Genomic DNA, 57,671 nt, shown 5'->3' on the forward strand with positions numbered 1-57,671 from the left:
ATATAGATTTTTAGCAGCATGGGAAAGTTCTCTAAGAGAAAGATATTCTTCTTTAGAAAGATGTTTAAGTTGTTGTTTAACTGTAAGATACATACAAAATCACCTCCTTTTCATATACTTAATTATATCATACATTTAAGAGCAAAAAAATTTCAATTCATCTCCCACCTAAAGAGGAGGGGGTCTTCTTGAAGTTTTTAGATAAAACTTTTTTATACCTGATAAAATATGATATAATTAATTCATAAGCAAAGTACTAAGGAGGTATGTATATGTCTGTATTATTTATTAACTATCCAAAATGTTCAACTTGTATAAATGCCAGAAAATGGCTTGAAGAACACAAAATTGATTTTACAAGTAGACATATCGTTGAGGATAATCCTAAAAAAGAAGAATTGAAAAAATATGTTGCCTTAAGTGGACTTCCAGTTAAAAAATTCTTTAACACAAGTGGAGTTCTTTATAGACAGATGAATTTAAAGGAAAAACTTGCAAAAGCCTCTGAAGATGAGATGTTAGATATTCTATCTTCCAATGGTATGCTGGTAAAAAGACCTTTGGTAATTGCTGATAAAGGAGTTCTTATTGGATTTAAAAAAGATCAATGGGAAGAATTCTTTAAATAATAAGGGGGGAAGTATTTAATGAGAAACAAAAAGAAATTACAAGAAGTAGATAAAGAGGTATTTGAAGCTATTGAAAAAGAAAAAAAGAGACAAAATAACGGGATTGAGCTTATAGCGTCAGAAAACTTCGTATCAGATGCAGTATTAGAAGCTGCTGGAAGTGTTATGACAAATAAGTATGCTGAAGGATACCCAGATAAAAGATACTATGGTGGATGTGTACATGTTGACGTAGTGGAAAAATTAGCTCAGGAAAGACTAAAAAAACTATTTAACGTAAAATATGTAAATGTACAGCCACACTCAGGTTCACAAGCTAACATGGCAGTTTATAAAGCACTTTTAAATATTGGTGATACAGTACTTGGAATGAAACTTGATCATGGTGGACATCTTACTCATGGTAAAAATGTAAACTTCTCAGGAAAAGATTATAAAATATATTCATATAGTGTATCTGAAACTGATGAAAGAATCGATTATGATGCTTTAGAAAAATTAGCTCTTGAAGTTAAACCTAAAATGATAATTGCAGGAGCAAGTGCATATTCTAGAATAATTGATTTTAAAAGATTCAGAGAAATTGCAGATAAAGTTGGAGCATATCTAATGGTAGATATGGCCCATATTGCTGGACTTGTAGCTGCTGGAATTCACCCTAGCCCTATTCCTTATGCTCATGTTGTAACTAGTACAACTCATAAGACTTTAAGAGGACCTCGTGGTGGAATCATCATGACTAATGACCCAGAAATAGCTAAAAAAATCAATAAAACTATATTCCCTGGAATCCAAGGTGGACCACTTATGCATATAATAGCTGCTAAAGCTGTTGCATTTAAAGAAGCATTAGGTGACGATTTCAAAGAGTATCAACAACAGATAGTTAAAAACGCCAAAACACTTGCAGAAGAACTTGAAAAGGGTGGACTTAGAATAGTAAGTGGTGGAACTGATAACCATATGATGCTTGTTGATACTAAAAATTCTAAAGGACTTACTGGAGATGAGGTTGAAAAAGCTTTAGACAAAGCTGGAATCACTGTTAATAAAAATGGAATACCTTATGACAAAGAAAAACCTATGATTACAAGTGGAATCAGAATCGGAACTCCAGCTGTAACTACCAGAGGAATGAAAGAGCCTGAAATGAAAAAAATAGCTCACTTTATTTTAGAAGCTATTAACAATGTTAAAAATGATGAAAAATTACAGAAAATCAAAGAAGAAGTAGAAGCTTTCTGTATGAATTTTCCATTATAATAGGAGGGAAAAATGGTAGCATTTATTTTAGCTGCTATTGTATTCTATATAGTGTTTAGAATAACATTAAGCATTATAACTGGATGTCTTTCTTTTATAATAATTCTGATATTACTTTCAGTATTTATTCATTTAGTTTTTTAAAACCTTAAAAATTAAGAGCTGTAACAGATTTAACTTAGGTCTGCACAGCTCTTTTTATTATTATCTTTCTTTAATCTCTAAAAAACTTTTATTAATCACACTAACTATTACCAATGTTCCTTCTTCCACTTTTGCATAAAAAAAAGAGAACCTTATAACCTAAAGTTCTCTCAAAATCTTATAATTATCAATTAATTATAATGCTGCTTTAGCAGTTTCAGCTAATTTAGCGAATTCAGCTGCGTTGTTTAGAGCGATGTCAGCAAGTACTTTTCTGTCTAAAACGATTCCAGCTTTTCTAAGTCCGTTGATTAAAGTTGAATAAGTTAATCCATTTAATCTAGCAGCTGCGTTGATTCTGATGATCCATAATTGTCTCATTCTTCTCTTAGTTACTTTTCTATCTCTTGTAGCGTAAGCAGCAGCTCTCATTGTAGCTTGTTTAGCTTGTTTTATAACTGTACCAGATGCCCCTCTAAATCCTTTAGCGGCATTTAAAACTTTTTTATGTTTTCTTTTTCTAACTATTCCAGTTTTAACTCTCATTTATTTTCCTCCTAATTGTCACAATAATTCATTCTATGATAATTTAATTATCTTCCTTTTCCATATGGTAGTAAAGCTTGCATATGTCTTTTTAAAGTTTCAGTAACTACGAAATCTTTTCTAAGGTGATTTTTTCTCTTTCTATCTTTCTTAGTTAAAATGTGACTTTTTCCAGAGTGTTTTACAATAAATTTACCTGTCCCTGTAACTTTAATTCTTTTTCTAGCTCCTCTATGAGTCTTCATTTTTGGCATAATAATGTCCTCCTCTCAAATCTTTAAAACCGTAACTATTTACTTAACACTATTTTTTAGGTGTAAGTATAATATGCTTTTGTCTGTCGTTATATTTTTTATCAGCTTCAGCAATTTCAGCAAATCTTTCAGCAATCTCATCTAGTGTATCTACACCTAATGATTGTTGCATTCTTTCTCTACCGAAAAGAACCATTGTCACTTTAACCTTGTTTTCTTTCTTTAAAAATTTCTCTACTTGAGACATTTTTGTTTCAAGGTCGTGAGTATCTATTCTAGCTGTTACCTTAACCTCTTTTACAACTACCTGTTTCTGATTTTTCTTAGCTTCTTTAGCTTTTCTAGTTTGTTCATATCTGTATTTTCCAAAATCCATAATTTTGCATACAGGTGGTTTAGCATTTGCTGCTATTTCTACTAAATCTAGCCCCTCTTGTCTTGCTATCTCTAATGCTGCATTAGAAGTCATAACTCCTAATTGCTCTCCACTTGAGGAAATTATTCTAAATTCTTTTCCTCTAATTTTTTCGTTGATTCTAATCTTATCAGTAATAATACAACACCTCCACTGTTATACCAACCATAAAATAAAAAAACAGGACGAAACATGTCCTGTACTCATAACTTTTATCATCTATATCAATGTAATCTCTTTAAGTTCTAAAAGTTTTGACCCTATGTAAGTTCGCGACCCATAAGGTGAGAAAGGTTGTTTCTGCTTTAATCATTATTTTTTTTATCTCATACTCTAACAGTATAAGGGATTTTTATTAAAATGTCAAGTTTTTTATAACTTTTTTGACGTTTTTTTTACTTATCCGGAGATTATATTATCATATCTAATTCTTTTTTGCAATAGATATTTTTTATTTTTATAGCCTAGATTTTTTAATAATTTGTGTTATAATAAAAAATGTGATATAAGTCACATAATTTTATCATTTTAATTTAATTAGGGCTCTTATCCTTTATTATTCAGATTCTTACCCCAGTATTGTAATTGAACTATATTATGGATAAGGGCACCTGGTTAAAGTTTTTATAATTATAATTGGAGGACAACAATGAAGAAAACTTTAATGGTTGCAGCTTTATTAGTAGTTGGTACTTCTTTAGCTGCTCAAGGTAGGGAGATTTCAACTGGAAAATTAAATGAAACTCTTATCACTACTGAAAACTTTGAAACAACTGTATTAGACACTGCAAAAGATATAACAATAGTTACTCAAGAAGAGATACAAAATAAGGGAGCTAACACTGTAGCCGATGCTTTAAAAGGTGTGCCTGGATTAACTGTATCTAAAATGGATGGAGCAGATGCACAATTTGACTTAAGAGGTTTTGGTGCTACTGCTGGACAAAATACTTTAGTTCTTTTAGATGGAATTCCATTAAACTCAGTACAAGGAAATGGATATGATACTTCACAAATACCTGTAAGCATAATTGATAGAATCGAAGTTATTCCTGCTGGTGGAAATGTGATGTATGGTGATGGTGCTATAGGAGGAGTTATCAATATCATAACAAAAGCTCCTCAGAACAAAGAAAATTATGGTTCAATGGGACTTGAAGCAAGTTCATGGAGCACGTTAAATGGAAATCTTCACTATGGAACAAAAGTAACAGATAGACTTCTTATGGATGTTGCCTACAATGGATATAAAAGTAATGAATATAGAAGTAAAGAAAAACCTAATGATAACGATGACACTAAGAACTCTGTTTTTTTAAGAGGAAAATACCTTCTTGATAACGGTTCTTTAGATGTAAAATATAGACATAGTAATACAAAAGACTATTATGCTGGCTCATTAACAGAAGAACAATTCGAAGATAGTCCTAAACAAGCTGGTAGCTATGGTGGATTATCAAAAATGACTGAAGATAATTATTCAGCAAAATACGATACTAAACTTACGGACAATGTAGATTTCATGATGTATGGTGGATATGATGCAAGAGAATATGAAGGTTCAAGGAGTCATACTCGTGCTACTCAATCTTTTATAAAACCTCAAGTCAAATATACATATGCTGATAACAGCTATATTATCTTAGGAGGAGACTACAAAGATGGTAAATCAGAAGATAAGATGAACGATGTTAAGGATCAGAAAAGAAAATCTTATGCTGGCTATTTAATGAATAAAACTACTGTTGGAGATTTTCAATTTACTCAAGGATTCAGACATGAAAAAATAGATTATGACTATAATAAAAATGAATATGTAAATGTTGGGTCTGCTTGGTTACTTACAACTACTCCAGCCTCTAAAAAATTCAATGCTAACTCTTGGGAACTTGCTGCTAACTACTTATATTCAGATACAGGTAGTGTATATGTAAGCTATAACCATGGATTTAGAGCACCAACTATTCAAGATTTAAATGCATGGTATGGAGATATAAAATTACAAAAAAATGACGCTTATGAATTAGGTATCAAAGATATGTATGAAAATACCTATATATCTGCTTCTGTTTTCAGAATAGATACTGACAAAGAAATACTATATGATAAAAGATTTAATGTTCCAGGTTCTATGTGGACTGGAGCAAATAAAAACTTTAGTGATAAAGTTAAAAGAATTGGAGGACAAATTGCTCTACAACACTACTTTGATAATTTTACCTTAAGAGAGAATATTACGTATATTCAACCTAAAATAAAAGGTGGAGACTACTCTGGAAATGACTTTCCAGGAGTACCTAGATGGAATGCTAACGCAGGAGTAACATATAACTTTACAGATAAACTTCTTGGAAATTTCGATGTTTACTATGTAGGTAAAGCTTATGTAAACGATGATTTTGCAAACAAATTCGGAAAATTAAACTCTCATACTACTGCTGATATTAATGTTAAATATCAAGTAAATGATGGATTAGAAGTATATACAGGAATAAGAAATATGTTTAACAAAAAATATGCAAATGGAATATTTGGTTCAACTAATAAAAATTACTACCCAGCAGATGGAAGAAGTTACTATGCTGGATTCAGATATAACTTTTAATTACACACACATATAAACTTAAGAAACAAACTCAAAAAGAGGTGTCCCGAGCACCTCTTTTTGCTGTCTAAAAATTTTCTCCTAAAGCTTTTATTCCCAATATTATAAGAACTATTCCACCTAGATATTGAGCCTTTTTTCCTATTATCTCTTTAATCTTATAACCTATTGTTGTTCCAATAAACGATATTAAAAATGTAACTCCTCCTATTAATAAGACTCCTACATATATATTCTCCACATTTTCAAATGCAAATGAAAACCCAACAATAAGAGCATCTATACTGGTTGCTACACCTAATACCATCAGTGTCTTTGCATCACTTATTACACTGCACTCTTCATCTTCTCTTGCTTCTCTTATCATATTAAGTCCAATAAGAACAAGGATTATACATGCAATAACTCCACCATAGACAGATATCTTATCACTGAAGATATTTCCAATTCTATATCCTAACCATGGCATCACTGCCTGAAAAGCTCCAAAAGTAATACCTAACTTTATCCCAAGTTTTTCCTTATTTTCATTGGTAGCCATTCCCTGGCATACACATACAGCAAAAGCATCCATAGCCAAACTTATTCCAATAAGTAAAAAATTAATTATTTGCAATTTCATCTTCTCCTTAAATTAAAACACTTATTTTTTTCAGAAATATCTTACTATTTTATCATAAATTTCAAAAAAATAAATAGTTTTTATCATTTTTTATGTTCTATTCTCCATATAAAAAATAATATTTTGTATACTTCATTTTTTTCTTGTTTTTACTTTACTTTTTTAATACATTTTATACTAGACCAATATTGTTGCCTTATTGTGATTATAATGCTATAATATAATACCAAATTTATATTTGAAAGGGGAAATAAAATGAACGAACAAAAATTTTCAGACAAGATTCTAGCAGGTTTATCAATTGGTATAGTTGTTGCTTTGATACCTGGAGCTTTACTTGGAGAGCTTATGAAAGCTTTATCTGGACATCTTGCTATATCTGGAACTATTCTTTTAATTACTAAAATGGCTACTTCTATGTTACCTTTAGCAATTGGAGTGTGTGTTGGAATGTTATTTAAATTTACTCCAATTCAAACTACTTCAATAGCTATTGCCTGTGCAGTAGGAAGTGGAGTCATTAGAGTAAAAGACGGACTTTTAACTTTAGCAGGAACTGGTGACGTTATTAACACTGCCATAACTGCTGCAATTGCTGCTTTTATAGTTATCAAACTTGGTAACTCATTAAAAGCTTACACTATCCTATTAATTCCTTTAATTGTAATTGTAATAGCTGGTGGAATTGGTATGTTTACACTTCCATATATCAGTAAAGCAACTGGTATTCTTGGAAACATCATCAACCACATCACTACATTACAACCATACATTATGGGAATCTTAATTGCTATTATTTTTGCACTTCTTATTGTATCGCCGTTCTCAACAGTTGGAGTAGCAGTAGCTATTCAAATTGGTGGAATAGCAAGTGGTGCTGCAAACCTTGGAATAGTAGCAGCTGGTATTGGACTTGCAATATCTGGATGGAAGGTAAACTCTTTTGGTACAAGTATTGCTCACTTCCTAGGTTCTCCTAAGATGCAAATGGCAAACTTTGTTAAAAAACCTATTATGCTTTTACCTGTAATTGCAAATGCTGGAGTACTTGGACTATGTGCTGCAATATTTGATATTAAAGGAACTACTATGAGTGCTGGATTTGGATTATCTGGACTTATTGGACCTTTAAACGCTATCAATACTGGTACATCTGTTGTAGTAGCTGGACTTGTATTTATAGTATTCCCAGTTATACTTGGATTTGTATTTGATATTGTATTTAAAAAAGTAATACCTCTAGTTAAACCTGAAGATTATCAAATTACATATCAATAATATTAAAAAAGGAGTAGATGATATATGAAAGTTTTAATGTATGCAGTTAGACCTGATGAAATGGATGCTATACAAAGATATACAAAAGAATTTGGAATAGAATATGATATAGTAAAAGAAAATTTCGGTGTTGAAAATGCTCACAAAGCAAAAGGATATGATGCTATATCAATATTAGGAAACTGTCTTGCTACAAGAGAAGCTTTAAAAATAGTTGCTGACCTTGGTGTAAAGGTAGTTGCTGACAGAAGTACAGGATATGAGAAAATCGACCTTGAAGCTGCAAAAGAGTATGGACTTCAAGTAAGTAACGTTCCTGGATATTCACCAAATGCCATAAGTGAATATGCTATTACTTCAGCACTTATGCTTGCAAGAAATGTTAAAATTATGATGCAACACTCAGCTGTAAACAACTACTCATTAAAAGGACTTATCGGTTTTGAAATCAGAAAATCAGTAGTAGGAATTATTGGTACTGGACGTATTGGTAGAGAAGCTGCAAAAGGATTTAAAGGACTTGGTGCAAGAGTTATTGCTTATGATATCTACCCTTGTGAAGAAGCTAAAGAATATCTTGAATATGTATCTTTAGATGAACTGTTAAGAACAAGTGACGTTATCTCTTTACATATGCCACTATTTGATTCAAACTACCATATGATAAATGCAGAAACTCTTAAAAAGATGAAGAGAACTGCAGTTCTTGTAAATACAAGTAGAGGTGGACTTGTAGATAGTAAAGCTATGTTAGAAGCTCTTGAAAACAAACAGATTGCTGGATATGCTATGGACGTATATGAAAAAGAATTAGGAATCATGCACTGCGATAGAAGCCAATGCCATATTGAAGATGAGGTATTCAACAAACTTCATGCTTTAGATAATGTAATTGTTTCTCCTCACTATGCATTCTATACAGACGAAGCAGTAGCAAATATGGTTGAAATAGCTTTAAAGAACATTTCAGAATTTGAGAAAACTGGACATGTCTTAAATAAATTATTCTAAAGCCTTTAATTTGAGCACCCTTTCATTAGGGTGCTCTTCTCTTTTCTTGCACATTTTTCATCTTTATGTTAAAATCTCAGTATTGATTATAATCATTATAAATTTGGAGGAACTAAAATGAGAAAGATTCTTTCAATGCTGGGATGCTCTCTCACTTTTGCACTTATTTCCTGCACTGAAAATGATCAGGATTATATCAAAAGAATAAAGGCTATCAAGGCAAATAATGGAGATAGTGTAGAGAGAATTGTGGACCATCATATAATAGCAGGAGAGTTCTTAGAAGTTAATCATGAAAATGGAGTGGATCTTAAACTTCAAGCAATTGTAAGTGACATAATATTGTCAGAGCTTGAATTTGGTCATGGAGACAAAGAAGCACTTGAAAGAATGTCAGATAGACTTTTAAAAGAAGGAACCAGGTATCCTGATATAGAAAACATAAATTGGAAGGTGGCTTACAAAGGAAAGGGTGTTACAGTTATTGAGGTTACATCTGACAATGTCCGTATTAGATTTCCAATATTTGAAAAAGATGGAACTAGAACTGTAAACTTTGCTAAAATTACAGTAGCAAATAAAAAAAGAGGCATTGTTGATATTAACCAGCTTAATGCTGCACATGAGATAATACATTTTATAGGAAACGACGACCATTGGATATAGAAGCACAGTTTTTTACTGTGCTTTTTTATTTTCAGAATTCCTATATGAGTTTGTAAGGATACACCTTGTGTGTTACCATCGAAATAAAGAGAATTTCGAGGGGATTATAATGAATAAAAGAGTCTTAAGTTCCAGTTATCTGGGAGCAGAATCATTTTTAGTAGAAACAGAGATAGATATAAGTAGTGGTTTGCCAATATTTTCTATAATTGGGCTGGGAGATACTGCTATTTCAGAAAGCAAAGATAGAATAAGAACAGCTCTGAAAAATAGTGACTTCAGATTGGAACCTAAAAAAATAATAGTAAATCTATCTCCTGCAGGTGTAAAAAAAGAGGGAGCTCACTTTGATTTGCCAATAGCTATTGGTATTATGTGTGCTATGGGCTTTATAAAGGACAGATATGATGTTTTAAACAATTATCTCTTCATAGGTGAATTATCTCTCAATGGAAATATAAAATCTGTTAGAGGTGCTATTAACACTGTTATATTTGCTAAGGAAAATGGATATAAAGGAGTGGTTTTACCTCTGGAGAATTATCAGGAGGCTTCCCTTATAAAAGATATAGATATTATTCCTGTATCTACTTTAAGTGAAGCTGCCTTTTTTATTTCTAAAAATGAGATTTCAAAACCACCCTTAAAAAATATCCTCCCTGAAATAGAAAATGACCTGGATTTTTCAGATGTAAAGGGGCAGGTAATGGCTAAAAGAGGTCTTGAAATAGCTGCTGCTGGAAAACATAATATAATTTTAATAGGAAGTCCTGGCTCTGGCAAATCCATGCTTTGCAAAAGAATTCAGGGGATTATGCCCCCTATGAGTGAAAAAGAGATAATTGAAGCTACTAAAATACACAGCATTGCAGGAGAATTAAATGAAAATACACCAATAGTTAACATTCCACCCTTTAGAGCTCCACACCATACAAGCAGTCCTGTTGCTATAATTGGTGGTGGTAAAAAAATAACTCCTGGGGAAGTATCTCTGGCTTCTGGTGGAATACTGTTTTTAGATGAAATAGGAGAATTTCCAAGAAGTGTATTAGAAAGTTTAAGACAGCCTCTTGAAGATAAAAAAGTTTCTATTTCAAGAGCACTTTATAGAGCTGAATTTAAAACTGACTTTATCTTTCTTGCTGCAAGTAATCCATGTCCATGTGGATTTTATTACGAAGGAGATAAATGTATCTGTACTCAAACAGAGGTAGACAAATACATGAAGAAATTCTCTGGGCCAATAATGGATAGAATAGATATGCATATTGAAATAAGAAGACTTTCTGAACAAGAGCTTATGTCAGAAGAAAAAAGTGAGTCTTCCACTGCTATACGTAAAAGAGTAATAAAAGCCAGAAATATTCAATATAAAAGATTTGGCAGTGAACTTTGTAATGGAGAGATGACCCAAAAGGATATTAAAAAATATTGTACTCTGTCTGGAGAATTAAAAAACTATTTCAAACAGGTAATAAAGGCGATGGAAATATCTGCAAGAGGATATGATAAAATTCTTAAAATAGCAAGAACCATTGCAGACTTAGATAATTCTAAAAATATTGAAAAAGAGCATCTTATGGAAGCTGTATCCTTTAGGACCAGATAAGACCTTAATGTTATTGATTTTATTCTCTTCTTTCTATATACTTAAGATAAATAGAAAAGAGGAGGGAAATATGAATAATTTTATAGATATAATTAAAATTTTTGCCAATATAGATAATAAAACTAAAAATAAAATAGCAGCATTTTCACAAATAAAACTCTATAAAAAAGGAGAGCACCTCTTCTTAGATAGAGATAATGTAAATACTCTCTTCTTTATTGTTGATGGGATAGCTGCTCTATATAAAATAGGTCCATCTCTTGATAAAAAAGTCATTTTTATACATGGAAAAGGGGATTTTTTAAATGAGGTTATTATTCAAAAACCTGTTGCCTCATTAAATTGTGAACTATTATGTAATTCAAAAATACTTGAGATAAATGTTTCAGAATTTGAAAATCTTATGAAAGAGGATTTTACTCTATGTAAAAATACCTTAAATGGTATGGCCTACAGAATAAGAAGAATGTTTCATCAGTTAAAAAATACATCTAACTCTGTAAGACTTGATAAACAGATTGCCTCAAAACTATGGAAATTTTCAAGAGATTTTGGTAAAAATACTCCAAATGGAATAGAGATTGGATTCAAGCTATCTATATCATATCTCGCAGATATTGTTGGTTCTAAAAGAGAAACTGTATCAAGACAATTAAAAGTTCTCTCTGAAGAAAACCTTATTCTTGTAAAAAGAAATCGAATAATAGTCAAAGATAAAGATAAACTTTTAAATTATTTTAAAAAAACGTGATAAATCTTACTAAACCCATATTGCTTTTTTGCTATAATTAAAATCAGAAATTTTAAAAAGTAGCAAGGAGGACAATATGGGTTTTCAATTGAGTGAGAAAGATATCAACCTGTTTTTCAATAGTTTAAAAGATGAGTATGATATCTATGCTCCAGTGGTTTATGAAAATGGTGGAAGATTTTCTGATACTGATTGTATAAGATATGGAAAAGTTAACAAAGTGGAAGAGATTGAATTTAATAAGAAGTCTGAATTTTCCTTTAAAGAGGTTATTCTTCCAATAGTTCAAACTCTTTTTTATTTTACTGAAGATGTAGTAAAAGAAGCTGATAATAGAAAAAAAGGAGCTGTAATCTTTTTAAGAAGCTGTGATTTAAATGCAGTGAAAAGACTAGACCAAATTTACTTAGCAAATGGCAATGAAGATTTTTACTATAAGAGATTAAGAGATAGAGTCAAGTTTATACTTATTGGGTGCAAAAACTCTTTTGATAACTGCTTCTGTGTAGATATGAATACAAATAGATGTGAAAATTATTCAATGGCTATGAACTACTCAGAAGATGGTCTTTTTGTAGATATAAAAGATAAAGAGTGGGAAGAATTTTTTAAAACTCATAATACAAAGAAAATAGATGTAACTCCTGACTATGTAACAGAAAATAATATAAAAGTAAATATTCCTAAAAATTTAAGTAGTGATGTGGCAAAAAGCACTCTTTGGAACCAATATGATTCGAGATGTATTGCCTGTGGAAGATGCAATTTTGTATGCCCTACATGTACATGTTTCACAATGCAGGATATTTTCTATAGAGATAATGGACGTGTTGGAGAAAGAAAAAGAGTTTGGGCTTCATGCATGGTTGATGGATACACAGATGTAGCTGGTGGCGGTGCATATCGTAAACAGCATGGACAGCGTATGAGATTTAAAGTCCTTCACAAAGTTTTAGATTTCAAACAGCGTTTTGGATATCATATGTGTGTTGGTTGTGGAAGATGCGATGATATCTGCCCAGAATATATATCTTTTTCAAATGCAATAAATAATCTGGAAAAAGCTATGGAAGAGGTGACTGAAAAAAATGACTAATGAGTACATACCATTTCTATCTGAGATAGTAGAGGTAATAAAACATACTGATATAGAGTATACTTTTAGAATGAGATACACTAAAGATGACGTAAAGCCTGGTCAATTTTTTGAAGTCTCTATTCCTAAATATGGTGAAGCACCTATTTCAGTAAGTGGAATAGGAAAAGATACAATAGATTTTACTATTAGAAAAGTTGGAAAAGTTACTAATGAGATATTTGAAAAATATGTTGGAGAAAAATTATTCTTAAGAGGTCCATATGGAAATGGATTTGATATTGATATTTATAAAAATAAGGAACTTGTTATAGTAGCTGGTGGTACTGGAGTTTCTCCTGTAAGAGGGGTAATAGAATACTTTGCAGACCATAGAGATGAAGTTAAGGATTTAAAATTAATAACTGGATATAAAGGACCTGAATTTATTCTTTTTAAAGATGATATTCCTAAATGGAAGGAGAAAATGGAATATATTCTAACTGTTGACCAAGGTGAAGAAACTACTCAATACAAAGTAGGTCTTGTAACAGAATTTATACCAAAATTAAAATTTAAAGATATTTCTTCTGCCGTTGCAATAGTAGTAGGTCCTCCTGCAATGATGAAATTCTCATCCTTAGCTCTTCTAAAGGCAGGAATCAAGCCTGAAAACATATGGATTTCCCAAGAGAGAAAGATGTGCTGCGGAATTGGTAAATGTGGTCACTGTAAAATAGGTGATATCTATGTATGTGTAGATGGCCCTGTATTTAACTATGTTAAAGGTCGTACTTTGTTAGATTAGGAGTGAAAAAATGGATATAAACACTAAAGATATTAAGAAAAATGCTTTCAGAGTAACTAAAGTGAGAGGTTTTACTGCTTCAAGAGTTCGTGTTCCTGGTGGACATCTTGATGCAAAATTTCTTTCAATGATACAGGAGATTGCTCAAACTTATGGAAATGGACTTGTACATATTACAAGCCGTCAAGGATTTGAAATACCTGGAATACCATTTGAAAAAATCCCTGAAGTAAATGCCAAGTTACAACCTATAATAGAAGGATTAGGAATAAATCAACCTGAAAAAGGAAAAGGATATTCAGCTTCTGGTACAAGAAATATAACTGCATGTATTGGAAATAATGTATGTCCTTTCGCATGTTATGATACTTCAAGTTTTGCTAAAAGAATTGAAAAAGAAGTATTTCCACATGATTTGCATTTTAAAATAGCTCTTACAGGTTGTCCTAATGATTGTGCCAAAGTTAGAATGCATGACTTTGGAATTATGGGAATGACACTTCCTCAATTTAATCCTGATAGATGTGTAAGTTGTGGTGCATGTGTAAGAGCATGTCAAAGAAAATCAACTGGAGCTTTAACCTCTGTCAACTATAGACCTGAAAGAGACCATGAAAGATGCATAGGTTGTGGAGAATGCGTTCTTAACTGCCCTAACATGGCATGGACTAGAAGTAAAAAGAAATATTATAGACTTACTCTTCTTGGAAGAACAGGAAAGAAAAATCCAAGATTAGGAGAAGACTTCTTAAAATGGACTGATGAAGATACTATAACTAAAGTTATTTTAAATACATATGACTATGTTACAAAATATATATCAAAAGATGCTCCAGGGGGAAAGGAACATATTGGATATATCGTAGATAGAACTGGTTTTGAAGAGTTTAAAAAATGGGCTCTTAAAGATATTAACCTTTCAGAAGAAACTGAAGTATATACACCAATCTATTGGAAAGGTGTTAAGTATTAACTATAAAAGCATATAAATTTAATCCTCCCCCCTTTTTACTAGTAAACTTAGTTAAAAGGGGGATTTTCCATTAAAATAATCCCCTCTCTCTTCTAAATTTTTTTCTATTGTATTTTAAATTGCTATTTATCTTCAACTATAATTTTAAATACCATTGCTACATCTGAATCAGGACAACAGAATCTATAATCTCCATTTGAAGTAGTAGGAAGATCCCCATTGTAACGTAGAATATCTATATATGGAAATCCACTATGCAATGCCATAGGGCAAATTTTCCCTCTATCAATATCAAAATCAAATTTTTCTCCAATTTTATGACATCTATGACAATTATATTTTCCAAGTTTATCCACTATTTCTAATATTATTTTTGGCTTTCTCATGCTATGCCTCCTAAATATATTTATATATCTATTATACTATATAAAATGAAGATTTTTAATTTATCTAAATTTTTTCTAACTTTTACAATTTATGCCCACTTTCTGCACTTATCTTATCCATAAAAAGTATACTATTATTAAAAGTGTAGTGAAATTGTGATAACTATGCTATAATAATAAGGTAAAAAATCTTAATGGAGGCAATAATGAGAGAAGAAAAGTATAGTATTGAATTTTTAAACGAAGACAGAATTAACAGTATACTTAACTCTGCCAAAGAAAAATCTCAGGATAAAGAGATTGTTACCAAGATATTAGAAAAAGCTAAAGCAGCACTTGGAATCACTGCTGAAGAAGCTGCAATTCTTTTAAACATACAAGATCAAGATCTTTTAAATGAAATGTTTAAAGTTGCAAAATCAATCAAAGAAAAAATCTATGGTAAAAGAATCGTTATGTTTGCTCCTTTATATGTAAGTAACTACTGTGTAAATAACTGTAAATACTGTGGTTACCAACACTGTAATGACAAACTATCAAGAAAAAAATTAACAAGAGAACAGCTAGTTGAAGAGGTAAAAGCACTTGAAAAATTAGGACACAAAAGAATAGTATTAGAAGCTGGAGAAGACCCTATTAACTGTTCTTTAGATTACATTTTACAATGTATCAAAGATATCTATTCAATTAAATTTGAAAATGGAAATATCAGAAGAATAAATATCAATATTGCTGCAACTACTGTTGAAAACTACAGAAAATTAAAAGCAGCAGAAATAGGTACATATACTCTATTCCAGGAAACTTTCCATAAGCCAACATATGACAGTGTTCACTTAGGAGGTCCTAAAAAGGATTACTACTACCATACTACTGCTATGTTTAGAGCTAGAGAAGGGGGAATAGATGACGTTGGTATTGGAGTACTATACGGATTATATGACCCTAAATATGAAACAGTTGCTATGATTTTATATGCAAATGAACTTGAAAAAGTGACTGGAGTAGGTCCTCACACTATCTCAGTTCCTAGAATAAGACAAGCTAGTAATGTAACTTTAAAAGAGTATCCTCACCTTGTTGATGATGAACAATTTAAAAAGATAGTTGCAGTATTAAGACTTGCAGTTCCTTATACTGGTATGATTTTATCTACAAGAGAAGAAGCTGGATTTAGAGATGAAGTAATTGATCTTGGTATTTCTCAAGTAAGTACTGGATCTTGTACTGGTGTAGGTGGATATTCAGAAGAAAATAAAAATACAGCTCAATTTGAAGTAGGAGATCACCGTTCTCCTATGGAAATGCTTGAAAGCCTTATTAAAAGTGGATATATCCCTAGTTACTGTACAGCTTGCTACAGATCTGGACGTACTGGAGATAGATTTATGAAAATAGCTAAGAGTGGAAAAATAAATGTTATGTGTGAAGCAAATGCACTTATGACTCTTAAAGAGTTCCTTCTTGACTATGCTGATGACCACTTGAGAGAAGTTGGAAATGAAGCAATTCTTAAAGCATTAAGCAAAATGGGAGATGCTGAATTTAAAAAGAAAATAATGGGATATTTAAAAGATATAGAAAACGGAGCAAGAGATATTTCGGTTTAATTTTTATCCTAATAAAGAGAAAAACTGGTAGAGGCCTAAGCCAATACCAGTTTTTTAAATTTGGTTTGTATAGTTAAACTAAATTATTCGGCTTCTTCAAGTTCAACTGTTCCTTCTACACTGTTTTGTCTTTTTAACATACGGAAGAATCCAATTAAACAGATAATTGCTAGAGCAATTCCTAATATATTTCCAGTCATAAGTACGCTATTATCATCTAAAGCGTGTAATAGATTTCTAAATCCAATTGGAGATATTACTATAAATGAAGTACATACTACAGTCATAAATACTGCTGGCACTAAAGCTATCCAATAGAATTTTTTATTCTTAGCTAAATATGTTGCTGCTGCCCATAATGCAATTGCTGCAAGAGTTTGGTTTGACCAGCTAAAGTATCTCCAAAGAATGTTAAAGTTAACATTACATAGAACGATACCTATTGCAAATAGAGGAATAGCAATTATAAATCTATTCATTATAGGTCCTTGTTTATAATTAAGAGCATCTGCAATTGTAAGTCTGGCACTTCTAAATGCTGTATCTCCAGAAGTTATCGGACAAGCAACAACACCAAGTATTGCTAGAGCTCCTCCAACTTTTCCTAAAACAGTGTTAGAAATTGTATTAACAACTACTGCTGGGTTACTTCCTTGAGTTGCTAATCCTTCTACTCCACCAAAGAATGACATTGCTGCAGCTGCCCATACTAGTGCAACTACACCTTCAGTAATCATAGCACCGTAGAAAACTTTTCTACCTTGTGATTCTGATGTTAGACATCTTGCCATCATTGGAGATTGTGTAGCATGGAATCCACTTATTGCTCCACAAGCTATTGTGATACACAATGTTGGGAATATAGGTGTTCCTTTAGGGTTAAAGTTACGGAATGCAAATTCAGGTAATTGGTATCCTTGAACAACTATTCCAACTCCAATTCCAACTGCCATTATTAATAAACAAACACCAAATATTGGATAAATTTTTCCTATTAATTTATCAATTGGTAAAACTGTAGCAATTATATAATAAACAATGATTATACATACAAATACAAGAGTTGATACTTGTGGCATCAATTTATTTAAAAGACCAGCAGGTGATGTTACGAAAACAACTCCAACTAATACCAGAAGTACTACTGAGAATATTCTCATAAGTTGTTTTGCTCCATTTCCTAAGTTGTGTCCTACAAGTTCTGCAACAGAGTCTCCATCTTTTCTCAATGACATCATTCCTATTAGATAGTCATGAACTGCTCCTGCAAAAATACAACCAAACACAATCCAAATAAATGCCATAGGTCCCCACATTGCACCTAGTATAGCTCCAAATATTGGTCCTGTTCCTGCTATATTCAAGAACTGAATCAAGAAAGTCTTTTTCAGGCTCATTGGAACATAGTCAACACCATCAGCTAATCTCTCTGCTGGAGTTGGATTTGCATCATTAGGTCCAAATACTTTTTCTACAAATTTTCCATATACAAGATAACCAACTATAAGTGCAATAACTGATAAAATAAACGCAAACATAATGAATCCTCCCTTTTACTTTTTTTATATAAATAACAAACATTTTTCCTTATTATAAATGATACCTTTTTTTAAAAAAATATGGCGTTTTTAGACCTAAAAGGTTGTTTTCAGGTATTAAAATGCAAAAACAACACTCTCAAAAGCAGTGACAAAATAATATTTTTGCATTTACCTATGAATAAGTGATAGAATGTAAGTAATAGAATAAAAGCTTCAAAAATTGATAAAAGGGGTGATCTTTTGAATAAAAAAAGAGGTATGGTACATATCTATACTGGAAACGGGAAAGGAAAAACTACTGCAAGTCTTGGACTTACTGTAAGAGCACTGGGACATGATTTTAAAGTCTATATTGGACAATTTATGAAAGGGCAAAGATATGGTGAGCTTAAAACACTAGAAAAACTTGGTGTCACTGTAGAAAGATTTGGAACAAAGAGTTGTATTTTTTCTCCAGAACATGTTAAAGATATAGATAGACAAATGGCAAAAGAAGGATATGAAAAGGTTAAGAAAATAATTGAAAGTGGAGAATATGATCTTGTGATCTTAGACGAAATCTGTATCTGTCCATTCTTTACACTTATAACTGAAGAACAGATAAGAGACCTTATTAAAGCTAAACCAGAAGAAACAGAACTGGTTCTTACAGGAAGATATGCACCAAAAGGACTTTATGCTGATGCAGATCTAATTACTGAAATGAGAGAAATCAAACACTATTACAGTACTGATGGTGTCCTTGCCAGACCTGGAATTGAAAGATAGAGGGAAAATCCTCTATCTTTTTTCAAACTTAAATCCAATTTTTTGGATTTTTTCAACCTCTTCTCCATTTAAAATCTCAATTACACTTTTTGAAGCAAGTTCTCCAGTATGCTCATTTTCAAATCTAATAGTTGATATAGGTGGAGTCACCAGTCCTGATACCTTATAACCTCCATAACTAAATATAGAAACTTTATCTAAAATCTCACTATGAAACTCTTTAAGTCCTTTTATAACACCAAAGGCTATAGTATCTGTTGCACACACTATACAATTTGGAACATCTTTATTTTTATAGACTTTCTTAAAATTTTTATAACTATTATCATAAGAAAAATCTGTCTCAAGATAATCAACTTCAATGCCTTTTTCAATTATTGGATTAATAAGGGACTCTTTTCTTATCTTTCCAACCATTATATCCTCTTCATTTACTCCAATATATAATACCTTTTCAAACTTTTCACCAATTATATAGCTACTTAAAATCTCTCCAGCCTTCTCTTCGTCATTTACAATAGAGTATCCATTTGGAAGAATCTGCCCTATAAAAAGGACTGGAACAGGAGATTTTTTTATCAACTTTACATGATTATCAGTAACAGAAGTTGCAATAACTATTATAGCTTCAACTTTTAGCCTGGCAAGATTTTCAATATTTGAAAGCTCAAGTTCTTTATCATGGCTTGTATTTACAATTACAGGAGTATATCCACTTTTTCTAAGAGAGCTGTCTAAAGACATAAGTATGGTAGAACTTATAACTGAATCAAGACATGGAACAACTATTCCAATGAGCTTTGAACTTTTAGCTTTTATTCCCCTTGCAAAAACGTTGGGAACATAATTGTATTTATTAATTACCTTTTCTATTTTCTCCTTAGATTCCTGGCTTACATATCCACTATTGAAGTATCTTGATACTGTACTCTTTCCAACTCCTGAATATTCAGCTATCTCTTTTATAGTCAACTTCTTCATCTTTATCTCCTTCTACAAATATATATTTTTATATTAGCATAGAAATTTTTTTAATTCAATTATATTACCACTTTATGGATTTATGAGTATTATAAAAGAACAAATACATTTTTTACTGTAAAAAATGATGGAATTATTATTGACTTTTTGAAAAAAGATGTTATACTGAAAATATATGGGACCGTTCCCATAAAAAGAAAAATAAAAGTTAAAAACGTAAAATATAAAAGGAGGGCATTATGGATTATAACTATATTGCAAAGGAAATTCTTGTAAATATTGGCGGAAAAGAAAATGTTAACGTATTGGAGCATTGTGCTACTAGAATAAGAATAGTTGCTAAGGACAATGATAAGGTAAATAAAGCTGGACTAAAAGCTATCAAAGGTATTGGTGGATATTTCTATCAATCTGGACAACATCAGATTATTCTTGGTACAGGTCATGTTAATAAGGTATTTGATATTTTAAACACTGATGGTATCAAAACTGAGGGTGCTAAAAAAGAGGCTTATGCAAATCTTAACATATTCCAAAAGACAATACGTTCTTTAGCAGATGTATTTATTCCTCTTATTCCAGTTCTTGTTGCTACTGGACTTTTCATGGGAATTAGAGGTTTTCTTGCTCAAGTAGGAGTAACATTTTCTCCAGAATTTACAACATTATCTCAAGTTGTAACTGATACTGTATTTATATTCCTACCTGCACTAGTTGTATGGTCTACATTTAAAAGATTTGGTGGTACTCCAGTAATTGGAATGGTACTTGGTCTTATGCTTGTTGCTCCAATGCTTCCAAATGCATGGGCTGTTGCAAGTGGAAATGCCTCTCCAATTGTTATTGGAATCTTCAAAATTCAAGGTTTCCAAGGAACTATAATTCCATCTTTAATAGTTGGTATATTTGGAGCACATGTTGAAAAATGGATTAAAAAATGGATGCCAAATGTAGTTGATTTGATATTCACTCCTTTCTTAACAATTATAATCGGTATGATTGCTGCGTTTATGGTAATTGGACCCGTATTTACAATGATTGAGCACGCTGTTATGTCTTCAATAGAATTTATAATTGACCTTCCATTTGGATTAGGTGGAGCTATAGTTGGAGGAGTACAACAGGTTCTTACTATAACAGGGCTACATCACTCACTTATGATAGTTGAAACAAGTTACCTATCATCACTTGGAATCAACCCATTAAATGCTTTAATCACAGCATCTATGGCTGGACAGGCTGGAGCTGCAATAGCTTATACAATGACAATTAAGAATAAAGAGGAAAGAGCTCTTAAATTCTCATCTATCATTCCATGTTTCTTTGGAATAACTGAACCACTACTATTTGGAGTTACTTTAACTAATACAAGAGTATTCACAGCTGGAATAATTGGTGGAGCTATAGCTGGTGCTTTTGCTGCTATATTCCATATTGCCCCATCTGTAATGGGAGTTACATTTATTCCTGCAATACCAGCATACCTTGGAAATAATCTTATGATGTATCTTGCAATGATAATTGTAGGAATTTTAGCTGGTATGATAATGACTAAAATTTTAATGAAGAAAGAGGCTTAATATGTGGAAACCAAAATATCATATTTCTCCTGAATATGGTCTTTTAAATGATCCCAATGGACTTATATACTTCAAAGGTTATTACCATGTTTTTTATCAATGGAATCCCAATGAGTGTGCTCATGGTCCTAAATCATGGGCTCACATGAGAAGCAGAGATATGATAAAATGGGAAACTCTCCCTGTTGCCTTGACACCTGATAAGGATTATGATAAAAACGGCTGTTATTCAGGAAGTGCAATAGTAAAAGATGATACACTTTATCTTTTCTACACAGGAAATGTAAAAAATAATGGAGTTCGTGCGAGTTATCAGTGCCTTGCTACATCTCAAGATGGGATAAATTTTGAAAAAAAAGGACCTGTTATAGATGATATAGATATTCCCAAAGGGTATACGAGACACTTTCGTGATCCAAAAGTATTCAAATCTAAAGATAGATTCTTAATGATAATAGGAGCACAAAGAGAGGATCTCAGTGGTACAATAGTTGTATTTTCTTCAACTGACCTTTTAAATTGGAAATTTGAAGAGGAAATAATAGAGGGAGATTTCGGATTTATGTGTGAATGTCCTGACTATATTGAAGAAGATGAAAAACATGCAGTTATCTTTTCTCCACAAGGTCTTAAGCCAAATGGATATTTATACAATAACAGATATCAATCTGGGTATATAGTAAGAGAGCTATTTGAAAAAGAAAAGAATGATTTTACTGAACTTGATAGAGGATTTGAATTCTATGCTCCTCAGACATTTAAAGATGAAAATGGAGTGACTACTCTTATTGGATGGATGGGCATGCCAGAAGAGTTGGAGCATCCTTCTGTTAAAGATGAAAACTGGGTACATATGCTCATTCTTCCAAGAGAACTTGAAATAAAAAATGGAAAAATCTATCAGCATCCTCATAGAAATCTTAAAAAACTGAGAAAAAATGAGATGAAAGTAAATAATATCACAGTGGATAATAGTATAAATCTTAAAGATTTCTCTATAAAAGGTCATACATATGAACTTGAGATTGAATTTGGAAAACTAAAAAATGATATAGAGATAAAATTCTGTAAATCAGATAATGACGAAACAGTAATAAGCTATAGCTGTGAGAAAGGAGTTATCTCTCTTAATAGAGAAAGAAGTGGCAAAGGATATAAGGGTATTAGAAAATGTAAAATAGAGACTCTTTCAAATATAAGATTATTTGTAGATAACTCATCTTTTGAACTCTTTATCAACAATGGTGAAGAAGTATTTACAGGCAATATTTATCCTCAGCTTCAAAGTGATGAGATAGAGATCTTATCTTCTGAAAAAATCATAATTCCAAAAATAAGTTTTTACAATATTTAATTTAAACTGTTCCGGGACAAAAAATCCTGGAACAGTTTTTTATTTTCATTTTTTATCCTTCGTTTACATTGAATTGTAAATGTGGTATCATTAAAAATAAATTGTTAATTATTAAAATATGATAGGGGAAGAGGAATATGTTTGATTTAACTGGAAAGATTCTAAACAGTCTTGGATACATAATAGCTATCGCTTTTTTCTTTACCAAGTTTAAACAGGCTAAAAATGTATTTACAAGAAAACAATACACAAAACAGGACATTATTATTCTCTCTATATTTTTCTCATTTCTTTCAATTATTGGTACATATACTGGGATAAACTATAGAGGTGCCATAGTTAACACAAGAAATATCGGTGTTGCTGTAGCTGGAATAATAGGGGGACCATATATTGGAACCTTTACTGGATTAATTGCTGGATTTCACAGATTATTTGTAGAACCTGGAAGTCCTACTACACTGGCTTGTAGTATTGCAACTATGAGTGGGGGACTTATAACTTCTAGATTTTATAAGAAGTGTAATGAAAAAAACTCCTATATCTACGGTTTTATCAGTGGCTTTTTAATTGAAAATATAAGTATGGTACTTATTCTTATTACTGGATACTATCTCTATGATTTTGCTGTGGCAATTGATATTGTAAAAATCATATATTTTCCAATGATTTTAGCCAATGCAGTTGGAGTTTCCATAGTGATATTGATTATACGTGACATTATCTCTGAACAGGAAATACGAGCTGGAAAACAGGCTAAACTTGCTCTTGAAATAGCAAATCAGTCCCTTCCATATTTCAGACATGGTCACTCTTTAAATGAAGTATGTAAAATAATTTTGGAAGCTTTAGAAGCTCAGGTAGTAGTGATTACAAATGATAAATATATAATTGCAAGTCATCTCTCATCTGAAAAATACTCTCTTAATCACAGAGAGATAAAAAGTGCTGCTACAAAAGAGGTATTAAAAACTGGAAAGATAATGGTATTAGGTAAGGAAGATAGCGATATTATAGATTTCAGATGTATAGATGGGGATATTAAATCATGTATTATTCTTCCACTTTTTCAGGAAGAGAAAAAAATCTCTGGAACATTAAAGCTTTACTTTGATACCTCTAAAGTAATAACTGCTAAGAAAAAATATCTGGCTGAAGGACTTTCTCTTCTTATTTCTACAAATATGGAGATAAGCAAAGTAGAAAACTTTAAAACAATGGCAAAAGAAGCTGAACTTAAAGCATTGCAGACTCAGATAAATCCACATTTTCTATTTAATGCACTGCATACTATCTCTTCCTTTGTAAGAATAGATCCAGATAGAGCCAGAGATATGATTATAAATCTTTCTAACTACATGAGATACAGTCTTGAGAACTCTTCTAATTTAGTTCCTTTATACAAGGAATTAAGCCAGGTCAGTGCGTATATTAATATTGAAAAGGCCAGATTTGGGGATAAAATACATGTAGAATGCAATATTCCAAATGAATTTATGGATATAAAAGTACCTATGCTTATTATCCAACCTCTTGTTGAAAATAGTATTAAGCACGGAATTTTAAAACAGAGAGATGGTGGAGTCATAAAAATATCTGCAGAAAAATATGAAAAAGGCTGTATGATTACAATTAAAGACAATGGAGTTGGAATTGATCCTAAGATTGTAGAAGATATTGATAATAAGATAGATAAAAATATAGGACTTAAAAATGTTCACAACCGTCTTAAACTTCTATATGGTAAAGGACTTACAATAAAAAGACTTGAACATGGAACTAAGATATCATTTTATGTTGAATAGAAAGGAGAAAAAATGTTTAAATGTGTAATAGTAGAAGATGAATTTCCAGCAAGAGAAGAACTTAAATATTTTTTATCAAAACACAAAGATATACACCTTGAAAAAGAATTTGAAAGTCCTATTGATGCCTTAAAATATCTTCAGGATACTAAGGTAGATGGAATATTTTTAGATATAAATATGCCTGAACTTGATGGAATGAGCTTAGGGAAAATTCTTACAAAGCTTAATCCTCAAATGAAAATTGTATTTATAACTGCTTATAGAGATTTTGCAGCTGACGCTTTTGAAATACATGCTTTTGATTATCTTTTAAAGCCTTATTCAGAAGAGAGAATAAATGAAGTGCTATCATCTCTTGTATCCTTTTCTGAAAATGAAGAGGAACCAGCAAAAGAGATAGGAAAAGTTAATAAAGTCACTGTTTTTTCTGGAGAAAAGATGGTGGTTATATCTTTAGATGAGATTTACTATATAGAGGTAATTGATAAAGAGAGTAAGATATACACCAAAGACAGTGTCTATACCTCTAAATTTAAAATATCAAAATGGGAAGAGATGCTTCCAAAACCTAAATTTTACAGAACTCATCGTTCATACATTGTAAATCTGGATATAGTAAAAGAAGTGGAACCATGGTTTAATGGAACATACATTTTAAAGATAAAAGATCTTTCATTTAAGGTTCCTGTAAGTAGAAATAATGTAAAAGAATTTAAAGAATTACTCACTATAAAATAAAGGCATCTGGATAATCCAGATGCCTTTATTTTTTTATTATCTCATAATTTTAATAAGCTCTTTCAGATATCTAGAGAAATCTCCTCTATCTTAGCTATCTAAGATTTCAGGTGCAGTACAAAATTCCAAATTCTCTCTCTTTTCATCTCTATTTTTTATATTTAAGAAGCATATCTTTATCCTCTTTAGTTACTCTTAATGACTCTCTTATCTTCTGAATTCCCTTATTTTGAACCCACCTATCAAGAGAATTATTCTTAATAAAATCCAATGTCTTCTCTCTATATTTTACAAAGGCTATTGAAATAAGCCATGCCTGAGCCATCTTTACATAGTAGCTCTCATCTTTTATACCTTCAATAAGAGTAAAAATCTCATCCAGATATTCTTCCTCTATATAGTAATCAAGTAAAATAACAAGTCCAACTCTGATTTTCCAAGGATTGGTATCCTTTACACATGATTTTACAAATGGATAAAAATATTCAAGCTCTTTTTTTATAAATTTAAAATTTGCAACACAACCGTCGCATACAGCCCAGTTATCCACATCTTTTATAAATTTTTCAATATAAGGAATTCTCTCATTAAGAGGTATTTTTGCATATCCTATTACAAATCCCTTAATAACACTCTCTTCATAATAACAGTTTCCTGCAAGTTCTACAAAGGCTTTCCAATCACCTTTTGAAATCTCCTTAGCAATACTCTTAAGCCTTGGTGCTCTTATTCCTATGAGGGTTTTGTCAGCTCCTAAGATTCCCAAATGAAATTTTCTGTATTTTTCATCCTGCTCTTCTATAAGTTCTTTGATAAAAATAGAGTAGTTTTCCTTTGTCCAATTTATATCTTTTAAATTTTCAATTACTCTTTTCATTATACTATCTTTTTCCCATGAAATTCAGTAGATGGTATTTTTGTTGATACTTCTTTTAAGTTCTCTTTTGTAACCTTTCCTGCTACTACTATTTTTATCTTTCCATTAGCTTTTTCAAGCATTTTATTTAAAATTTCAGCTCCTTCAAGAGCAGTAGGTTTAGTACCAGAGCTTAAAATTCTATCAACTCCAATGCTGGCTAATTTTTCTACCTCTTCTTCAGGATTTCTTAACTCATCTATAGCCTTATGAAAAGTTACTTCCATAGGTTTTGCAAGGGTAACAAGCTCTTTTGTTACCTCATAATTTATAGTGTTATCTCTATTTAAGACACCTAATACTACTCCATTTACTCCAAGAGATTTACATATTTTAATATCCTCTTTCATTATCTCAATCTCTTCAGGTGAATAGTAAAAATCTCCACCTCTAGGTCTGATTATTACAAAAGCTGGAATATCAAGTTTTTCAACAGTCATTTTAATTGTTCCATATGAAGGTGTTGTTCCTCCCTCTTCCAAGTTATCACAAAGTTCCACTCTATCTGCTCCAAGTTTTTGAGCTTCAATGGCTTCTTTAAAACTTCCTATGCATTTTTCCTTTAGCACTCTTTATTTCCCCCTTTTTAAATATACTTTCCTAATTCAAGTATCGCTTTTCCATAGATTTCCATACCTGTTTTAAGCATATTTATATCCATACACTCATCTGGACTGTGAGCATTTCCCTTAAACTCTCTGAAATTTGGTCCAAAAGCTACTGTATTAGGCATAAGTTTTGCATATGTTCCACCACCTAATGCTGCTGGTTCTTCATCTCTTCCTGTAACCTCTTTATATACCTTTTGCAAACTGCTTACAAGTACGCTGTCTTTAGGAAAATAAAGAGGCGGATTATGATTTTCCTGTACAAAGATTATCCCATTATCCCTTGCCACTTTATCAAGTATTTCATCTAAAATCTGCTTACAAGTTGAAATTGGATATCTGACATTAAATTTTACATATATATCCCTATCTACTATTTTAGTTATTCCTGCACTTATAGTAAGATTTCCAGTTTCTTTATTTTCACTCTCTATTTCAAGAAGTTTACCATCTGTAGTCTCTCCTACATACTGGCTCACAAAATGAACAAAGTTTTTCATAGAATCATTTTCATCTATTATTCTATCTAAAAGTAAATACATACCTAATATAGCATTTATTCCTTTTTCTGGAGAACTTGCATGACCTGCACGACCATTTGCAACTATTTCTACCTTGTCTCCAGTGTTTACACATTTAAATCTACATCTGCTTATTCCTTCAAGCTCTTTTATCTTATTTTCAATTTCAGCAACACTTCTATTTTTTAAAACAGCTACAGCTTTTTCAGGTATCACATTTGAACGTGCCCCAGCTTCAATATTAATAATATCACTTTTATCCCACTCTATTTTTTCCCTAAAAGAAAAAGTATATATCCCTTTTTCAGAAAAAATTACAGGAAATCTTCCATCAGGTGTAAAAGCATATTTAGGTGCTTTTTCTTTCATCAGGTAGTGTTTTATATCTTCATCTCCACTCTCTTCATTAGTCCCAAATATAACTCTCACTCTCTTATTAAAAGATGGATTTGTTTCAACTACTGCCTTTACTGCATAAAGTGCTGAAATAATAGGCCCTTTATTATCAATAGCTCCTCTTGAAATCATAAGATTATCTTTTATTGTAGCACTGTATGGATCCACACTCCACTTTGAAATATCCCCTTCAGGAACTACATCTATATGTCCTAAAATTCCAATATATTCATCTCCACTACCAATCTCTGCATATCCAACATAGTTATCCAGATTCTTAGTTCTAAATCCAAGAGATTTTGCTATTTCAAGAACTTCATTTAATGCATTTTTTAGATTTTCTCCAAAAGGTGCATCTCCTGATTTTTCTTCTTTTACAGTTTTCATCTTTATTATTCTGGAAATTCCATCTAAAGTCTCATTAAAATGCTTATCTATATACTCTTTTAATTCCATCTCATCCTCTTTCTGCAAAAAAAGAGGGGCAAAACAATAAGTTCATACCCCTCCTTTCACTATAATTATTTAATTAGGCTAAGTGCAAAATCAAGCACTTTGTCCCCTCTCATCATTCCATAATCAACAGTGTTTATAACATCCAATTTTTTACCAACTGCTTCAGCTTTTTTAGCAAGGTCATCTTTTTTATACTTTACTTGTGGTCCAAGTAAGAATACATCATATTTATCAAGATTATCTTCAAAATTATCCAGTCCAACAGCTTTTATTTCAGCTTCAATTCCCTTTTTCTCCGCTGCTTCAATCATCTTTTTCACTAAAAGACTTGTAGACATTCCATTTTGACAAAGTAATAATATTTTTTTCATTTTATCACTCCTTTACTTCTTCCTGTTTCTCATTTTCTTCTTCTATTTTAGCAGCTTTATCTATAATTCTCAAGAATGGAAGATAAATTAAGGCTCCTATTATCAGGTTAACTATCTGCATAATTGATCCTGATATATTTCCAACTGTTAAAAATCCACTTATTATTGCTGGTGTTGGCCAAGGGAATGCAACTCCCATAGGTCTAGATACAAGTCCTATTGTCATAGCTACATATTGAGTAGTTACAAATACAAGAGGAATAATATTAAATGGAATAAGCATAATAGGGTTTAATATTATAGGGATACCAAATAGTACTGGCTCATTTATATTAAATATTCCTGGTGCAGCACCTATTTTTGCAACTGCTCTTATCTGTTTACTTCTTGCAAATAAAAGTATTGCAATTAATAATGAAAGTGTTGCTCCTGCTCCTCCCATCCATATCATATCAAAGAATTGTTCTGTTACAACATGTGGTAACGGTTGTCCAGCTTGCATAGCTGCAATGTTGTCAACCTGGTTTTCAAGCCAGAAAGGTCTTACAATTCCATTTACCATAGAACCACTGTTGATTCCTACTGACCATAGTATTGAAATTGCAAATACTGTTAAAAGTGAACCTATATATGAAGTTCCTAATGCTTTTAAAGGTACTGCAAGTACTGTATATATAAAGTCATGAATTGTTCCATAAGAAGTATGTGCCATTCCTATTCTTAAAAGAAGAGCAAGTGATAAGATTACTGCTCCTGGAATCAATGCTTCAAATGATCTTATTACTTCAGGTGGTACACCTTCTGGCATCTTTACTACTATACTTTTATTGATAAAAAATCTAAATATAATAACTGTAACGATACCGATAATCATGGCAATAAACATTCCTTTACTTCCAAGCCATTGGAAAGTAATTACATCTCCATAATCTGTAGTTTTAGCAAGTGGAGTAAGTATCATAAATGATGCAAATGATAAAAGTCCAACTGCTATACTGTCAAGTTCAAACTGTTTTGCAAGCTGTTGTGCTACTAAGAATGAAACATAGACAGCTATCATTGAGAATGTTGCAGTAATAGGAATATCAAAGATATCTTTCCAATTTTCACCTAATAAATTTGCCATACCTCTTTGGTAAGCAGGTAATGGAAATGCCTCAATCATTAAGAAAATAGATCCTATCATAAGTAACGGCATCAACATAATAAACGCTCTTCTGATACCATTGATGTATCTGTTTTTTTCAATCCACACAGCAACTGGTACCAGTTTTTCTTCAAGAAAACTAATAATTTTACTCATTTTTTCCTCCCTGATTATTTCTATATATTAGTATATTTTGTATATTAATCTAAAGGTTTTTGAATACTTCTTTTATACTCTGCCATATATTCATCAGAAGCTTCCTGTATATCTACCTTTTCATTTGCTTCATCAGGTATTGCTATATATACTTGAGCTTTATGATCGGGAGTCACTGCAGCAAATGTAAATTCAACATTTGTCCCTATTCCCCAGTCTCCCTCATTATTTAAGGCTATTATTGAAATGGCTCCAGCTTTTCCTCTAGCTTTTTTTAGCTTTTCACTAAATTCTCTTACAGCATTTTGAGCTGCATCCATAGGTTTCTCACCATTTTTCATTCTCTGTACTACTTCATAAGAAAGGCATCCTTTCATTATATCTTCTCCAAGTCCTGTAGCTGCTGCTCCTCCAATTTCATTATCTACATAGAAACCAGAACCTGATACAGGTGAATCCCCTACTCTACCTTTCTTTTTCATAAATAGTCCGCTAGTTGAAGTTGCTACTGCCATGTCTCTATCTTTATCAAGAGCAATCATACACACAGTGTCATGTCCATCATAAGGTGATAGATGTTTTTCATATATCTCCTCTTTTCTCTTCTCCCATGTTTTTTTAGCTCTTTCAGTAAGCATATTTTTTCTTTCAAATCCATTTTTATGAGCATATGCTTCTGCCCCTTCACCAACTAAAAATATATTAAATCTGTCATGGCTCAATTTTCTTGCTATAGATACTGGATTTTTAAAATCTCTTATTCCAGCTACAGCTCCAATTGAAAGAGTCTTTCCATCCATAAACGCTGCATCTAATTCAACCTGACACTCCTCATTAGGAAGTCCTCCATATCCAACTGACTTATAAAATGGATAGTCTTCTACCTGCATTATCGCTTTTTCAACTGCATCCTGACATTTTCCATTTTCAGCTAAAATTTCTCCACCAAGCTTAATTGCATCTCCAGCCATTCTCCAAGTGGCGATCATACTCCACTCTCTCTTCATCTCAACCTCCCAGCCTATTTTTCAAGTTTTTTGTATAGTTCGATAATTTCAGTAATAAGCTCTCTTGCTAAAATTGAGGTCATTAGGTGATCCTGAGCATGTACCATTAAAAGATTCATCTCAATCCCTTTTCCATCTGCTTCATTACAAATAAGTTCTGTTTGCATCTCATGTGCAGCAAGACCTCTCTCTTTAGATTGTGCTAAATATTCCTGTGCCTTTTCATAGTTTCCCTCTTTTGCTTCTCTTAAAGCTTCAAAAGCTAAACTTCTTGCTTCTCCAGCATTTCCTACGATTGTCATTGCTACTTCTTCAATTGACATATCCATAATTATCACCTCACATACTTTGTTAAGTCTATATTAGCTTATAGATTTTTTTTAGTCAAATCTCACTTTTTTTGCTGTTTTTTCGTGTTCAACATCTATGTTTGCCTATTTAATCTTGCTTTTTTCCCCATATGATGATACACTTCTATATTATAACGAAAATATAATTTCATTTTTTCGTTTTATTTTCCATTAAAAAATATTAAAAAAATAAAAAATTTTGCAAGGTGGTTAATATGTTAGATGTAAAAGAGAAATATTCCATGCTGGATTTTAAAATGATTGGCAAGAACATCAGAATAGATTTTTCCAAACACCTTACGAAAAAAGAAAAAAAGCTTTTTCGTTATCTAAAAGTTCAGAAATACAACCATATTTCTATGGAAAAAATCTTTGAAATCTGTGGTTTTAGCAATGTTGAAGAGGTTATCCGATTTTTAAATAATCTGAAAGGAAAATCCATTGTCCTTTCGTCAGTAGAAAGACACTATTATATCTATCTAAGTATCATTCAATCTTTCTACATTAACAATAACATTATCTATATTGTTTTTTCTGATGAAATTTCAAGTGCCTTTAAGAAGGGTTCTTTTTTTGAAAACCTTGGACTTGATAATATTCTATTTTTAGAGGAAAAGTTTTCCTATAGGATCTATCATTATATTTGTAATATTGCTGATAAAGAGATATATCTCAGTATTGATGAGTTACGTGAGATTCTTGAAATTGGGGATAGCTATAAAAGATTTTATGATTTGGAGAAAAACTTTTTAATCCCAATATTTGAAGATATAAGAAAGAACACTTCAAGAAATTTTTCCTATGAAAAGGAAAAAAATGGAGATTATAAAGGAGCCAAAATCCTCGGGATAACAATTCACAATGATGATATTGCACAGGATATTGTAAATAATAATCCATATCTTCCAATTGATAGATGCATGGATAGAATTAAAAAACATATTAAAAATTTTTCAGATATCTATTCACTTCTTACACTGAACCTTGCAAATTATGGAGAGGATTATGTAAATAAAAAAATTGATTTTGTTCTTGATAATTTCAGTTCAAATATTGAAGATCATATTAAAACTGTATTTGAAGATAAAAAGCTGGATGCTCCATATTTTGTAATCAATAAAAAATTTAAGAATCTTTTTGATCTTCATTCTGAAATTTTAGCATTTATACATAAACATAATCTTACAAAGATATCTACATATATGTTCCCTGTAAAACTATATTCATTAAAGGATAAGGAATCTCTTCTCCTTGAGGATAAAAATTTTGCAGTAAAAATTACATATAATAAAAATGCCATGTCAAAAGTGGAATTTTTTATAAATAATAAATAACTGATAATAGTATACGGAGGTTTTATGCAACAAAATTCAAAAAGCAGCTTTATAGGACTTGTTCCTCTGTTGGTTTTTATCACTTTTTATCTTGGAACAGGAATCTATCTTCAACTTAGAAATGTTCCTATGGCTTTCTATCAACTTCCATCACCAGTTGCAGTTATACTTGGTATTATTGCAGCTTTTGTCCTTTTTAAGGGAAGTGTTAATGAAAAATGCCAGACTTTTTTAAAAGGATGTGGACATCAGGATATCACCACTATGTGTGTTATCTATCTTTTAGCTGGTGCTTTTACCAGTACAGCAAAGGCCATGGGGGGAGTTGATTTAACTGTAAATCTGGCTCTTAACTATATTCCAGTGGAACTTTTAGCACCTGGAATCTTTATTGTAGCAGCTTTTATCTCTACAGCAACTGGTACATCTGTAGGAGCTATTGTCTCTATTGCACCTATTGCAGTGGAACTTGCTCAAAAGAGTGGGGTTTCTCTTCCACTTATTCTAGCAGCAGTTATGGGTGGAAGTATGTTTGGAGACAATCTTTCAATTATCTCAGATACCACTATTGCAGCTACAAGAACTCAAGGTGTAGAGATGAGGGATAAATTTAAAGTAAATCTATATATTGCTCTTCCAGCAGCAGTACTTACTATTTTTATACTTCTTATTACAGGAGCACCTGATACAATTTCTGAAGTTGGAACTCTTCACTTCAACATTATAAAGGTAATCCCTTATATAGCTGTACTTGTTATGGCTCTAAGTGGAATAAATGTTTTTACAGTGCTTACCTTAGGTATTCTTATTGCTGGAGGAATTGGGATTTTCTATGGAAGTTTCACTGTACTTTCTTTTGCAAATGAGATATATAAAGGGTTCACAAATATGCAGGAGATATTTTTTCTATCACTTTTATCTGGTGGCCTTGGTGCTATGACTGCAAAGGCTGGAGGGATACAATGGATAATTGATAAAATTCAAACATTTATCATTGGAAAAAAAAGTGCAAAACTTGGTATTGGATTACTTGTTTCATTAACAGATATTGCTGTTGCTAATAACACTGTTGCAATAATTATCAATGGTGATATTGCTAAAAATATCTCTAAGAAATATGATGTTGATCCTAGAGAAACAGCAGCTCTTTTAGATATATTTTCCTGTGTATTTCAGGGAATGATTCCATATGGAGCTCAGATGCTTATACTTCTTAACTTTGCAGGAGATAGGGTATCACCACTCACTTTGATATCACTTCTTTGGTATCAGATGCTTCTTCTTGCATTTACACTTATATTTATAAGATATGATTTTAGTAAAAAACTGAAAAACATATAAAATAAATTAAAGAGGATGTTGCAGATTTGTAAATGCAACATCCTCTTTATCTTAAGATATATCAACACAAAATTTTTCTTTAATTAAATTTTCTATAAAATGATCAACTTCCTCTTCTTTTTTCTCTTCTTCGTGGTCTTCCAGTAATTTCTCTGTTTTATTTTCTTTTTCATAACGACTTTTTATCTCTAAGAATCCTGATTTCCACCTGGTTTCAAGCTCCTTTTCATCATCTCTTAAAACATATCCTAAAGCTACTCCATCATTTCTAAAGATAACTTTTACATAGAAAGTCTCTCCAACTTTATCATAAATTCTTCCTGCACTTTTCGTTCCTCGTAAAACTGTAAAAGTATTATTTGCAATATAGCCAACTTTTCCAACTACAGGAAGATTAACAGATATAGCCTCTTGATCCTTTTCGTTGTCAGGCTCTTTTTTGCATAAAAGAATACTGCCTTTCTCTACCATCCCACCACCAAAATAGTGTTTAAACCCTACAATTGTAACACACTCATCAAGTGCTGTATCTAAAGTATTTTTTCCAGTTTCCTCTTCTTCCATATCAATCATCTCCCCATGACAACTTATATAGTTATATTTTATCACTTTTATTTTCCCAAAGCAATAAATTGTGAGCTGAATGGAAAAGACTATAATGACTATTTCTAAAGACCTACTTTTCAAATATATTTATAAAATATTTTTTAGCATCTTCCAAATCTTTTTCATCAGGATGTGATTTGGCATCCTCTATTCTTTTCAATCTTTCTGGATTCAATGGATGAATAAGATTTAGAGGAAATTTTCCCATCTTTTCAACAAGTTTTGGGTCCACTTTTCCCTGGCATAAAAATCCTCCTATAAACCTGTTATTTTCTGATAGAAGTTTCTCTGCTCTTTCTCTTACTTTATCTGCATGCTCTGAATCTGGGTATGCTCCTAAAGTACAAATATATGCAACCTCTTTTCCTGATATACTCTTTATGAATTTTTTGGCTCTTGCATCTGCACTTCCTTTATCTACCCAAAATCCAACAATTATTCTGTCAAAATCATTTATATCAGCAGTTATCTCCTTATTTAAAGAGATTATCTCCTTTTCTCCTTCAATTACTTCATAAACACTTTCTGCTACTTTTTTAGTATTCCCTGTAAGTGATGAATAAGCTACTAAAGTTTTCATTATCTTGCCCCTCCATTTTTTTCAATCTCTATCATTTTTGATACAACCTCTGCATCTATGCTATTTCCCCAGAAAATACCAGAAATAGTATATTTAAAGATATCATTATCAAATTTTAAAAGACCATCTTTCTCATATCCTTTTAAAAGTTTAACAATTTCATTATATGCATTTTCACTTGTAAGTCTCTTTATATCTTCTAACTTTACCTCAGGATATTGAAGTATTCCTGATATTTTCTTAGCTCTCAACTTAAGATCACTATCTTTAGAGTAGAAAGTTATAAATTTGTTAAGATTGTAATATTCTACATCTTTGATTCTTCCTCCAGCTCCTACACCAATAGCAAAGAGATCTGAAAAAGAATTAATATTTCTAATGTATCTGTATTTATCTCTTCCATTGGATATTTTGGTATGCTCAAGGAGTTTATATCCATTATTCAAAGTTATATCTAAAAATTTGTCATGGAGCTCCTTATCCTTTTTTATCTGATAATCAAATTTTGCTTTATTCTCAGCTAAATCCTTAGAAATCTTAGAGCCTTCATGTATCATAAGTGAATAAAAACTTATACTGTCAACTCCAAGTTCAACAGCCAGTTTTCCATCATTTTCAACCTCTTCTAATGTTTCATCCAGATAGTTATAAATAATATCAATACAGATAAGTCCATGAAATTCCTCTCTGATTTTCTTTAATCTTTTTACTATCTCCTCTTTTTTATAAGTTCTATTCAGTACTTCTCTTCCTCTATCAGAGAAAGTTTGAATACCAACACTTATCCTATTTACACCATACTTTTCCATAATAGCAAGTTTTTCACTTGTAAGGTTATGAAGAGTTGTTTCAAATGTAAATTCACAATCTTCTGAAAGTATAAAGTTTTCTCTTAAGGTAGAAAGTATTTTTTCCAATTGAGGTGCTCTGTATATAGTAGGAGTACCACCACCAAAGAATATTGAAGTAATAGTTTTTCCCTTAACATACTTCCTGCTTCCATATTTTTCAAACTCTCTACAAAGGTAATCAACATAGCTACTTAGATCACTATCTACCTGTTTTCTATTCATATTGCAAAAAGCACAGATTTTATCACAATATGGAGTATGAACATATATCCCAGCCTCTTTAGTATCAGGCTGTTTATTCATCATCTTGTTAAATGTAAATGGTGTTACTATATTTTTCTTTATCAAATTCTCTATCACATCTTTTACATCGTGATGAGACTTATATCTTTTATCAAACATTTTTTTATATGACTAGGTCATATCCTCCTTACTTTATTGTCTTAAGTTTTAAGATATGCCATGTTACTCCAATAAACACTACTGCTAAAAATACCTGCATATGTGTATTTGTAACTTTTGACATTGAATATCCAATTCCCAATGTAAGTATAATCAGGACAATTATTTTATTTCCCACTGTTATACCTTTTTTCTCTCGGTAGTCCTGGATATATTTTCCAAAAACTCTGTTATTTATAATATAGTTATAAAATCTATCTGATGACTTGCTAAATGAATATGTTGCCAAAAGTAAAAATGGTGTAGTGGGGAGAAGGGGGAGGAAAATCCCCACTGTTCCCAATATTAATGACACTATTCCTATCATAAAAAGCAACTTCTTTTTCATTTTATTCTCTCCAATTCATCTCATATTAAAATCTGTATCCTGCTTTAACTCCAATACTTATATCATCCTTTTCACTATTTGTTATATAAGTTCCTTCTAATCCATAACTCAATCCATTATGAACATTTACGTTATAATCTAAAAATACCTTAACAGCATCCTTTTTATAACTCATACCTTTAACTTTAAAATCTGAACTGCTATTTTTAAATCTTCCATTAAGATCCTTATTATCATATCCTGCAAATCCATGAACCAGATAAACTCCTCCAGAAATACTGCTATCTAAAGTCTCTCCAGGAACAGTTTTTACTAAGTTTAATCCTAACTGTCCATCTAAATAGTTGTAATTTTTAGAATCTATCTCTATAGCTAAAGGTTTATCATTTTCTTTTGATTTTCCCTGATTTACCATAGTGTATGAAAGCAGTCCCTGAGTTTCAAGATCCAATCCATCCATAATTTTATACTTATATACAGCTCCAGTGTATCCATTCAATGAAAGAGTCTTTACCTTTCCTTTAAACATATCTCTTTGATAATTATTTCTCATATCACGGTCCACTTTATAGTCTCCATACTGTCCTCCAATTCCACCTAATAGGCTGATATTTGGAGTTAAGGAATATCTTGTATAACCTGATAGATATCCAGAATATCCCTTAATTTTAGAAGTTGTCGTTACAGTTTTTAACGTATCATCTTGGATTTCATTATGAGAAGTTGAAGCTCCTCCTACTACCATACCAATATTTACTTTTTCTGTAACAGGTACCTCATATATTCCATAACCTGTATATACATTTCCCTTAAAATCTTTCATAGTGTTACGATTAGTTATAGCTCCACCACCTGCATAGCTACCTTTTCCAAAATCATGTCGGATATTAAATGGAATATTTGTATATGTATCCATCTCATTTTTACTTATCTTATTTACTCTTGAATAGATATTTTTATTCTGAATCTGATTTATTAGAGTTTTAAATTCAGAAAGAGATTCCTCTTCACGTTGTGTATAAAGTAAGTCTCCTAAAAGTTTTGTATACATCTTTCCAGTATTTGAACCATATCCACCATCTAGTTGTTTTGTAAGACGGTTATCCAATTCATCCTCATCTATTTTTGAAAGCTCCTTAAGCTTTTTACTAGCATCATTTAGATATACTATAAGCTCATCTTTTAGATACTCTGATTTTGTCTGCCAATATGAAGTTCCATAATTTTTAAGTCCATCTTTTACAAGCCCAAGTTTTTGAGCAAGTTCTTTCGCTTCCTGTACTTTTAATCCATCGAAAAATTCATTTCCACCATTTGCAGCATTTATAGCTACCAATTTATCATAGAGAGGTTTGAATTTTTCATCAAAGTTTTTTTCAAGTTGAGCTTTAATCTTATCTGCCTGTGCATCTCCATCTGCAAAGCTTTTTAGAGTTTCAAAATCCACCTTATTAAAATCATCAACATAGTTAAAAATACCATCTTTTTTATATCTATCCATCTCTTTATGTTGCACTTTGCTTTCTATCAATTCTGGACTATTTTGAATAGCTGTAATATCCTTTTTAAGTGCCTCTCTTCTCTTTCCAACATATCCAAACTGATCTAACTCATTCAAAATTTTTTCAGGAGTTCCCTCTCTTAAATCCTTTGCAAGAGTATGCATTTTTCTATTAAATGCTTCATCCTCTTTAGCACTAAATATTGTACGTTTATTTGTATTAGATAGAGTAGGCCCCATATACGATAACTGCTTTGAATTTTTTAAACTTCTATAGACCTCATTTTCAGCAGATGAAAGTTCTTTAATACTGTCTTTTACCTTAACTACCAGAAGATCTCCTTTTCCAGGTGCAGTTTCTTCTATCTCCAATTGGTTAGCTATAGAGTCTGGTACAAACTTTAGATGATACTCTACCATCTCTCCTGGAGTGTATCTGTTAAATGATGGTCCCATATAGGTTGCCTTTCTTCCAAGATCTATCTTACTATCTTCATTTAGTCTACTTGTCATAACCTCAATAGAGTAGTTATCTCTGTTCATCTCTTTTCTAAGTTTCTCCTCAGGTGTTTCGTCTCCCCAAGAATAACTCATACGGTCTAAAATTGAGTCTGCACTTACTATGACCATATCCTTATCTGAATCCTTTAAGAAATGTTGATAGTAGTTTCCATTTGCATCCTTTTTATCCGGATCTATATCCATGGTTACAGAGGTTCTTCCTGAAAGAGAGGCGTCCTGAAGACTACCAATCATTCCACCAATTAGAAGTGACCCTACATTTTTTAGTTTTGCATATGGACCAAAAGTAATATTTGTTCCATATTTTCCTGTAAACTGCTCAGTGACCGTGATTTCAGAATTTTCTCCAAAATCTACAGTTCCATTTACTTGCCCTTTTCCTCTAAGTTCCACATGCTTATTTTTTATAACTGCATCTTTTTTATTTTCTATATATATATCACCTTTATTTGAATAAAGTTCTCTTGCAAAATCCTTGTCATCATATACATAGAAATTTCCAAACACTGCATCTTTATACCCTTCTGGCCAATAACTTACGACACTTACAGGTTCCAGGTTCCAAAGAATCTTCCATTTTTCTCCTTTACTGTCTACAGAGTACAACTCTCCATTTTCAATAATTGCATTTACATGATTTTCTACAAGTTTTCCTTTCAGATACTCTAAAACTTCTGATTTTTCATGTCCTACAATTTTTGTATTGTAGTCATCTATTGTTATTCCAAGCTCTGTTTGATCCTTCCAACCTATCCATGGAGCCTTATTTTTATACACTCCATTTATAAGATAGTGGATATTTTTTCCTTCACTTGCTACCTTCCCATCAAAATCTCTTTTATTTACGATTCCAATATTGTTAGCTATATTTCCATTTCCCATAAAGAAACGGTAATAATTTCCAGCCTCTTCATCCTCTCCAGTTTGTGCTACTGGAATGATATTTATTTTGTCCTCATCCTTTTTATCTACTTTATAGGCCTTTTTTAAGTATCCACTTGGAGTACCCTTTTTTCTATTTATCTCATCTACAACTCTCAAAAGATTGTCATAAGATCCTCTTTCTATAGGTTCTAAAGTCTCATCACTTGAAAGCACTCTGTAGTTTGGATTTGGATATACCTTTTCATCATCCCCATATCCATAGCTTGATATTCCTAATACTATCATCATCAACATGCAAATCTTTTTATTCATCAATCTATCTCCTTTATAGCTCTTCTTATCTCTTGATTAACTACAACTTAATTAAAACTTCACATTAAGTTCCATATAGTAATTTCTTTCAGGTGCAGGATATGCTTCCTTACTTGTTTCACGTAGGTTATACTTAGTAGAAGCCAGATTTTTTATCCCTGCTTTAAGTGAAGCGTGGTCATCTATCTTATAAATCATTCCCACATCTACAACTCCATGACCTTTGATATTAAATCTGCTTACATTGTCATCATCATCCAGTTCTCTTGCTTCTTTTTTACCTTCATAAGTATAATTTCCTGTAAGTGATAGATGCTCTGTTAAACTATATTTCGCTCCAAGTGTAAGTTTCATAGAAGGAACCATAGGAATTTTGTCATTTTTCTTTATGTTATATCTTGGATCTCCCTTTATTACCTTGGCATTTACAAATGTTGCTGACTCTGAAAGTGATAGTTTGTCTGTTAGTTGTTGCTCTGCCTCAAGCTCCAGTCCCATACGTCTTGTCTTTCCTATATTTCTATATTTCCATCTTTTTACTGCAGGATTTGTAACTCCTGAATTTATAAGAGTAATCTCATCCTTTGTATCTGTCATAAATAGTGATGCAGATAGGGTTGTAAAATCAAACAGGTAATCTCTCATTCCAAGTTCAACAGTATCAGTAATTTCTGATTTAAGTCCATTTGCCACATAGATTGAAGCTACATTTACAATAGGTGGAATAAACATTCCATTTGGATTTTTTAACTTTGTATCATGGATTTTATCTGTAAGCTGTGTTGCAAATGGTGTTACAAATCCATGCTCATATCTTAAAAATCCTGCTCCTGTGTCTCTATATCTATATAATCCACCTATCTCTCCAGCATAGTTATGAAGCTTTTCATCTGTTTCAACATGCTGGATTTTTGGATCTAAAAATGGCATTGTATTTGGTCCATTATGACGGTATCCACTATACTTTGTAAGCTCTCCTCTTAATCCAGTTGTAAAATCAAATTTCTCTCCAATATTTAATTTATTAAATGCATAAAGAGCATGAGATTCCTTTGATAGATCTATATGGACCTTATTTATTACTGGTTTTCTATCTCCAGATGAAAGATTTACATTGGAAATTCCATCATTGTATGTCTTCAAAGTTTCAGATCTTACATATGAATCCCTTTTATTTGTTGATTTGTAATAATCATATCCAAGGAAAAGATTTCCACCATCATATTTATAGTTTGTCTTAAGTTTTATTCCATTTTTATCCTCACTGAATTTAGCCTTCATTTGAGATTTTACATCCTGAAAATGGTATATTACTTTGTTAGCTGTAAATTTTCTATTGCTCAAAGTTATATCAATATCATCTACACTCTCTGTTTCAATATCCCTTTTCTGTTTCTGTTTAAAGGCTGTAGCACCAAAGGTAAAGTTCTCATTATTTTTATATTCATAGTCAAAAGTATAACTCTGGTTTTTAGTTTCCAAATCCATATTAAGACCAGGTGCTCTTCTGTTATGAGCTAATAGTTCCTTTGATATCTCAGTTGTTCCATCATTTTTTTCTTTTCCATTTCTTCCTTGGAATCTTATCTTATTTTTATCATTGATTTTATAATCAAATCCTCCTAAAAATACTGTATTTGCCTTGTCTTCAGATCTTCTATACCCCTCACTATTGATATAATTAAATCCATAGTTTACATAGAGGCTGTCTGTAATATTTTGTCCACCAGCAAATCCAAAATTTCTATTATCATAAGATCCATATTTCATATCCATAAAAAAGTTATTTTTCGTAGCATTGGAATTTGTCTGAATATTTACTACTCCTCCCACAGATCCACTTCCATAAAGAGTTGCTCCACCACCAGGTATTATCTCAATTTTACTTATTGATTCTATTGGAATTGAGTTAATAGGAAGGCTAGACATATTCTCTTCAGTGGGATTGATACTTATTCCATCAACCATTATCTTTACTCTGCTTAATGATTTCTCTCCACTTCCACGCATATCCACTCTTGGCCCAAAAGCTGTATTTTGTACTACAACCCCTGGTGCATCCCTAAGTACATCTTCAACATTTTTATAGTTTTTTTCCTGAATCTGCTCCTTAGTCACTATATAGGTGTTTTTAGACATCTTTGGTGCCTTAATAAACTCCCTATTATAGCTTTTATTCTGTATAACACTTTTTCCAAGCTCAATAGTATTCCCACTGGCAAATGCCGTTGCACAAATAATAAAACTTAAAATTCCAACCCTTTTTTTCATTTTCATAACTCCTTTGTTTTTAAAAGTTTTTTTATATCAAAGTACTTATAGCATAAAGAGTGATTTTTAACAAATATACTTCAGAATATCTCATGTAGATATTTTTATAAATTCATGCAGTCTTTATAAATTTATATGCATTTTTTATATTATCTTGTGTTAAAAATATATTTACTTTTATAATTATTTGATATACAAAGTAAAATAATAAAAAAAATCAGCTATTAAGCTATATTTTACAGGTATACTGCATTGTATTTAGAAAATAGTATCTCCTCAAGTTCTTTAAGTTTCTTTTTATTCAGATAAAGAGTCTGTCCATTCCTGAATGTAATAGATTTATCTTTATAGTTTAAAGACTCAATTTTAGAAAGGTTTATTATTGTTCCCCTCTCTATTTTTACAAAATCCTTATAACTTTGTATCTGCTCAATCTCAGAAAATTTCTTCTTTACAGCAAATACTCGTCCATCTTCGAGATTAAAATTACACTCTCTTTCAATACTTGAATAGGTTATACTGTCGATGGTATCAAGCTTTAACATCCCAACTTTAGAGCAATCAGTAACAAATACAGTATCAACTTTTGAAAGCCTGTTGCAGATGCAGTCAAGTTCCTTTCTAATGCCACTTATATCGTTTTTCAGCAGATATCGTATCTTATACTTTGACTTGCTGGAATTCATTACCACATTGATATTTTTTTCAACTAGAATCATTACAGGTATTCCAATGTTGCAATAAAACTTAATTTGACTTTCAGCATAATCCATTTTTCCATCAATAACCATTACATCAACATTCTTTTCTAACCCCTTTTTATTTTTCATGTTGATGTATTCCAGGTGATTATCACAAAAAATACTCTCTTCAAGTTCCCTATCTAAGTACACTCCTATCATTTTATCCCTCTCCTTTTCCCAAGTTATTTCAAAATCTGTTTATAATCATAACACAATGAAGTTAAAATATCAATATTTAATTATTTGTAAGTCAAATAAATTGATTATTTTATTTTTTGCTATTGACTTTTTTAGATTATAATAGTATTATCCTAATTGATTGATTAGTATCACTTAACAAAATATTAAGGAGGATTATATGCTGTACTATTTAAAAGTTGGGGGACCTTTAATGTGGATATTGTTTGCTATGTCTATAATATCCCTCACTGTAATTTTAGAAAGAACATGTTTTTTCTGCAGACGTGAAAGATTTCATAATAAAAACTTTAATTCAGAAATAATTGCTGCTGTTGCAGCTGAAGACATGAAATGTGCAATTAATCTATGTGAAAATGAAAATAACTCAGTTGGATGTACTGTAAAATCATTTTTATGCAGATGTGATAGAAATGGGGACTTTCACCATTTTGATCAGCTTGTAAAAGAGATTGGAATTGATGAAGTAGGAAGCTTGGAAAAGAGGCTTCATATTCTTGGAATCATTGGGTATACCGCACCTATGATTGGACTTCTAGGTACAGTAACCGGTATGATTCAGGCATTTCAAAATATGGCATCTCTAGGAGCTGGAGACCCAACTATTGTAGCTGCTGGAATATCTCAGGCTCTTGTTACAACTGCTGGTGGTCTTATTATTGCTATTCCAACAATTATTGCTTACAATCTGTTTAACAAAAAAATAGAGGATACTGAAGGGGAAATAGACAAGATAACTACCAATTTAATCAATATTTTAAGAAAGAATTAGGTGATAATATGGCACAGTTTAGAAAAAAAAGGCCTATTATGGCTCTTGATCTCACACCACTTATAGATGTTGTATTCTTACTTATCATATTTTTTATGGTATCTACTACTTTTAACAAGTATGGAAAGATAGATATTGACCTGCCAAGTTCCAAACTTGAGACTCCTGAAAAACAGGATAAATCTCTTGAGGTGATTATAGATAAACATCAAAATTACTTTATCAGTGAAAATGGTAAAACTAGACAGATTGATTTTTCCAGCATAGATCAATATTTAAAAGGTGTAAATGAGGTCACTGTATCTGGGGATAAGGATCTTAAGTATCAAACTATTATGGATACTGTAACTAAAATAAAAGAAAATGGAATCACCAATTTAGGAATAAATTTCTATGAGTAGAAAAAAATGCTATAGAGGTGAGATCAATATAACATATTTTTTCATAGTTGCCCTTCTCATCCACCTCTCACTATTTATATTTAGAGAATATTCAATTAAAGGAGATTCAAATCTTGGAATTAGAAGCAATGGAGCTCCAATATCTGTCCAGGTAAAAAGTGATACTTTTAAAAAGCCACGTCCTTCCTCTGGAACTCAGCTGGAAGCTAAGGCAGAAAAAAAAGCAGAACCTGAAAATAAAGCAGTAAAAGAAGATTTTCTAAGTAAAATCAAAGACAAGAAAAAAGAAAAAAAGATTGAGAAGAAAAAAGAGGTAACTCCCCAGAAGGAACTAAAAAAACAGAATCAAAAAACAAAGGAAACAGATAACAATTCAAATGCTACTCAGAATCAAGCTCCAGCAACAGCTATGTCAGATCCAAATTCAGATCAGGATTTTTTATCAGGCAATTTCTCTATTGGAACTGATGGAAGTGTAGTTGCAGCTTCAGCTGATGGAATTGATTATCAGATTGTAAAACAGATAGATCCAGAGTATCCTAAACAGGCTAAAAGAATAAGATATTCTCAAACTGTAGTAGTTAAAGCTAAATTTCTTGTAGGTTTAAATGGTAATATTGAAGATATCAAGATTTTAGAATCTCATAGTAAGCTGGGATTTGATAAGGCAGTAATAGATGCTTTACATCAATGGAAATTTAAACCAATTTTTTATAAAAACAAGAATATTAAGGTCTATTTTACCAAATCCTTTGTATTTGAGAATATAGACTAAAAAAGACAGAAGGTTTCCCTCCTGTCTTTTTCATACGAACTATATAATAAAACTATTATAACGGCTTAATTATAGTGTAAGATTTTTTTCTGTTTCAATATCAAAAATATGGCATTGCTCCATGTTGAAGCAGAATAATTCTGTATCACTGAAATTTGCTCCAGTAGATTTTTCAACTGGAATTCTACAACTGAATTGTTCATTTCCTAAAGTGAAGTATATAAACTCCTCATTTCCCATTTGCTCAACTATATTTATTCTTCCTGGAACTAAATATGCATCTGGAGCAACAAGTTTATTTCCAACATTTTCAGGTCTTATTCCAAACCATACTTCCTTATTTATATTAGATTTAACTTTTTCTGCTTTATCTTTAGGAAGTTTTAATAATATATCATCAGTTAATTTAACAAAGACTTCCTTATCCTTTTCAACTAATGTTGCTTTAACTATATTCATAGCTGGTGATCCTATAAACCCAGCAACAAATTTATTTGCAGGTTTTGAATAAAGGTTTAATGGTGTATCTACCTGCATAATCTTACCAAAGTTTAACACACAGATTCTATCTCCCATTGTCATTGCTTCAACCTGGTCATGAGTTACATAAATCATTGTAGCATTTTGTCCCTCTGCTTTAAGTTGTTTATGAAGTTGAGTTATCTTAACTCTCATTGATACTCTTAATTTTGCATCAAGGTTTGATAAAGGTTCGTCAAATAGGAATACATCAGGTTTTCTTACAATAGCTCTACCTACTGCAACCCTTTGTCTTTGTCCTCCTGACATCTCTTTAGGTTTTCTATCTAACAGTTGTGTTATTTCCAGTTTTTCAGCTGCTTCTCTTACTCTTCTATCAATTATCTGTTTATTAACTTTTGCCATTTTTAATCCAAAAGCCATGTTTTCATAAACTGTCATATGTGGGTATAGTGCATAGTTTTGGAAAACCATTGCTATTCCTCTATCCTTAGGAGGCAAGTCATTTACCAGCTTGTCGCCTATGTAGATTTCCCCTCCTGTTATATCTTCAAGACCTGCTATCATTCTAAGTGTTGTTGATTTTGCACATCCTGATGGCCCTACAAAAACCATAAATTCTCCATTTTTAATTTCCAAATCAATTCCATGTACGGCCTTAAAACCATTGGGATATTGTTTTTCTACTTTTTTTAGTACAACTTCCGCCATATTAAAACTTCCTCCTTGTGACTTACTACATTTTTACTTTTTTATTTTAAATATTGTTTAACAAATCTTATACACTCTTTTGCTGTGTTCACTGTTGAATTTTCAAGAAGAATATCTATATCATCTTTATATTTTTGAAGTTCACTCATAAAAAATTCAACATCAAACATTCCTTTTCCAATAGGTACAGCTTTTATTTCTCCATCTTTTATAATAAAGTCTTTCAGATGGATTTTTTCAATTTTATCCCCAAATAATTTAAAAGATTTAACAATAATCTCCCTTTGCTCTCTGTAGTTATCTACTGTTAAAAAATTAACAGGATCAAATATAACTTTAAGATTTTCTGAATCTATAGTTTTTAATGCTCTGTGCATTTTTTCCGGTGTGGCAATAATATGTTTTGCCACACCTTCAATAGCTAAATTTGTATTTAAATTTTCAGCATGTTCTACCAATTCCTTTACTGATTTTAAAAACAGTTCAAAAGCTTCCTCTGTTGCATTAAGTTTTGTGTAGGTATATGTAGTGTTAAAACATCCTGTTTCTGTTCCAACAAGGCTTGTATTTAGTAATTTTGATAAGTACAAATGTGCCTTAAATTTATCCAAGCTTTTTCTTCTGCTTTTTTCATCTGTATCGGTTAAATTAATATAACAACCTAATACTGAAATATCTATACCATTTTCTTTTAATTTTTCAGATAAGAAATTAGCAAATTCTTTATTTAATTTTTCTTCTGAGTAGGTAAAATCTATAAAAGATTTGTTCAAAGCCAACTGAATACATTCTCCATCCAGACTTTTCACCAGTTTTAACAATTCTGAAAAATCCTTTATTTCATATTTTCCCATATCATGTGCCCTTATACCAAATCTAATCACATTACCACTCCTATTTTTAAATTTTAATTATTTATTTCTTTCTAAAAATTCATTAGTAGTTTCCACTACTTTTTCAGCAAACTCATCTGAAGAAATCTGATTATAACCTAAGTTATCCACTAAATCTTTCAGTTCACTGTGTAATTGTTTATGTTCAAATAATGGGTGTATTCCATTTCCTGCAAAAGACATTACCTTATTATGAGCTTCAAGCATAAATGGATCTAATAGATTTTCTTTTTCCAATAATGCAATAGCTTTTTTATTTGCAGGGATACCTCTTGAAACTCCTAATATCTTAACTGCTTCATCATCAGTTAATAAGAAATTAAGTAATTCTGCTGTTTCTTTAGGATGCTTAGTATCCTTATTTATAGCAAATGCCATTGAAACTTTTGTAAATCCAGAATTATGATCTCCCAAATCTTTTGGATAATCTCCAACTACAAGTTGTTCCCCTTCTTGTAAAGAGTCTCTCCATTTAAGTGATGCACTATCCCATTCATATGTTCCACCAAATTTACCAATAATCCAGCTTGGATGTTGGTCAAGTTGAACATTTCCTGCTGCTGCTCTATATTCCAGTGATGGAATAGTTTTTGTATTTACCAGGTCAAGATAAAAATCTGCAGCATTTTTTATCTGTTCTTTTGTATACGCAACTTTATTATCTACAATAAATGGTTTTCCAGTTTCCTGTTCAAGTTTATAAAGCATCAATAATAATGCTCCATAGTAGTCTGTTTCAAATGGAAAATAATCTTCTCCTAATTTTTCTTTCATAACTACTGCATCTTCTTTCATCTCTTTAAAGCTCTTAGGAATATTAAGTCCTGCTCTATCAAATGCAGTTTTATTGTATAAAAATACTCTTCCTGCAACTCCATATGGAATAGCATTTAATTTACCATCTATAGTACATTGAGATAATAAATTACTATCATATTGAGAAAGATCAATTATTGATGATAATTTATTTAAATCATAAAATCCATTTCCATCTTTTGAAAATATATTTATCCAGTTCCAGTTGATTTGCATTAAGTCAGCAGCCATTCCTCCTGCCATTTGAGTAGTAATTTTTTCCTGCCAACCTTGCCATCCACCATATTCTGTTTTAACTTTGATGTTCGGATGTTTTTCTTCAAATAATTTTACAGCTTCTACAGTCTTTTTATGTCTATCTTCTCCACCCCACCATGACATTCTTAGTACAACCTGATTGTCACCTGATGCTGAAGATGTTTCTTTCTTTTCTCCGCATGCTCCAAATAACATTAGAGATGCTACACCTAAACAAAATACTTTTTTTAAATTCATAGTTGAATTTCCTCCCTATTTAAAAAATTACAGTTAAACTATTTATTTTCTTCTAAAAAGTTATTTGTAACATCAATTATATCCTGTGCTGTTTCTTCTGCTGTTTTGTTACCATATCCAAATGTTTCTATTATTCCTCTTAAATCTGTATTAAGTTTTTTATGCTCAAATAATGGGTGTGTTCCTTTTCCTGCAAAACTTTTTACAGTTTTATTAGCTTGGAATCCAAGCCCTTTAAGTTGATTATTTTCTTCTAAAACAGTTACAGCCACTTCATTTGATGGAATACCTCTTGAAGTTCCCAATATCTTAATTGCGTCTGGATCTGTTGTTAGGAAATGAATAAGTTCCGCAGCTTCTTTTGGATGTTTTGTATTCTTTTTAATTGCAAAAGCCATTGATATTTTATTAAATCCTGACTTATTATCACCAAAATCTTTAAAATAAGGTGCTACAACTAAAGTTTGCCCCTCTTCTAAAGCATCTTGCCATTTTTGTGCTGAACTGTCCCACTCATAAGTTCCAGCATACTTTCCTGTAATCCAGCTTGGATGTTGATCTAATGGAACAAATCCTGCTGCTGCTCTTACTCTAAGAGATGGCATTACATGATTATCAATTAAACTCTGATAAAAATTAATCGCATCTACTAACTGCTCTTTTGTATAAGCTACTTTATTGTCTACAATAAATGGTTTTCCAGTTTCCTGCTCAAGTTTGTATAACATTAGTAACAGAGCACCATATACATCTGTATCAAATGCATAATACTCATCACCAAGTTTTTCTCTAATAACTTTAGCTGATTTTGTAAGTTCATCAAAAGATGTAGGCACAGGAAGACCAGCTTTTTCATACACAGTTTTATTTATATAAAATACTTTTCCTGTAACTCCAATAGGTACAGCATTTAATTTACCATTAACTGTACATTTTTCTAAAAGATCTGGAGAATAGTTTTTATCCAGTTCCAAAATATCTCTAACTTTATTCAAGTCATAAAAACCTTTACCATCTCTTGAAAAAATATTTATCCAGTTCCAGTTAATTTGCATTACATCTGGTGATGTATTACCTACTATTTGAGTTGTTACTTTTTCCTGCCAACCTTGCCATCCACCATATTCTGTTTTAACTTTAATATTTGGATGTTTCTCTTCAAATAGCTTTACAGCCTCAATGGTTCTCTTGTGTCTGTCATCGCTACCCCACCATGAAATCTTTAAATTTACTGTTTTTTCAGCTGCTTTTACTACAGTTGGAAAAGCAATACTTAAACCTAAAAAACTCATTAATAAAATTTTCTTTAAATTCACTTTCATACCTCCACTTTTTTAGTCATATACTAGGATATAAGTTTCATTTTGATAAAAAAATATAATATTTTTTGACTATTGTCAAATGAAATGTTTGATTTTTTTACATTTAAGTGGGTAAAACTTCATTTTTTCAAGAATTTAAATGATTTTTATTTTTCCAAATAATATTTTTTGTTAACAGACATGACGTTTCTTTTTTGCAAAAATCTAATTCTTTTTTTAAATTTGTATTAAAAATTTAAATATATTTTTTTTGCAAAAAAATAAAAAAGAGAAGTTTTTTATTTCTTCTCTTTTTAAGCAAAATAACTCGGATATTTTTCTAATAAATAATCCATTTTATTTTTGAAGTTTGACAGATGACAGTCAACTATTGAATCAACTTTATCCTTCTCTTTATTTTTTATAATTTCAAGTATCTCTTTGTGTTGCTCGAGAGTCGGTATTAAGTTTGTTTTTTCTACAGCATCTAAAAATCTCACTCTGTCATAATGTGTACTCAATGATTGAATTGAATTCCATACTTTTTCTTTCCCAACTTCCTTATAAATCAATCTATGAAACTCATTATCTAGGAAAAACAGTTCAGAATGGTCTTCTTCAACTTGAGAAATTATGTTTTGAAACTTTAAATTCTTTTCAAGCTCTTTTATCCCAGCTTCAGAAAAATTATCTATAGCTAATCTTAAAATCTCTTTTTCAAGAATTTTTCTCATAAAATATGCTTCTTCCACTATATTTAAATCTATCAGAGACACAAAAGAACCTTTTTGAGGGTAAACATTCATAAGTAATTCCTCTGACAATCTAACTATAGCCTCTCTAATTGGAGTTCTACTTACACTTAAAGCTGAACATATATCTGCTTCACTTATAATTGTTCCCGGTTTTATAGTCAATGTCATAATATTCATTTTTAAGATTCTATAAATATAGTGCTTTGTATTTTCTCCAAATTGCCTGTTAATTTTTATTAATTCCATATAGCACCTCCACGAAATTATTATATCAGAAGTTCTCAGATATGTAAAATTCAAATTATTATACATTTCCTACTAAAACTATACACTAAAAACTAAAATAATATAAAAACTTCTTGACTTTTTTCTAAATCCATACTAGGATACTAGTATAAAATAAAAAGTAGGAGGGTTTTAAATGGAATTTAAGACTGTTATTTGTGAGACTTATATTGATAATTTTTTAAAAAACTACAAGCCTTACAAAGGAAAGTGGTGTTATGAAGATGGTTGCCTATTACAGGGATGCCTATTATTATACAAAGCTACTGGAGAAAAAAAATATTTAGATTTTATACTTAAATATTTAAATGTTTTTGTTTCAGATAATGGCGATTTAAGAGGATATGTAAAAGAAGATTACAATATTGATAACATCAATGCCGGAAAAGTTTTATTTGATATCTATAATTTAACAAAAGATAAAAAATATAAAAAAGCGATAGATAATCTTTACAGTCAGCTTCTTACTCATCCAAGAACTGAATGTGGAAACTTCTGGCATAAAAAAAGGTATGAAAATCAAGTATGGTTAGATGGATTATATATGGTAGAACCTTTCTATACCAGATATGAAACTGAATTCAATAATAAAAAAAATTATGCAGATATCTATAAACACTTTACAAATGTAAGAGATAACATGTTTGATGAAGATAAAAAATTATATTATCACGCTTGGGATACTGCTAAGAAACAGGAATGGGCTGATAAAAACACTGGCCTTTCTAAAAATTTCTGGGTAAGAGCAATTGGATGGCTGTTAATGGCTATGATTGATACCCTTGAATATATGTCAGAAGAAATTTTTTATGAATACAGAGGCCTTCAAATCCTGTTTAAAGAAGCTGTCTATGGAGTACTGCAATATCAGGATCCTAAGACACATATGTGGTATCAGGTAGTTGATAAAGGTGGAGAACCTAAGAACTATGTTGAAACTTCAGGAAGTTTAATGATTGCTTATGCAATGATGAAAGGTGCAAGACTTGGTTTCTTAAATGATAAATACAGAGAAATAGGACTTGAAGCATTTAAAGGAATTTGCAATACATATCTTAAAAAGAAAGATGATCAATTAACTTTAGAAGGTATTTGTCTTGTTGCTGGCCTTGGTAATTTTGATAATCAGCTTAGAGATGGAAGCTATGAATATTACATGTCTGAACCAGTGGTAGCAGATGATGTTAAAGGATCTGGAATATTCTTAATGGCTTATAGCGAGGTTTTATTATTGAATAAAGAATTGGAGGAATCTAATTATGAAAAATAAAAAATTAGTCGGATATCTATTTATAGCCCCATGGATAATTGGATTTTTAGTATTTACAGCTTATCCTTTTATATCATCACTATGGCTAAGTTTTACAGATTATAACCTGTTAAGTGCTCCAAAATTTGTAGGATTAGGTAACTACACTAAGCTTTTTAAGGATCCACTTTTCTTAAAAACTTTAAGTAATACTTTAAAATATGTTTTTATCACTGTACCTATTAAACTTTCATTTGCACTATTTATTGCAAATATTCTTAACTATAAACTAAAAGGAATTAACTTCTTTAGAACAGCTTATTATATCCCTTCAATTTTAGGAAGAAGTGTTGCTATTGCTGTACTTTGGAGATTTTTATTTTCAGATCAGGGACTTATAAATATAATTATTAATTTCCTTGGAATTGAACCTATCTCATGGTTAGGTGATCCTAAATATGCACTATTTACTGTAAGTTTATTAAGAGCGTGGCAATTTGGATCTGCAATGGTTATTTTCCTTGCTGCACTGAAAAATATTCCAGAAGATTTATATGAATCAGCAAGAATTGAAGGTGCTTCTAAACTTGCACAATTCTGGTATATCACAATACCTATGATATCTCCTGTAATATTCTTTAACTTTATAATGCAATTAATTCAAGCATTCCAGGAATTTAATGGTCCATATATAATCACAGGAGGAGGTCCTCTTAACTCAACAAAACTTCTTCCTCTTCTAATATATGATAATGCATTTAACTATTATCAAATGGGATATGCTTCAGCAATATCTTGGATACTTTTCCTAATTATTATGGTATTTACTGTATTTGCATTTAGAAGCCAAAAATATTGGGTTCACTATTCAGATAATGGGGAGGAATAAAAAATGGCTAACAGACTTAGAAAAACACAAATTAAAAATAATATAAAATCTGGAATTAGATATACAATTCTGATTCTTGTTGGGATAGTTATGCTTTATCCATTAATTTGGCTTTTAGGAGCTTCATTTAAAACAAATGCTGATATCTTTACAAGTATTGGTTTTATTCCTAAGGATTTCAAATTTGATTTTACTGGATATATAAATGGATGGAAAACATCTACTGAATATACTTTTGCTACATATTTCTTAAACACATTTAAAATAGTAATTCCAAAAGTTATTCTTACTATAATTTCAGCTGTTCTTACAGCTTATGGATTCTCAAGATTTAAGTTTCCAGGAAAGAAAATCTTATTTAGTATTTTGATATCAACACTTTTATTACCAAATGTAATTTTAAGAATTCCTCAATTCTTAATGTATAAAAACTTTGGGTGGTTAGATTCTTATCTTCCACTATTTGTTCCAGCTGCATTTGCAACTGATACATTCTTTGTCTTTATGCTTATTCAATTTATCAGAGGACTTCCTAAAGAAATTGAAGAGGCAGCTCTGGTAGACGGATGTAATCCTTTACAAACACTTGTGTATATTATGGTACCTATGCTAAAACCTGCAATCATTTCTATAGCATTATTCCAATTTATGTGGACTATGAATGACTTTATGGGACCATTAATCTACTTATCAAGTGTTGAAAAATATCCAGTGGCCTTAGCATTAAAAATGTCTATGGACGTAAGCAGTAATGTTAACTGGAACCAGATATTGGCAATGTCTATAATTGGATTAACTCCATCTCTATTAATTTTCTTTGCAGCTCAAAAACATTTCGTCGATGGAATATCAGCTGGAGGTGTTAAAGGATAATGAATATCAATATACTTCTTGTAACTTCAAGTGCAGTTACATTTGAAATTGATAACAATGATAATTTCTTTTTAGAAAAGTCTATCTCTTTAAAGATTAATAATGAAAATATAAAATTGGATAAGGTTGTAAATACAGTTTATGACCTTACTCCAAATACTGAATACTCACTTGAGTTCTTCAAAGGTGAAGAAAAAATTCACGAGACTGAAGTTAAAACTTTAAATGAAAAATTCTTATTAAATGTAAAAAAATTTGGTGCTCTTGGAAATGGAGTTTCAAATGATACATTAGCTATTCAAACAGCAATTATGGCTTGTCCTGCAGATGGTCGTGTATATATACCAAAGGGAAGATATCTTATTACTTCCCTTTTCCTAAAGGATAATCTGACACTTGAATTTGCTGAAGGTGCTCAATTAATTGGTGATACTGAAAGAGAGAATTTTGGAATACTCCCTGGGCTTATTGACAATGATAACAATGATGAATACTACCTTGGAAGTTGGGAAGGAAATCCACTAGATACATTTACATCACTTATTACTGGAATCAATGTTAAAAATGTAACAATTCTTGGTAAAGGAATTATAGATGGAAGAGCTTCTAGAGATAACTGGTGGAAAAATCCAAAAATAAAAAATAAAGCATGGCGTCCAAGAACTATATTTTTAAATAACTGTGAAAATATAAATATTGAAGGAATAACTATTAAGAATTCACCTTCATGGACTCTGCATCCTTTTTTGACAAAAAATCTCAATGTCTTCAATATAAAAATAGACAATCCTATGGATTCCCCAAATACAGATGGATTTGATCCTGAATCATGTGAAAATCTAAAATGTATGGGAGTTGAATTTTCTGTTGGAGATGACTGTATCGCAATAAAATCAGGTAAATTATATTTAGGAACTGTTTTAAATAAACCAACTAAGAATTTTCTAATTAAACACTGCTTAATGAAATATGGACATGGCGGACTGGTAATTGGAAGTGAAATGGCTGGTGGAGCTGAAAATATACGTATAGAAAATTGTGATTTTTATCAAACAGATAAAGGAATAAGAATAAAAACAAGACGTGGAAGAGGAAAAAATGGAGTTATAGATGGAATCTATGCTACAAATATTTCAATGAATAAAGTTAAAGTTCCTTTCGTTATTAATTGTTTTTACTTCTGTGATCCAGATGGAAAGACTGAATATGTTTATACAAAAGAGCCTCTTCCTATAGATGACAGAATCCCAACAGTTAAAAATATTAACTTAAAGAACATTACTGCAAAAGATACTTATATTTGTGCTGGATACCTGTATGGTCTTCCTGAAAATCCAATTGATAAGGTTACTTTGGACAATGTCACAATAGACTTTACTTCTGAAAATGTAGAGCCTGACTATCCAGCAATGATGTCATTTATTGAACCTGAAGCTAAAACTGGATTTTTTATGGAAAATATTAAAGATATCAGTTTAAATAATCTTACTATAAAAAACAATACTGGTGAAAAAATCAGAATTGGAAAAAATTGTAAAGATAATTTGAAATAATAAGTGAAAATAAAAAAATGATAATAGATATGCTACAGAAGGAGATTAAGATGTTAGATAGAAAAGAATTAAATTTACCAAAATATCCAGAAAAAATAATCCAATTTGGAGAGGGGAATTTTTTAAGATGTTTCTTTGACTGGCAGATAGATATCCTGAATAAAAAACAGAATCTCAATGCTGGAGTTGCAGTTGTAAGACCTATAGATTATGACACTCTTCCTCTTCTAAATACTCAGGATGGACTTTATACTGCTATAATTCGTGGAATTAATGAGGAAGGTAAAGCTGTAAAAAACTATAGAATTGTATCTTCTGTCAATAGAGAAATACCTGTATATAAAGAATTTGATGAGTTTTTAAAACTGGCTCACAACCCTGAGATGAGATTCATTGTGTCAAATACTACAGAAGCGGGAATTGTCTACAGTGATAAAGATAAGTATGAGGACAGACCACAAAACACTTATCCTGCTAAATTAACAAGACTTTTACATGAAAGATTTAAACACTTTAATGGAGACAAAACTAAAGGATTTATCCTTATGCCTTGTGAACTTATAGATTACAATGGTATTGAACTGAAAAAAATAGTGTTAAAGTATACTCATTTATGGAAATTGGAAGATGAGTTTATAACTTGGTTAGATGAAGCAAATATATGGTGTTCTACTTTAGTTGATAGAATTGTAACAGGATATCCAAGAGCAGAAAAAGATGAACTTGAAAAAGAACTTAAATATGAAGATAAATTTATGGTTACTGGAGAATATTTCTATCTATTTGTAATCCAAGGTCCAAAAGATATACTTACAAAAGAACTTCATTTAGAAAACTCAGGTCTCAATGTGGTTATTGTAGATGATCTTAAACCTTATAAGATGAGAAAAGTTGGAATTTTAAATGGAGCTCATACAGCTATGGTGCCTGTTGCATATCTATATGGTATCGATACTGTAAGAGAGGCTATGGAAAATGATGAAATCAGAACTTTCATCGATACTGCTATTGATCAGGAAATAATTCCTGCAATTGATATGGATAAAAAAGAATTAATAGATTTTAAAAACGCTGTAATCGATAGATTTAAGAATCCATATGTAAAACATATGCTTATTGATATCGCTTTAAACTCAACATCAAAATATAAAACAAGAATACTACCTCAGGTTCTGAAAATGCATAAGAAAACAGGTAAACTTTCTAAAAAATTACTATTCTCATTAGCTGCATTAATTAGATTTTATAAAGGTGTTAGAGAAAATGGAGATTCTATTAATTTAAGAGACGATGCAAAATTCCTTGATTTATATAAAAAATTATGGGAGACATCAGACTATAAACATATAGTTACTACAATACTTGGAATGAAAGAACATTGGGATATAGATTTAAATGAAATCCCTGGAATGACTGATCTTGTAACACAATATCTAACATCAATTGATACTAAAGGAATAAAAGAAGCTTTGAAAGAGGTAAAATAAATGAAGGAATTCATAAAAATAAATGAGTTGGACAATGTAATTATTGCATTGCGAAACTTTAAACAAAATGAAATAATAGAATGTGATAATAAAAAAATAATTCTTTCAGAAGATGTTGACCGTGGTCATAAGATTGCCATTGATGATATAAAAGAACATGATAATATAATAAAATATGGTCTTCCTATTGGATTTGCAACAAAGAACATCCAAGCAGGTGAATGGGTTCATACTCACAATACTAAAACAAACCTTAAAGATCTCAATACTTATGAGTACTTACCAAACTTTATACATAATGAAATCAAAAGAAAAGATATCAAAGTAAAAGTTTATAAAAGAAAAAATGGAGATGTTGGAATAAGAAATGAACTTTGGATAGTTCCAACTGTTGGATGTGTCAATGGAGTTGCTCAAAAAATAAAAGAAGCTTTTTTAAAGGAAGTTAAAGAGCTTGAGATAGATGATATTAATGTTCTAACTCATAATTATGGGTGCTCACAATTAGGTGAAGATCATCTTAATACAAGAATTATTCTTCAAAACACAGTTAAACATCCTAATGCAGGGGGAGTTCTGGTTTTAGGATTAGGTTGTGAAAATAATCAGGTATCTGAATTTAAGCAGACTATGGGAGATTATGATGCTGAAAGAGTTAA

At 31.1% G+C, this 57,671-nt stretch carries 54 protein-coding genes (1 of these 54 running past the window's edge); 28 read left to right on the forward strand and 26 right to left on the reverse strand.

Going from position 1 to position 57,671, the window contains the following annotated elements; genetic code table 11:
* Positions 1-272 precede the first annotated feature (272 nt).
* Together IX290_RS01355 and glyA are read left to right on the forward strand one after the other, a co-directional pair.
* Positions 273-629: an arsenate reductase family protein gene (locus IX290_RS01355; RefSeq protein ID WP_211491404.1), complete on the forward strand. Its 357-nt coding sequence runs from the start codon at positions 273-275 to the stop codon at positions 627-629.
* 18 nt (positions 630-647) lie between these two features.
* Positions 648-1,892: a serine hydroxymethyltransferase gene (glyA, locus tag IX290_RS01360; protein ID WP_211491405.1), complete on the forward strand. Its 1,245-nt coding sequence runs from the start codon at positions 648-650 to the stop codon at positions 1,890-1,892.
* Positions 1,893-2,231: 339 nt separating this feature from the next.
* On the opposite strand, the gene rplT is transcribed toward glyA, so the two are convergent.
* The 3 genes from rplT to infC are packed head-to-tail and all read right to left on the reverse strand — an operon-like array spanning position 2,232 to position 3,392.
* Positions 2,232-2,582 (reverse strand): 50S ribosomal protein L20, encoded by a 351-nt coding sequence (gene rplT / locus IX290_RS01365; RefSeq protein WP_211491406.1) that lies wholly within the window; start codon positions 2,580-2,582, stop codon positions 2,232-2,234.
* 47 nt (positions 2,583-2,629) lie between these two features.
* Positions 2,630-2,836 carry a 50S ribosomal protein L35 gene (rpmI, locus tag IX290_RS01370; RefSeq protein WP_211491407.1) on the reverse strand — a complete coding sequence of 69 codons (207 nt, stop codon included), beginning with the start codon at positions 2,834-2,836 and terminating at the stop codon, positions 2,630-2,632.
* Positions 2,837-2,885: 49 nt separating this feature from the next.
* A complete protein-coding gene (infC, locus tag IX290_RS01375) occupies positions 2,886-3,392 on the reverse strand; it encodes a translation initiation factor IF-3 (RefSeq protein WP_211491457.1) in 507 nt (168 codons plus the stop codon).
* Between the two features lie 508 nt (positions 3,393-3,900).
* Between infC and IX290_RS01380 the strand changes: the two genes are divergently transcribed.
* Complete coding sequence (locus IX290_RS01380; RefSeq protein WP_211491408.1) at positions 3,901-5,856, forward strand: TonB-dependent receptor; 1,956 nt, start codon at positions 3,901-3,903, stop codon at positions 5,854-5,856.
* Positions 5,857-5,923: 67 nt separating this feature from the next.
* Here IX290_RS01380 and IX290_RS01385 read toward each other — a convergent pair whose 3' ends face one another.
* The gene (locus IX290_RS01385) at positions 5,924-6,478 is read right to left on the reverse strand and encodes a manganese efflux pump MntP family protein (RefSeq protein WP_211491409.1); all 555 of its coding nucleotides are present in this window, start codon (positions 6,476-6,478) and stop codon (positions 5,924-5,926) included.
* A gap of 255 nt (positions 6,479-6,733) precedes the next feature.
* On the opposite strand from IX290_RS01385, the gene IX290_RS01390 reads away from it, so the two are divergent.
* The 8 genes from IX290_RS01390 to asrC all read left to right on the forward strand — a co-directional run bounded on the left by IX290_RS01390 (position 6,734) and on the right by asrC (position 14,649).
* Positions 6,734-7,756 (forward strand): PTS sugar transporter subunit IIC, encoded by a 1,023-nt coding sequence (locus IX290_RS01390; protein ID WP_211491410.1) that lies wholly within the window; start codon positions 6,734-6,736, stop codon positions 7,754-7,756.
* A gap of 24 nt (positions 7,757-7,780) precedes the next feature.
* The gene (locus IX290_RS01395; protein ID WP_211491411.1) at positions 7,781-8,767 is read left to right on the forward strand and encodes an NAD(P)-dependent oxidoreductase; all 987 of its coding nucleotides are present in this window, start codon (positions 7,781-7,783) and stop codon (positions 8,765-8,767) included.
* 117 nt (positions 8,768-8,884) lie between these two features.
* Positions 8,885-9,433: a hypothetical protein gene (locus IX290_RS01400; RefSeq protein WP_211491412.1), complete on the forward strand. Its 549-nt coding sequence runs from the start codon at positions 8,885-8,887 to the stop codon at positions 9,431-9,433.
* Positions 9,434-9,542: 109 nt separating this feature from the next.
* Positions 9,543-11,042, forward strand: coding sequence for a YifB family Mg chelatase-like AAA ATPase (locus IX290_RS01405; RefSeq protein ID WP_211491413.1), 1,500 nt, complete (start codon positions 9,543-9,545; stop codon positions 11,040-11,042).
* A gap of 70 nt (positions 11,043-11,112) precedes the next feature.
* A complete protein-coding gene (locus tag IX290_RS01410; RefSeq protein ID WP_211491414.1) occupies positions 11,113-11,793 on the forward strand; it encodes a Crp/Fnr family transcriptional regulator in 681 nt (226 codons plus the stop codon).
* 76 nt (positions 11,794-11,869) lie between these two features.
* The gene (gene asrA / locus IX290_RS01415; RefSeq protein WP_211491415.1) at positions 11,870-12,889 is read left to right on the forward strand and encodes an anaerobic sulfite reductase subunit AsrA; all 1,020 of its coding nucleotides are present in this window, start codon (positions 11,870-11,872) and stop codon (positions 12,887-12,889) included.
* Complete coding sequence (gene asrB / locus IX290_RS01420) at positions 12,882-13,676, forward strand: anaerobic sulfite reductase subunit AsrB (RefSeq protein ID WP_211491416.1); 795 nt, start codon at positions 12,882-12,884, stop codon at positions 13,674-13,676. Before asrA ends, asrB begins: the two co-directional genes overlap by 8 nt.
* A 10-nt stretch (positions 13,677-13,686) precedes the next feature.
* Complete coding sequence (gene asrC / locus IX290_RS01425; RefSeq protein ID WP_211491417.1) at positions 13,687-14,649, forward strand: sulfite reductase subunit C; 963 nt, start codon at positions 13,687-13,689, stop codon at positions 14,647-14,649.
* A 122-nt stretch (positions 14,650-14,771) separates the two neighbouring features.
* Here the strand turns inward: asrC and IX290_RS01430 are convergent, their stop codons facing one another.
* Positions 14,772-15,035, reverse strand: a complete 264-nt coding sequence (locus tag IX290_RS01430; RefSeq protein WP_211491418.1) for a TIGR04076 family protein — start codon at positions 15,033-15,035, stop codon at positions 14,772-14,774.
* A gap of 206 nt (positions 15,036-15,241) precedes the next feature.
* On the opposite strand from IX290_RS01430, the gene hydG reads away from it, so the two are divergent.
* Positions 15,242-16,645, forward strand: coding sequence for a [FeFe] hydrogenase H-cluster radical SAM maturase HydG (gene hydG, locus IX290_RS01435; RefSeq protein ID WP_211491419.1), 1,404 nt, complete (start codon positions 15,242-15,244; stop codon positions 16,643-16,645).
* Positions 16,646-16,728: 83 nt separating this feature from the next.
* On the opposite strand, the gene IX290_RS01440 is transcribed toward hydG, so the two are convergent.
* Positions 16,729-18,183: a carbon starvation protein A gene (locus tag IX290_RS01440; RefSeq protein WP_211491420.1), complete on the reverse strand. Its 1,455-nt coding sequence runs from the start codon at positions 18,181-18,183 to the stop codon at positions 16,729-16,731.
* 261 nt (positions 18,184-18,444) lie between these two features.
* Between IX290_RS01440 and IX290_RS01445 the strand changes: the two genes are divergently transcribed.
* Complete coding sequence (locus tag IX290_RS01445) at positions 18,445-18,954, forward strand: cob(I)yrinic acid a,c-diamide adenosyltransferase (protein ID WP_211491458.1); 510 nt, start codon at positions 18,445-18,447, stop codon at positions 18,952-18,954.
* A 12-nt stretch (positions 18,955-18,966) separates the two neighbouring features.
* On the opposite strand, the gene IX290_RS01450 is transcribed toward IX290_RS01445, so the two are convergent.
* Positions 18,967-19,935: a LacI family DNA-binding transcriptional regulator gene (locus IX290_RS01450; protein ID WP_211491421.1), complete on the reverse strand. Its 969-nt coding sequence runs from the start codon at positions 19,933-19,935 to the stop codon at positions 18,967-18,969.
* A gap of 239 nt (positions 19,936-20,174) precedes the next feature.
* On the opposite strand from IX290_RS01450, the gene IX290_RS01455 reads away from it, so the two are divergent.
* The 4 genes from IX290_RS01455 to IX290_RS01470 all read left to right on the forward strand — a co-directional run bounded on the left by IX290_RS01455 (position 20,175) and on the right by IX290_RS01470 (position 25,415).
* On the forward strand, positions 20,175-21,515 hold the full coding sequence (locus IX290_RS01455; protein ID WP_211491422.1) for a PTS transporter subunit EIIC: 1,341 nt from the start codon (positions 20,175-20,177) through the stop codon (positions 21,513-21,515).
* Between the two features lies 1 nt (position 21,516).
* Complete coding sequence (locus IX290_RS01460) at positions 21,517-22,869, forward strand: sucrose-6-phosphate hydrolase (RefSeq protein WP_211491423.1); 1,353 nt, start codon at positions 21,517-21,519, stop codon at positions 22,867-22,869.
* Between the two features lie 137 nt (positions 22,870-23,006).
* On the forward strand, positions 23,007-24,674 hold the full coding sequence (locus IX290_RS01465) for a sensor histidine kinase (protein WP_211491424.1): 1,668 nt from the start codon (positions 23,007-23,009) through the stop codon (positions 24,672-24,674).
* 12 nt (positions 24,675-24,686) lie between these two features.
* Entirely contained in the window at positions 24,687-25,415 is a 729-nt protein-coding gene (locus IX290_RS01470) for a LytTR family DNA-binding domain-containing protein (protein ID WP_211491425.1), read from the forward strand.
* A gap of 148 nt (positions 25,416-25,563) precedes the next feature.
* On the opposite strand, the gene IX290_RS01475 is transcribed toward IX290_RS01470, so the two are convergent.
* The 7 genes from IX290_RS01475 to IX290_RS01505 are packed head-to-tail and all read right to left on the reverse strand — an operon-like array spanning position 25,564 to position 31,322.
* Positions 25,564-26,292, reverse strand: a complete 729-nt coding sequence (locus IX290_RS01475) for a DNA alkylation repair protein (protein WP_211491426.1) — start codon at positions 26,290-26,292, stop codon at positions 25,564-25,566.
* Entirely contained in the window at positions 26,292-26,900 is a 609-nt protein-coding gene (locus IX290_RS01480; protein ID WP_211491427.1) for a copper homeostasis protein CutC, read from the reverse strand. Before IX290_RS01480 ends, IX290_RS01475 begins: the two co-directional genes overlap by 1 nt.
* A gap of 17 nt (positions 26,901-26,917) precedes the next feature.
* Complete coding sequence (pepV, locus tag IX290_RS01485; RefSeq protein ID WP_249168800.1) at positions 26,918-28,330, reverse strand: dipeptidase PepV; 1,413 nt, start codon at positions 28,328-28,330, stop codon at positions 26,918-26,920.
* Between the two features lie 47 nt (positions 28,331-28,377).
* A complete protein-coding gene (locus tag IX290_RS01490; protein WP_211491428.1) occupies positions 28,378-28,683 on the reverse strand; it encodes a PTS sugar transporter subunit IIB in 306 nt (101 codons plus the stop codon).
* 4 nt (positions 28,684-28,687) lie between these two features.
* Positions 28,688-29,986 (reverse strand): PTS sugar transporter subunit IIC, encoded by a 1,299-nt coding sequence (locus tag IX290_RS01495; protein WP_211491429.1) that lies wholly within the window; start codon positions 29,984-29,986, stop codon positions 28,688-28,690.
* A 44-nt stretch (positions 29,987-30,030) separates the two neighbouring features.
* Positions 30,031-30,993 (reverse strand): N(4)-(beta-N-acetylglucosaminyl)-L-asparaginase, encoded by a 963-nt coding sequence (locus IX290_RS01500; RefSeq protein ID WP_211491430.1) that lies wholly within the window; start codon positions 30,991-30,993, stop codon positions 30,031-30,033.
* A 14-nt stretch (positions 30,994-31,007) separates the two neighbouring features.
* Entirely contained in the window at positions 31,008-31,322 is a 315-nt protein-coding gene (locus IX290_RS01505; RefSeq protein WP_211491431.1) for a PTS lactose/cellobiose transporter subunit IIA, read from the reverse strand.
* Positions 31,323-31,558: 236 nt separating this feature from the next.
* Here IX290_RS01505 and IX290_RS01510 point away from each other — a divergent pair, with 236 nt between their 5' ends.
* Together IX290_RS01510 and IX290_RS01515 are read left to right on the forward strand one after the other, a co-directional pair.
* Positions 31,559-32,677, forward strand: coding sequence for a replication initiation protein (locus tag IX290_RS01510; RefSeq protein WP_211491432.1), 1,119 nt, complete (start codon positions 31,559-31,561; stop codon positions 32,675-32,677).
* A gap of 24 nt (positions 32,678-32,701) precedes the next feature.
* On the forward strand, positions 32,702-34,018 hold the full coding sequence (locus IX290_RS01515) for a Na+/H+ antiporter NhaC family protein (RefSeq protein ID WP_211491433.1): 1,317 nt from the start codon (positions 32,702-32,704) through the stop codon (positions 34,016-34,018).
* A gap of 51 nt (positions 34,019-34,069) precedes the next feature.
* Here IX290_RS01515 and IX290_RS01520 read toward each other — a convergent pair whose 3' ends face one another.
* From IX290_RS01520 to IX290_RS01550, 7 genes are all read right to left on the reverse strand, one after another.
* Positions 34,070-34,582: an HIRAN domain-containing protein gene (locus IX290_RS01520; protein ID WP_211491434.1), complete on the reverse strand. Its 513-nt coding sequence runs from the start codon at positions 34,580-34,582 to the stop codon at positions 34,070-34,072.
* A 112-nt stretch (positions 34,583-34,694) separates the two neighbouring features.
* The gene (locus IX290_RS01525; RefSeq protein ID WP_211491435.1) at positions 34,695-35,204 is read right to left on the reverse strand and encodes a flavodoxin family protein; all 510 of its coding nucleotides are present in this window, start codon (positions 35,202-35,204) and stop codon (positions 34,695-34,697) included.
* Positions 35,204-36,457: a coproporphyrinogen-III oxidase family protein gene (locus IX290_RS01530; protein ID WP_211491436.1), complete on the reverse strand. Its 1,254-nt coding sequence runs from the start codon at positions 36,455-36,457 to the stop codon at positions 35,204-35,206. Before IX290_RS01530 ends, IX290_RS01525 begins: the two co-directional genes overlap by 1 nt.
* Before the next feature lie 28 nt (positions 36,458-36,485).
* A complete protein-coding gene (locus IX290_RS01535) occupies positions 36,486-36,845 on the reverse strand; it encodes a YbaN family protein (protein WP_211491437.1) in 360 nt (119 codons plus the stop codon).
* A 25-nt stretch (positions 36,846-36,870) separates the two neighbouring features.
* Positions 36,871-40,065 carry an autotransporter domain-containing protein gene (locus tag IX290_RS01540; protein WP_211491438.1) on the reverse strand — a complete coding sequence of 1,065 codons (3,195 nt, stop codon included), beginning with the start codon at positions 40,063-40,065 and terminating at the stop codon, positions 36,871-36,873.
* A 51-nt stretch (positions 40,066-40,116) separates the two neighbouring features.
* On the reverse strand, positions 40,117-42,336 hold the full coding sequence (locus IX290_RS01545; RefSeq protein ID WP_211491439.1) for a TonB-dependent receptor: 2,220 nt from the start codon (positions 42,334-42,336) through the stop codon (positions 40,117-40,119).
* 236 nt (positions 42,337-42,572) lie between these two features.
* On the reverse strand, positions 42,573-43,238 hold the full coding sequence (locus tag IX290_RS01550; protein WP_211491440.1) for a LytTR family transcriptional regulator DNA-binding domain-containing protein: 666 nt from the start codon (positions 43,236-43,238) through the stop codon (positions 42,573-42,575).
* Positions 43,239-43,437: 199 nt separating this feature from the next.
* Between IX290_RS01550 and IX290_RS01555 the strand changes: the two genes are divergently transcribed.
* Genes IX290_RS01555 through IX290_RS01565 form a run of 3 tightly spaced genes read left to right on the forward strand, consistent with a single transcriptional unit; the run spans position 43,438 to position 45,225 of the window.
* Positions 43,438-44,049, forward strand: coding sequence for a MotA/TolQ/ExbB proton channel family protein (locus IX290_RS01555; RefSeq protein ID WP_211491441.1), 612 nt, complete (start codon positions 43,438-43,440; stop codon positions 44,047-44,049).
* 8 nt (positions 44,050-44,057) lie between these two features.
* Positions 44,058-44,450 (forward strand): biopolymer transporter ExbD, encoded by a 393-nt coding sequence (locus IX290_RS01560; protein ID WP_211491442.1) that lies wholly within the window; start codon positions 44,058-44,060, stop codon positions 44,448-44,450.
* A complete protein-coding gene (locus tag IX290_RS01565; RefSeq protein WP_211491443.1) occupies positions 44,443-45,225 on the forward strand; it encodes an energy transducer TonB in 783 nt (260 codons plus the stop codon). Before IX290_RS01560 ends, IX290_RS01565 begins: the two co-directional genes overlap by 8 nt.
* 69 nt (positions 45,226-45,294) lie before the next feature.
* Here IX290_RS01565 and ugpC read toward each other — a convergent pair whose 3' ends face one another.
* The 5 genes from ugpC to IX290_RS01590 all read right to left on the reverse strand — a co-directional run bounded on the left by ugpC (position 45,295) and on the right by IX290_RS01590 (position 50,922).
* Positions 45,295-46,416: a sn-glycerol-3-phosphate ABC transporter ATP-binding protein UgpC gene (gene ugpC / locus IX290_RS01570; protein ID WP_211491444.1), complete on the reverse strand. Its 1,122-nt coding sequence runs from the start codon at positions 46,414-46,416 to the stop codon at positions 45,295-45,297.
* A gap of 41 nt (positions 46,417-46,457) precedes the next feature.
* Positions 46,458-47,300 carry a sugar phosphate isomerase/epimerase family protein gene (locus IX290_RS01575; protein WP_211491445.1) on the reverse strand — a complete coding sequence of 281 codons (843 nt, stop codon included), beginning with the start codon at positions 47,298-47,300 and terminating at the stop codon, positions 46,458-46,460.
* Between the two features lie 27 nt (positions 47,301-47,327).
* Positions 47,328-48,620, reverse strand: a complete 1,293-nt coding sequence (locus IX290_RS01580; RefSeq protein ID WP_211491446.1) for an ABC transporter substrate-binding protein — start codon at positions 48,618-48,620, stop codon at positions 47,328-47,330.
* A gap of 38 nt (positions 48,621-48,658) precedes the next feature.
* Positions 48,659-49,936 (reverse strand): ABC transporter substrate-binding protein, encoded by a 1,278-nt coding sequence (locus tag IX290_RS01585; RefSeq protein WP_211491447.1) that lies wholly within the window; start codon positions 49,934-49,936, stop codon positions 48,659-48,661.
* 299 nt (positions 49,937-50,235) lie between these two features.
* Positions 50,236-50,922, reverse strand: coding sequence for a GntR family transcriptional regulator (locus IX290_RS01590; RefSeq protein WP_211491448.1), 687 nt, complete (start codon positions 50,920-50,922; stop codon positions 50,236-50,238).
* 175 nt (positions 50,923-51,097) lie between these two features.
* Between IX290_RS01590 and IX290_RS01595 the strand changes: the two genes are divergently transcribed.
* The 6 genes in view from IX290_RS01595 to IX290_RS01620 are tightly spaced (at most 50 nt apart) and all read left to right on the forward strand, a layout consistent with a single transcriptional unit that may run on beyond the window.
* The gene (locus IX290_RS01595; RefSeq protein ID WP_211491449.1) at positions 51,098-52,231 is read left to right on the forward strand and encodes a glycoside hydrolase family 88 protein; all 1,134 of its coding nucleotides are present in this window, start codon (positions 51,098-51,100) and stop codon (positions 52,229-52,231) included.
* On the forward strand, positions 52,221-53,099 hold the full coding sequence (locus IX290_RS01600; RefSeq protein WP_211491450.1) for a sugar ABC transporter permease: 879 nt from the start codon (positions 52,221-52,223) through the stop codon (positions 53,097-53,099). Before IX290_RS01595 ends, IX290_RS01600 begins: the two co-directional genes overlap by 11 nt.
* A gap of 3 nt (positions 53,100-53,102) precedes the next feature.
* Complete coding sequence (locus tag IX290_RS01605; protein ID WP_211491451.1) at positions 53,103-53,972, forward strand: carbohydrate ABC transporter permease; 870 nt, start codon at positions 53,103-53,105, stop codon at positions 53,970-53,972.
* On the forward strand, positions 53,972-55,525 hold the full coding sequence (locus tag IX290_RS01610) for a glycoside hydrolase family 28 protein (protein WP_211491452.1): 1,554 nt from the start codon (positions 53,972-53,974) through the stop codon (positions 55,523-55,525). The genes IX290_RS01605 and IX290_RS01610 overlap by 1 nt, the downstream gene beginning before the upstream one ends.
* Before the next feature lie 50 nt (positions 55,526-55,575).
* Positions 55,576-57,012, forward strand: coding sequence for a tagaturonate reductase (locus IX290_RS01615; RefSeq protein ID WP_249168798.1), 1,437 nt, complete (start codon positions 55,576-55,578; stop codon positions 57,010-57,012).
* Positions 57,013-57,671, forward strand: the start of a protein-coding gene (locus IX290_RS01620) for an altronate dehydratase family protein (protein ID WP_211491453.1). 832 nt of this gene lie beyond the right edge of the window; 659 of the gene's 1,491 nt are visible here — the first part of the coding sequence; its start codon is at positions 57,013-57,015; its stop codon lies beyond the right edge, outside the window.

This window comes from Fusobacterium sp. DD2 (assembly GCF_018205345.1).
GTDB lineage: Bacteria > Fusobacteriota > Fusobacteriia > Fusobacteriales > Fusobacteriaceae > Fusobacterium_A.

Coding starts and splice junctions, on each gene's coding strand:
- IX290_RS01355 (WP_211491404.1), top strand. CDS start 273: ATGTCTGTATTATTTATTAACTATCCAAAATGTTCAACTTGTATAAAT.
- glyA (WP_211491405.1), top strand. CDS start 648: ATGAGAAACAAAAAGAAATTACAAGAAGTAGATAAAGAGGTATTTGAA.
- rplT (WP_211491406.1), bottom strand. CDS start 2,582: ATGAGAGTTAAAACTGGAATAGTTAGAAAAAGAAAACATAAAAAAGTT.
- rpmI (WP_211491407.1), bottom strand. CDS start 2,836: ATGCCAAAAATGAAGACTCATAGAGGAGCTAGAAAAAGAATTAAAGTT.
- IX290_RS01380 (WP_211491408.1), top strand. CDS start 3,901: ATGAAGAAAACTTTAATGGTTGCAGCTTTATTAGTAGTTGGTACTTCT.
- IX290_RS01385 (WP_211491409.1), bottom strand. CDS start 6,478: ATGAAATTGCAAATAATTAATTTTTTACTTATTGGAATAAGTTTGGCT.
- IX290_RS01390 (WP_211491410.1), top strand. CDS start 6,734: ATGAACGAACAAAAATTTTCAGACAAGATTCTAGCAGGTTTATCAATT.
- IX290_RS01395 (WP_211491411.1), top strand. CDS start 7,781: ATGAAAGTTTTAATGTATGCAGTTAGACCTGATGAAATGGATGCTATA.
- IX290_RS01400 (WP_211491412.1), top strand. CDS start 8,885: ATGAGAAAGATTCTTTCAATGCTGGGATGCTCTCTCACTTTTGCACTT.
- IX290_RS01405 (WP_211491413.1), top strand. CDS start 9,543: ATGAATAAAAGAGTCTTAAGTTCCAGTTATCTGGGAGCAGAATCATTT.
- IX290_RS01410 (WP_211491414.1), top strand. CDS start 11,113: ATGAATAATTTTATAGATATAATTAAAATTTTTGCCAATATAGATAAT.
- asrA (WP_211491415.1), top strand. CDS start 11,870: ATGGGTTTTCAATTGAGTGAGAAAGATATCAACCTGTTTTTCAATAGT.
- asrB (WP_211491416.1), top strand. CDS start 12,882: ATGACTAATGAGTACATACCATTTCTATCTGAGATAGTAGAGGTAATA.
- asrC (WP_211491417.1), top strand. CDS start 13,687: ATGGATATAAACACTAAAGATATTAAGAAAAATGCTTTCAGAGTAACT.
- IX290_RS01430 (WP_211491418.1), bottom strand. CDS start 15,035: ATGAGAAAGCCAAAAATAATATTAGAAATAGTGGATAAACTTGGAAAA.
- hydG (WP_211491419.1), top strand. CDS start 15,242: ATGAGAGAAGAAAAGTATAGTATTGAATTTTTAAACGAAGACAGAATT.
- IX290_RS01440 (WP_211491420.1), bottom strand. CDS start 18,183: ATGTTTGCGTTTATTTTATCAGTTATTGCACTTATAGTTGGTTATCTT.
- IX290_RS01445 (WP_211491458.1), top strand. CDS start 18,445: ATGGTACATATCTATACTGGAAACGGGAAAGGAAAAACTACTGCAAGT.
- IX290_RS01450 (WP_211491421.1), bottom strand. CDS start 19,935: ATGAAGAAGTTGACTATAAAAGAGATAGCTGAATATTCAGGAGTTGGA.
- IX290_RS01455 (WP_211491422.1), top strand. CDS start 20,175: ATGGATTATAACTATATTGCAAAGGAAATTCTTGTAAATATTGGCGGA.
- IX290_RS01460 (WP_211491423.1), top strand. CDS start 21,517: ATGTGGAAACCAAAATATCATATTTCTCCTGAATATGGTCTTTTAAAT.
- IX290_RS01465 (WP_211491424.1), top strand. CDS start 23,007: ATGTTTGATTTAACTGGAAAGATTCTAAACAGTCTTGGATACATAATA.
- IX290_RS01470 (WP_211491425.1), top strand. CDS start 24,687: ATGTTTAAATGTGTAATAGTAGAAGATGAATTTCCAGCAAGAGAAGAA.
- IX290_RS01475 (WP_211491426.1), bottom strand. CDS start 26,292: ATGAAAAGAGTAATTGAAAATTTAAAAGATATAAATTGGACAAAGGAA.
- IX290_RS01490 (WP_211491428.1), bottom strand. CDS start 28,683: ATGAAAAAAATATTATTACTTTGTCAAAATGGAATGTCTACAAGTCTT.
- IX290_RS01495 (WP_211491429.1), bottom strand. CDS start 29,986: ATGAGTAAAATTATTAGTTTTCTTGAAGAAAAACTGGTACCAGTTGCT.
- IX290_RS01500 (WP_211491430.1), bottom strand. CDS start 30,993: ATGAAGAGAGAGTGGAGTATGATCGCCACTTGGAGAATGGCTGGAGAT.
- IX290_RS01505 (WP_211491431.1), bottom strand. CDS start 31,322: ATGGATATGTCAATTGAAGAAGTAGCAATGACAATCGTAGGAAATGCT.
- IX290_RS01510 (WP_211491432.1), top strand. CDS start 31,559: ATGTTAGATGTAAAAGAGAAATATTCCATGCTGGATTTTAAAATGATT.
- IX290_RS01515 (WP_211491433.1), top strand. CDS start 32,702: ATGCAACAAAATTCAAAAAGCAGCTTTATAGGACTTGTTCCTCTGTTG.
- IX290_RS01520 (WP_211491434.1), bottom strand. CDS start 34,582: ATGGAAGAAGAGGAAACTGGAAAAAATACTTTAGATACAGCACTTGAT.
- IX290_RS01525 (WP_211491435.1), bottom strand. CDS start 35,204: ATGAAAACTTTAGTAGCTTATTCATCACTTACAGGGAATACTAAAAAA.
- IX290_RS01530 (WP_211491436.1), bottom strand. CDS start 36,457: ATGTTTGATAAAAGATATAAGTCTCATCACGATGTAAAAGATGTGATA.
- IX290_RS01535 (WP_211491437.1), bottom strand. CDS start 36,845: ATGAAAAAGAAGTTGCTTTTTATGATAGGAATAGTGTCATTAATATTG.
- IX290_RS01540 (WP_211491438.1), bottom strand. CDS start 40,065: ATGAATAAAAAGATTTGCATGTTGATGATGATAGTATTAGGAATATCA.
- IX290_RS01545 (WP_211491439.1), bottom strand. CDS start 42,336: ATGAAAAAAAGGGTTGGAATTTTAAGTTTTATTATTTGTGCAACGGCA.
- IX290_RS01550 (WP_211491440.1), bottom strand. CDS start 43,238: ATGATAGGAGTGTACTTAGATAGGGAACTTGAAGAGAGTATTTTTTGT.
- IX290_RS01555 (WP_211491441.1), top strand. CDS start 43,438: ATGCTGTACTATTTAAAAGTTGGGGGACCTTTAATGTGGATATTGTTT.
- IX290_RS01560 (WP_211491442.1), top strand. CDS start 44,058: ATGGCACAGTTTAGAAAAAAAAGGCCTATTATGGCTCTTGATCTCACA.
- IX290_RS01565 (WP_211491443.1), top strand. CDS start 44,443: ATGAGTAGAAAAAAATGCTATAGAGGTGAGATCAATATAACATATTTT.
- ugpC (WP_211491444.1), bottom strand. CDS start 46,416: ATGGCGGAAGTTGTACTAAAAAAAGTAGAAAAACAATATCCCAATGGT.
- IX290_RS01580 (WP_211491446.1), bottom strand. CDS start 48,620: ATGAATTTAAAAAAAGTATTTTGTTTAGGTGTAGCATCTCTAATGTTA.
- IX290_RS01590 (WP_211491448.1), bottom strand. CDS start 50,922: ATGGAATTAATAAAAATTAACAGGCAATTTGGAGAAAATACAAAGCAC.
- IX290_RS01595 (WP_211491449.1), top strand. CDS start 51,098: ATGGAATTTAAGACTGTTATTTGTGAGACTTATATTGATAATTTTTTA.
- IX290_RS01600 (WP_211491450.1), top strand. CDS start 52,221: ATGAAAAATAAAAAATTAGTCGGATATCTATTTATAGCCCCATGGATA.
- IX290_RS01605 (WP_211491451.1), top strand. CDS start 53,103: ATGGCTAACAGACTTAGAAAAACACAAATTAAAAATAATATAAAATCT.
- IX290_RS01610 (WP_211491452.1), top strand. CDS start 53,972: ATGAATATCAATATACTTCTTGTAACTTCAAGTGCAGTTACATTTGAA.
- IX290_RS01615 (WP_249168798.1), top strand. CDS start 55,576: ATGTTAGATAGAAAAGAATTAAATTTACCAAAATATCCAGAAAAAATA.